The sequence below is a fragment of the Thermococcus onnurineus NA1 genome (assembly GCF_000018365.1).
Classification (GTDB): Archaea; Methanobacteriota_B; Thermococci; order Thermococcales; family Thermococcaceae; genus Thermococcus; species Thermococcus onnurineus.
The window spans coordinates 942,493-997,316 of sequence record NC_011529.1; the positions used below are offsets into that span (position 1 = coordinate 942,493).

Below are 54,824 nucleotides of genomic sequence, written 5' to 3' on the forward strand. Positions count from 1 at the left end.
AGTGCCCTTGCCAATGCTCTGAATGTTGACATTTCAGACTTGCCAGTTGCTGGCTCTGCTCCAGAATGGATGAGCGAGAAGGCAGTGGCAATAGGAACCTACTTCGTTGCAAGCGGCGTCTTCACGCACTTGGGAGTTATCCCACCAGTCCTTGGAAGCCAGAAGGTTACCAAACTCCTTACGGATGACATCGAGGATCTCCTTGGAGGGAAGTTCTACGTTGAGACAGATCCAGTGAAAGCGGCAGAAACAATATACAACGTGATAATTGAGAAGAGGAAAAAACTTGGATGGCCCATCTAATAGTTTCTATTATTTTAACTTTGAATTTTGTACATTAAACGTACAAACATTGCCGGAGGTGCCAACAATGAAAATACTAGTAGCTGGAAAAGGAGGGGTTGGCAAGACAACAACAACAGCATTACTCGCCCATATAATCGCCGACAAAGGCTACAATGTACTGACCCTTGATACAGACTCCGTTCCAAACCTTGCTCAAAGCCTTGGTGTCCCATATGATGAGGCATTAGATATCGTTCCACTCTCGCGGAACGAGGAGCTTGCCCAAGAGAGAACGGGAGCAAAACCTGGTTCCGGTTGGGGGGTACTGTTCTCCCTCACACCGAAAGTTGACGACTTAGTGGACATGTACGGAATAAGGATAAAACCGAATCTAAGTCTCGTCGTGGTCGGGAGTACAGAACAGCCAAAGGAAGGCTGTCTGTGTCCGTCGATAGCACTCGCCAAAGCATTCCTGAATCATGTCCTTCTAAGAGAGAAGGACATTGTAATAGTTGATAGTGAGGCTGGTGCAGAGGTGTTCGGTAGAGGTCTAGCGGAAAAATTCGATGTTATGCTTTGTGTTGCGGAACCAACACTTAAATCGCTCACCATAGCCAAGAAACTTCTCAAAATGGGTGAGGAGCTCAACATTTCGAACTTAATGCTCATAATTAACAAAGTACACGATTCCATGGAAGCCGCTAAGCTCTATTCACGTGTCTTCTCTGACTATCTGGTTCCCTATCACCTGGTGCATTTTGACACGTCCGTAATTAAAGCTGACAATGAAGGTCTGGGTGTCAATTCCATACCAAGAGATTCTAGGATTTACCGTGATGTTGAATCTCTTGCAAATAAACTTCTGAGCATGAAAAAACGCTCAAAGGTGGTATGAATGTGTGAGTCAAAAGCCGTTGTTGTGGAAAATGGAAAGGAAGAAATCATAATGGAGGACGTGGCGTTTTTGTATTTTAAGGAAGGAAAGCCAGTGATAAGAGACATTCTCGGTAGAGAGATGCTACTCGAAGACTATGAGCTGGACAGCATTGATTTTCTGAGGCACATCATGAGGTTTAAACTCAGGAGGTGATTCTATGGAGGTAATTTTTCTTTTTATTGTCATTATTCTGTCAGTTGCATCTTTCATTGGAGTCTTTTCGAGGAGCGCAATTTTAACGAAGTTAGTAAATGCTCTCTCCGCTCTTGGCTCATTGACAATAGCCTATGCCGGGATTGTAGGTCTTAAAGAGAGCGTTGAATTAAATATCACTCTGTTACATCTGAAATCGGATTCCATTATCAATGCGTTCTCAACTCTAACACTCAAAGTCGACCCGCTGTCAGGCTTTTTCATGATAATACTCGGAATTCTGGGCTTCTGTACATCGGTTTATGGTATTGCATACTTAGACATGTATAAAGGAGACAAGAGACTATATGCCTTCAACTATCCCCTCTTCCTGCTCTTCATGTTCCTTGTTCTCGTCTCATGGAATCTCTTGTGGTTCGTTGTGTTTTGGGAACTGATGACTCTCTTCTCCCAGTTCCTGGTAGCGTTTGAAAGGAACGAGAAGACTCTCATTGCGACCCTCAAGTACTTCTGCATGACTAAAGCCGCAGCAGACTTTATGCTGATAGCCATAGTATTGGTACTCATAACAATCTCTGGCGGAGGTGATTACGATATCCTCTCGTCCCAGCTCGTAAACTATTTCCGCTCTCATCCTCTGGAGATGTATCTTGTAAGTGCTGGATTCATGATCGGACTTGGTGTCAAGGCCGCCCTTGTGCCGTTCCACGTATGGCTTCCAGACGCATACGTGGAGGCACCAAGTAACGTCTCGTCATTGCTCAGTGGGGCCATGGAAAAAATGCCAGTGTATATGATGTTCCGCTTTTTCCTGAGTTTCACCCCACTAACCCCTAATATTGGTCTACTCATAGCACTGTTCGGAACATTAACCCTGTTTTTTGGTACGATGTACGCACTAAAGCAAACAGACTCAAAGCGCCTACTGGCCTACCATAGTGTCGGCCAGATAGGTTACGTTGTCTTTGCCCTTGGGGCAGGGATATATCTCCTTTCCAAGGGGTACACCACATTCGGAGCTCTTGCCCTTATGGCATCCCTATTCCACGCTCTCAACCATGCATTCTTCAAGGGACTGCTCTTCCTAACAGCAGGCTCGATCCTTTATAGAACTGGAAGCAGGGATTTGGACCACTTGGGAGGACTAGCGAGATTTATGCCGATAACGGCATTTGCTGCACTGATAGGTTCTCTTTCCATAGCTGGGATGCCACCATTCAACGGCTTTGTTAGCAAGTGGATGATATACGTTTCAACACTTCCGACTCCGACTCTCGTTTCCCTGTTTGGGGCCCTAGCACTATTCATAAGCGCTGTAACAACCGCATCTTTCGTTAAGTACTTCACTTCCATCTTTGTAAGACCGCCTGCCAAGGAGATAACGGTCAAAGAAGTCCCAGTATCAATGTGGGCGTCCCAGTTGATTCTCGCAGTTCTTTGTGTAATTTTTGGTGTTTATCCAGCATTGCCACTGGAAGCAATCTCAAAAGCGGTTGACTCAGTAGGCGTGACCACTCCATCAATCACGGTCTTTCCCGGTCTCATAGTGTCCGACGGTATTGGAAACATAGCTCCTCTGGCTCTCCTGGTATTCTCCGGAGCTCTGACCGCAGTGTTACTAGCCATTTTCCCATACAAAATCAGTCTTCCGGTGTGGACAACTGGCACGAGACGGTCCCTGGCCATGAGGCTTCCAGCGAGCTCATACTATGCCTCCTTTGAGGAAGAATTCGAGGATGTTTATAGCTGGGGAGAATGGTGTGTATGTACCACGAAAAGACTATGGGACGCCACAAAAGCCGTCTTGTCCAACTTTGAGGAAGTATCCTTCGACTTGGACAAGATGATGACTGGAGCTTGGCTAATGCTCCTTATACTCCTTACAATACTCGGGGGTGTTCTGTTATGAATGCAGTTTATGCTGCCCTCAATCTAATCTTCATAGTACTCTTTGCTCCGTTATTAGACGGAATCGAGAGGAAAGTCAAAGCAAGACTTCAGTCAAGACAAGGGCCGCCGTTAATCCAGACGTGGCTTGATTTATTAAAGCTCTTCAGAAGGCCAAACGTCAGGCCTAGGGAGTCCGTAAGATGGCTGTTCGAACCAGCACCAGCAATAGCGCTTGTATCTGTATTGGCGGCGTCCCTGTTCATCCCATCACTGCTTCCTGGCTCTTTAGACACATGGGGGGATATAATCGCCTTCATATACCTCTCAACGCTCTCAGCCGTCGCCATAGCTCTCGGAGCGTTCTCAACTGGAAGTCCATATGCCCAAATAGGATCCCACAGAGAAGTTTCAATCATAATGGCAGAGGAATTCTCCTTGGCTTTTATAGTGGCCGCACTCGCAGCATCCAGTGGAGGTCTCTCGTTCTCGCGACTTTTCCCCCTCCAACTAAAAGTATCTACCATAACAGGTGCTCTGGCATTCGCAGTTATGGCATACGTCGCGGGAGCCAGAATCCCATTTGACGTCGCTGAAGCCGAACCAGAGATAGTCGAGGGTCCCTTCATAGAGTTCAGCGGGAAAGGCCTGGGAATGTTAAAGCTCTCAATCTACGTGAAACGGCTACTTCTCACCACGATACTCCTGAACTTCTTCCTACCCCAAGATGGCACAGTGAGAGTACTAGTCTACGTCATTGGACTAGTCATCATATCAGTTGTTTACGCGTCAATTGAAGCCCACTATGGAAGATTCAGGACTAAAGACGCCGCCAGATTCCTCAAGCGTTTTGCAATAGTTGGAATCCTAAGTTGGATTTTGGGAGTGGTGGGGTGGTAAATTATGGTATTTGATATCCTCAAAGGATGTAAAATACTGGAGCACAATGATAAGATGACAGTCGCCGAGGTCGGCGCCAGCAATATACGGGAGATTGCAAGGGCGTTATTCGAGAGGGGTTATTACTACTCTAGTGGCATGGGAGTAGACGAACGGCCCATAAACGGGAGGTTTGCAATGTACCACATATTCAACTGCGATACAGAGGGAAGATATGTGGTTCTCAAGATAACATCCCCCGAAGGGAGCCCTGAGGTACCGTCAATAACCCCTGTTATCAAGGGTGCTGAATGGTCAGAGAGAGAAGCCATGGACATGCTCGGCATAGTTTTCAGTGGGCATCCAAAGCCCGAAAGGCTTATTCTACCGGACGATTGGCCAGAAGGAGTCTATCCCTTGAGAAAAGACTTTCCTTACAACAAAAAGCTTCCACCGTCAAAACCCATAGAAAAAGAAAGGGAGCACAAAAAAGACGTCATGGAGATACCCCTGGGACCATATCATCCCTCCCTTCACGAACCAGAGTATTTTGAGCTCTATGTTAAAGGAGACAAAGTCGTAGATGCGGAATACAGGGGATTTCACATCCATAGGGGAATGGAGAAGCTTGCTGAATCACGAATGACAATAAACCAAATCCCATTCCTCGCGGAGAGGATATGTGGAATCTGTGGTTGCACCCATTCCGCCGCATACTGTCAGGCAGTTGAGGATGCTGCTGGCATCTACGTTCCGGAGAGAGCACAGTATATAAGGACAATAATGCTTGAGGTAGAGAGAATTCACAGCCACCTCCTTTGGTTCGGGGTTGTATGCCATCTTCTCGGCTTTGACAGCGGCTTCATGCACATCTGGAGGGCTAGAGAATACATAATGGACATAGCAGAGCTCATAACCGGCAACAGAAAGACCTACGGAATAAATATTGTCGGAGGGGTAAGAAGAGACATCACGGAGGATAAAAAGGAAAAAACGCTGAAACTTCTGGACATGGTTGAAAAAGAGAGCAGGGAAGTACTTGATAACATCGCTGAGATGAAGGAGCTCAGAGAAAGGATGGAGGGTGTCGGAGTTCTACCGAAGAAAGAGGCCAGGGAGATAGGTGTGGTCGGTCCCATGGCCAGGAGCTCTGGGATTGATACTGATGTAAGGCGAGACCATCCCTACGCGGCTTACAAGGACTTGGACTTCAAAGTCCCGGTTTACAAAGAAGGGGACGTTTTTGCAAGGTTCCTCGTAAGATACGAAGAAATTTTTGAGAGCTTCAATATGATAAGACAGGCCCTGGAAAATATGCCTCCAGGAGAACTGATAAATGACGAATATGAGATTCCTCCATTCAAACTCGGTATCGGAGTCACTGAAGCTCCACGTGGGGAGAACATCCACGCCGTGATAACATGGGGAGAGAACATGATTTACCGCTGGCATCCAAGAGCTGCAACCTATAACAACCTCCCGGCGGTTCCTATAATGCTCAGAGGGAATGACGTTGCAGATGCTCCCCTAATAATAGCCAGCATAGACCCATGCTTCTCCTGTACAGACCACGTCTCAATAATTGATTCTGAAAGCGGGAAGATTCTGTGGAGAGGGCCGCTTAAGGAGGGCGTGAGGAGGGTCTGAAATGGGGAGGCTGAAACTACTGGGCAAGGCCATTTCCATAGGTAGTGTCACAGAAAAATATCCTTTCGCTCCGATTGACGTTCCAGATGATTACAGAGGAAAACCAGTTATCAACGAGGAAACATGCATAGGTTGCGGTGCCTGCGCTAACGCCTGCCTCCCCAAGCAATTAGAGTTTTCACAGACGAGGCTAGGGGCATCAGAGTTGTCCATCTTTTCATTGGGAGATGTATATTCTGTGGTCGTTGCCAAGACGTATGTCCCGTGGGTGCGATAAAGCTAACCACACAATTCGAGCTTGCTACATCAGATCATGACGAACTGCACCAGATTGTGGAACTACAGATGGCCCGCTGCAGTGAGTGCGGAAAGTCCTTCGACACATATAGGCATCTGATAGCTTCTCTCGAAAAAATACACCCTTGGGAAAGAAAGAATCTCCTTCTGTGCCCTGAGTGTAGAGCGAAAAAAACGTCTGAGTGGAGGGTGTGGGGGTGAGATCCATGGTAAAAAATAGTCTATGGGTTTTTCATCTCAACTCCGGCTCGTGTAACGGCTGTGATATAGAGATCCTAAATATCTTTGCACCACGAAACGATGTTGAAAGACTCGGGATAAAGCTCGTTGGCTCTCCCAGACATGCAGACGCCATAGCATTTACCGGACCAATTACAAGGGAGTGTCTGCCAAAGGTTATTGACGCTCTGAAAGCGGTTCCGGAGCCAAAAGTGGTTCTGGCCATAGGAGCGTGCGCCTGTGGAGGGGGCATATGGTATGATACTTACTCCGTAATAGGTGGTGTTAAAGAGCTCTACAGGATTCTAAAAGAAGAATACAACATGGAGCCTCCCGCGACGGTTTTTATACCTGGCTGTCCCCCAAAGCCAGAGGCCATAATCTACGGTGTGGCTGTTGCTAGTGGGATGCTAGAGTCAAAACAGAAGAAGACTGTCTATGTCGAGCCGGAGGAATCTGTGGCAAATGAGAAGCTAATGATCGCCGAGCTCATAAGTGAAACAGAAAAGACGAGGCACTTTATGCCGGGAATTGTCATCAGGGGGGTTGAGGATGAGCCTTGAGGACACATTCATTATCTTCATGAAGTTCATTATTCCGCTTTACCTGCTTGCATTTGTGATTTATGCAATTAGAGCTTTCAGAGGTCCAACAATACCTGACATAATACTAGCAATAGACTGCATGAGCTTCGATATCGCAGCATTCATGGCCATTCTGGCAGTCTACTTCAAAAGCGTCTTTCTGATTAGTGGTGCTATAACTCTAGCATTGTGGGCTTATCTTCTGGATATCTACATAGCCAAATACCTTGTGAGTAGAGAGGTGGGAGCATGAGTGAGGTGCTGTTCTACCTCGGAGCCATCATGATAATCATCGGCGGCATCTGCGACCTCTTTGGGGCCATAGGCCTACTCCGCTTCCCCAACTTCTACGTCAGGCTACACGCTGCAACTGTTGGAACTATCGGGGGTGCAGTAGTGCCGTTATTCGGTGTCGGATTTTTAGCATTGGGTAGCAATTTCCTTCCCCACAAGTATGCCATAGCAGGAGCTAGTTTCGTCACGGGGATAATAGTGCTTCTGGCAGCGCCTGCCGGTGCCCATGCCTTAGCGTACGCCGCTCACAAAGCTAAGCTCGTCCAATGGAACCCCAAGTGCGACCACTTAACAGAGGTGAAGAAGCATGATTGAAGTGCACTTACTAATGCTGGCAATTACAACAATCATCGGATTAATATTCTCATACTTGGCAATTATTGAAAAAGACCTGCTTAGAGCCATTGGCTTTTCGGCAGTCCAAGCAATTGCCTATGCAATCGCATTTTACATCCTAATGGCACCAGACATTGTCCTGGCCTACGTTGCTATAGCGGTTGGAATATATTCAGCACTCCTGGTTTTCGTTGTGAGTAAAACAGGGAGATACGAGGTGGTGTAAATGAAAAAGCTAATCCCACTTGTAATCATACTTGTGGCAATATTGGGATTGGCTTATTATATTGCTCCAAAACTCCCCCAGCAAACTGATGTAAGACCTCTAGGTGAGTTTTACCTCCAGAATAGTTATTTCGGGGATTACTCGGCTAGAAGTCCAGAGGTCGTCACCTCAATCTTGTGGGACTATCGTGGTGTTGATACACTCTTTGAGACTGCGGTATTCTTCCTTGCGATTATTGGAAGCCTAACTCTCTTTAGGCTAAATAAAAGACAGGAAAAGGCAGCAAAGCAGAAGACAGAGGAATTCACAGGAGGTCTTACCATAGTAGTCAAATCAGTTACGAAAATTATTGTCGTCATGATCCTTGCGGTTTCGGCTTCGATAGCCCTGCACGGTCACTTAACGCCCGGTGGTGGCTTCCAGGGCGGCTCTGCTCTCGCGGTCGCTCCGCTCCTTATAATAGCAGCATACTCAAAATATACCCTAGAAGAAAATGGCTTGGACAAGACGAGGGCATTAATTCTGCGTTCTATTGGACTCCTGGGAATAGCGTTAGTGGCGTTAGTTCCACTCCTTAGCGGAGGCTTCATCATGCAGAATCAGCCAGTATTTCCCGCAGAGATCGACAGCCAGCTTATTGGCGGTTCACTGATTTACTACAACTTCTTCGAATTCCTAGCAGTTGGAGCCGGCTTCACTGCAGTATTCCTCCTACTAGCAATCCCAGAAAGCATATTTAAGCGCTTTTTACGGGGGGATGTGGATGAGTAGTGCGGTTCCCTTTATATTATCAATCATAATACTATCACTCATCGCGACAATCATGATCGGCCTGTATGGTATCGTGGGGAGGCCCAATCTAGTCAAAAAACTCATCGCACTAACAATTTTGGGAGATACTACAAACCTGCTTGTTGTTTTACTTGGATATCGCTCAATTTATCCTGTAATGCCACCAATATTGCCCGACTTAAGCAAGGAGACACTAAGTCAGTTCATCAGCACAGCAGTTGACCCTCTACCACAGGCCCTAGTGATTACTGCGGTGGTTATTGGAATGGCCGTTAACGTTCTCCTAGCCTTTGCAATAATCCAGATTTACCGTTTATACGGGACTGTTGACACGAGAGAGCTTCAACAGGAGCTACTTGGGGGTGGTGAACGATGAAAGGTGTGGTCCCCACTGCAACGCTGATATTCATCACATACCTCATATTTACGGGGTCTGCAAGTCCATTTGACTTAGTTACTGGGATAATCGTAGCCATTAGTGTCGGATTGCTTATTGGGAGATACTTAGTCCAGAATGATACAAAAGCCATGAACCCTACCAGATGGCTATGGACTGTGATATATTTCATTTGGTACATGCTCGTGGCCGAGACTAAGTCCCACGTTGACGTTATGGTGAGAACGATTACAGGAAAGTACGAGCCAGGGATTGTCAAAGTACCAATTGGAGTAAAAACAGACTATGCAAAGACACTAGTCGCAAATTCAATTACCAACACTCCAGGAACAGTAGTTGTAGATCTAGATGATAAGTACATGTATGTGAACTGGATTAACGTAACTACAGAGGATCCTGAACAGGTTAAGGGAGAAATTTCTGCAGACTTTGAAAAGTTTGCGAAGAGGATATTCGAGTGAGGTGATGAAAATGGACGTTGTCGGCATTACTCCAGTCATTCCGGTAATCTTCGCATTCGCACTACCTTTATTCTCAATCATAATCAAAGGAAACAGAAAGATAATCCAGGCTTACGTCCTAATAGGGACTGGCTTGGCTTTAGTTAGCACTTTCAAACTCTTCCAGAAAACCTACGCCTCGGACAGGCCATTAGTCTACACTTTCGGAGGATGGAGTGCACCAGTTGGTGTAATCTACGAAGTCGACAAGCTAAGCGCCTTAATTGCCTTGGTGACCGCTGGACTTATGTTCCTGATCTCAATTTACTCGTATAGATACCTAGAACACGAAAATGGTCTGGAGTGGTATTATACGCTCTATCTGGGTCTGGAGGCCGGACTATTGGGAGTCCTGTTGACCGGGGATGCATTCAATCTTTTCGTCATGATAGAAGTTACGAGTATTGCAGCCTATGCCCTGGTGATGTTCTATCGCGATAGAGGCGATTCAGTGTACGCTGGCCTCAAATACGCCCTAATAGGTGCCGTAGGAACCACGATGTACTTTCTGGCCCTCGGAATACTCTACGGCGCCTTCGGTACTGTTAATCTTGCCGATTTGACGGCAAAGGTTCACGGAATGGACTTTCCTCTAACTGGTGCTCCAGTTGGGGATATCGTGGTTGCCTCGGGTGTTGCCTTGGCCTTGGCCACCTGGGCGTTCCTCATAAAGGCCGCAATAGTCCCGAACCACTTCTGGCTCCCAGAAGCACACCCAGCAGCACCAAGCCCAATCTCAGCCATACTCTCAGGACTAGTCGTCAACGTCGGTGTCTACTCACTCATCAGATTCCTCTACACCGTCTATGGGGGTACACTAATTCCAGAATTGGCCCGCATAGTCAGCGTATTGAGTAACATCGTCGTTGTCCTTGGTGCAGTATCATCCCTTTTCGGCGCTGCAATGATGACAGTCCAGAAGGACGTTAAGAGACTCATTGCTTATTCAACAATAATGCACATGGGTTATCTATTCATGGCGGTTGGACTTGGCACTCAATTAGGACTACAGGCCGCATTGTTCCACCTGGTAAACCATGCCATTGCCAAAGCTCTGCTGTTCCTAGCGGCAGGAGCTTTTATTCACGCCATTGGTTCAAGGAACGTGGATGATCTGGCTGGCCTGGGTAAAAAGATGCCAGTTGCGACGTTCAGCCTTGCAATAGCTACATTAAGCCTCGTAGGTGTTCCACCATTAAACGTGTTCTTCAGCAAGCTGCTACTCTTCAATGCTTTAATGGAGAAGGGCCTTGGTCCAGCGTTAATCCTGGTGATAAGCTCTGTAATTGCGCTGGTAGCTTATGTAAGGGTGTTCCACATTATTTGGCTGGGCAAACCAAGGAAGGATATAAAGATCAAAGAGCATGCCAGCATGAGCTTAGTTTGTTTGGTATTGGCGGTAATCTGTATTATAGTCGGACTGGCAACCCCAATTATTGTGGACGGCCTCATAAACCCAGCAGCGACACAGGCGATGGACTATAACAGCTACATAAATGCAGTATTGGATCTTGCCTTAAAGACTATTCGTTAATCACACTCTACTTCTACTCTTTTATCTGTTAACAGCGCTTAAATGAGCACATGACTATCAATGGGTTGTTACTACACCTAAAACCTTAAATATCTCCCACCCGAGCATTTAGATGGAAATCTTAACGAAAGAGGTGATGGGAATGGTTGACTACGCGCTGCTCAAAAAGATTGTTGAGGCTCCTGGTGTTTCTGGATATGAGTTTTTGGGCGTTAGGGACGTTGTCATCGAGGCCTTCAAGCCCTACGTCGATGAGATAAAGGTCGACAAGCTCGGCAATGTCATAGCCCACAAGAAAGGCTCCGGGCCAAAGGTCATGCTCGCGGCCCACATGGATCAGATAGGCCTTATGGTCACCCATATCGAGAAGAACGGATTCCTCCGCGTTGCCCCGGTTGGCGGTGTTGACCCAAGGACGCTCATAGCCCAGAGGTTTAAAGTCTGGATTGGCCCGAACGAGTTCATCTACGGTGTCGGTGGAAGTGTTCCACCGCACATCCAGAAGCCCGAGGAGAGGAGCAAGGCTCCGACCTGGGAACAGGTCTTCATCGACATAGGCGCCGAGAGCAAGGAGGAAGCCGAGGAGATGGGAGTTAAGATCGGCACCATAATCACCTGGGACGGAAGGCTTGAGAGACTCGGCAAGCACAGACTCGTCAGCATAGCCTTTGACGACAGGATTGCTGTCTACACCCTTGTCAAGGCCGCCCAGGAGCTCGGCGAGACCGATGCGGACATATACTTTGTGGCCACCGTCCAGGAGGAGGTCGGCCTCCGCGGTGCAAAGGTTTCAGCCTTTGGCATTGACCCTGACTACGGCTTCGCCATTGACGTTACCATTGCCGCTGACGTTCCTGGAACACCGGAGCACAAGCAGGTCACCCAGCTCGGAAAGGGAACCGCAATAAAGATAATGGACCGCTCCGTCATCTGCCACCCGACCATCGTCAGGTGGATGGAGGAGCTCGCCAAGAAGTACGAGATACCCTACCAGTGGGACATCCTCCTCGGTGGAGGAACCGATGCTGGCGCAATACACCTCAACAAGGCTGGCGTTCCAACGGGAGCGATAAGCGTTCCAGCGAGATACATCCACTCCAACGCGGAAGTTGTGGACGGACGCGACGTTGACGCTGGAGTTAAGCTGATGGTCAAGGTTCTCGAAGAGATTCCGGGGCTTAAGCTCTGACTTTATTTCCCTAAATTTAAAATAATATTCTTCTCTATTTCCATCTACATTATCAACTATCCAGAATTGCTAGATAATACTATTGGAGTTCAATGCTATAATCATGCATAAAAGCTCTTCAAAACATCTATAAATCGAAAAGTTTTTATTATCTTAGCAGATAATAAGAACGCCCTCACCACAAATGGGGGGAACGATGGATAGAAGGAAAGTAGGGGCTGTTGGATTGGCTGTTCTGGCCATCTTCCTGATGGTAGGGAGCGTGGCAGCACTCCACTACACCACAGTGAAGCCAGGGGCCATTGCAGGGGAGGATTATGAGTACAGAGATGTCAACTACTTCTTTGCCAGTGGGGGATTCAGTGCCTATGCGATGGGGCAGTGGGAAGTACCGCCAGAATACACTCTAACACTTGTCCTGTGGGATCACCAGGCAAGGTCATGGGGGGACGGCCTGCTCTGGAGAGTTGAAAGATGGGAGTCCGTGTACGAGGTTGGGACCAGAGTCTATGGAACCGTCGGTACATATGGTGACTGGATTGTAGCTCTTGTCCCAGCACCCGTAGGGTAATGATCCATGAACCCCTAATAGCTCAGATAGAGGTGGTAGGGAGTGAAAAAGAGTGCCCTTATTCTTCTCTTTTTATTTGGTGCCTGCCTTGTGACGCCCGCAGCAAAGGGCACCACTTACAGCCCGTTTTGGTTTGAACCAGGAACGTATACTGCATACTACGCCGTTGACAATTTCAGCAATGCAATGTTAGTCTATTGGTTTAACGGGACGTATTATCTTGTAAAGTCAGTCAAAGTAATCCTGATAAATTTCACAATCATATCCGTGGACTCTCAAAAAGGAATTGCAACAGTGGGTGTTGAGGTAGTTCTCACTCCGAACCCCAACGATATCGAGAGAAATGACACGTCTAACGGAATAAACATAGTATTCGTCCCTCAGGACAACGCTCCAAATCTCCCTAGAAATCCCTTCTGGGATGAGACGGTATATGTGGCCAACAACTCCATAGAGATAGGTAACAAGGACGTCTTACAGGTGGAAGTGACGTCTCTTCGGCCGATAACAATAAGGGGCAAATACTTGATATTCTTGGAGAATGGAAGCGTTTACGATTTAGAGGGCAGGTATTACGGCCACACCTCACTGTGGGGATTAAGAGACCTGAATGTGAATGACACCCTCCTAATACACAACGGCACTCCAATAAAGATTCGTTCAAACCAAATCATCAACACGACCATATTGACGTACTATGGTCCCATTGAGAAGCCCAATGGAATTCTTATAACCGAACCTTCGGTGACTGATTTGCTGTTCTTTGAGTCACAGGGTGCCAGTATTGTTTCCTACAATCCCCAGCTGGACATTATGCTGACTTTTATGGGGCCCATCGCTGATCTCCAGGCGATAGGAATCCTGGACGTTTCAGTGGCAGATAAAAAGGCAATAAGTTATGCCCGTGAACACATGAAAGAATTGGTCGGTACGAAAGAACCCAAGGAGTTGTGGATGCACGGGGTTTCCCTTTTCAAGACAAACATTCAGAAGAACAATCAAGTCGTCGAGAGTGATCCCCCAAAAAGCGGACTTAAAATTGGATTTTTCATTTCATTATCTGTCCTCGTTGTGATAATCCTTCTGAAAGGGGGTGTCCTGCGTGGGAAGTCTGCGTGAAGCGTTCACCTGGGAGCTAAACGAACACATGCGCCTGTTTGTTTTGGCCATCAGTATTCCGACCCTCGTTCTCATCTTTGCCTCCAAGCTCTTCGAAGCACGCAGCTCGTTAGGAGCGTCAGGATTTGGCTCGGGAACAATGCAAATCGTTACTGGAACAGCCATCATATCCACCTTAGGTTTTTCTGGGATATGGATGATTCTGGTATCTATAATACCGGTACTGTCTATATTGGTGTTCAGGCAGGAAAGGGATGTAGGATACGCACTTTCACTCTACACCCTTCCTCTGTCAAAGAGGGAGTTCTTCTTCGTGAAGACTGCTACCGTTTATCTGCTCTCTCTGCTGGTTACTTACATTCCAATATTTTTTGTCATCCTGATAACTCAGGCCGATAACTGGGGTGCCCTTACCAAAGTAATGAGCAGCGGGAACTTCGTTTCGGCAATGATTCTTGTCCTTTACTTCGTTCTCTACTCCGTGGCTGTTTCCATAGTGGTATCCCTTACCTTTAGAAACGCCTTCCTTGATTTTCTCGTCTCCTTTTTCATCCTCGCCGTTCCCAATTTCATTGGTCTGAGTGTTCCTCCGTTCAGGTTCATTAACCGAATAGTGATGTTGGTGCTAACCACTCCCGATACCTCCAAGATCGCTAAGACGGAGTTCTTTGCTGGAGTGGTTGTACCGGCAATACTCCTATTGGTGGGCATTGTGATGATAGAGAGGAGGGATGTGCTGTGAGGAGGCTTATAATGACAATACTCATTGCACTACTTATGTCATCTCTCGGATTAATGGCGGCCTATTCAATCAAATCGAACGTTGAAATAAACACGTCCCCCGTCGCTCTCAAGAGCACGGAGGGTGGAGAGTACGATTCATTTGTCTTCTACGTTCCTGGATGGATGAAAGCAAGGCTAACCTGTTCAGGAGGCACTGGAGTTGTTTATATCAAAAACGTTTTTTCAAACTCGACCATCTTTGAGGCAAACATGAACCAACAGCTCACGGCCGAGTTCCCTATTCCATATGAAGGCGACTACGTCCTTCAGTTTAGGGGTTCTGGAATGCCAACCTGTGCCCTCCTTATGAGAGACCTACATCCCCCCAAACAGGTTCAGGATACCTACTATGGCCTTGGAATTCTCGTAAGTGTAATCCTTTCTATGATCTTAGCAGGGATGAGGTGGTTCAAGTGATAACTGCCGAGAAACTGACGAAGAGATTCAGGAGCATCACGGCCCTCAACGGCGTCACGGTTAAGATCCCCAAAGGAACCAACCTTATCGTAGGTCCAAACGGAGGTGGAAAGAGCACATTCTTGAAGATAGCAGCAGGAGTCTATCGGCCTACTTCAGGAGACATCAAAGTTTTCGGAAAGAACCCTTGGTCAGATGGCGCCGTGAGAAAACGTATTGGCGTCGCTTTTGACCCACCAAGGTTTCCCACATTCGTCACGGGACGAGAATGGCTTTCTATCTTCGCACGGGCGCGTGGAAAAGACGACGTGGAAGAGGTTGCAGAAATACTCGGGATAGACTACCTTGACAGGAGGATAGTTTCGTACTCCTCCGGAATGCTTAAGAGGCTCAGCTTGGCTCAGGCATTAGTGGGAAATCCATATCTGGTGATGCTCGACGAACCACTGGCAAACTTAGACTTCAGTGGAATAAGGGACATCATTGGAACTATCAAGGAACTGAGGGAAGAAAAAAGCTTTCTGATAATCAGCCACATGTGGGAGCCTCTGCTCCCAGTGGTGGATAGGGTCTATGTGATAGCCGACGGCAGGCTTGTGGCCCAGGGAGATGCAGGAGAGATAGAGGAGACCCTTCGGCGGCTCTACTAGGGACTCAAAGGATAGTGAATTTCCCCACTCTCAGACAAAGACCAGCAACGTACATGGTTCGATACTCATGCACCCCCAAGTTGGAACAGACAGGCTTCATATAGAAGTATGTCCACTCAGCGGGCAACTAGTTTATACTCCCCTCTCTTCCGCCAACTTTAAAAACCGGTCCGAGCATCTCTTAGAGGGACAATGTACAAGGGTGCTCGGCATGGAGTCAAAGACGGCAAGGGTGCCCTTCTCAGGAGGATGGGAAGCTCTAATAAGCGTCGCGGTGAATCCTGAGGAGCTCTTCCCAACGTTTCCATACCGGGCAGAGGTTACTAAGACAGAAGAGAGGCTTATTGCGAAACTCTCCATTAAGAGCTTCCTCTGGAAGTTCGAGTTCGAGGGAGCCCTTGAGCTGGCCTTCAACGAACCTCACGTCACCTACGTAATGAAAGGTCGGAAGGGTCTTTTAATCCTGTCATTCATGGCAGACAATAGGAATCTGCTGGCTAGAGCTTCTGCCGACATTCCCGGCGAGAAGTTGCTCGGAAAGAAGCTCAGGCTAATCGCCGAGGGCTCCGGTAAGACCCTCGCCAGAATGGCGGAGAGCCACCACATCGTTGCCCCGCTCGTCTTCGGTTCTGCGCGGGAGTTCATCCTCAAGGAGTTTAGGGCCCCACTGCTTGCCCATTTGCTCCGCTACGTGATGCTAAAAACAGGGAGGAGGTCATTCAGAATAATTGGGGAGGCAGGGGATAGTAGGTTTGTCGCGGAAGTTCTCGGAGGAGTCATTGAAAAGGTAGAGTACGAGACGGCGTCGGGAAGTTCTATAATAGAGGTTAGGAAGAGCATTCTGGACGTGTCAGAGGACGATTTTACTGGAATGGAGCTGGCCGGAAGATATATGGTTAAAATTGAGGAGCACTGACAGTAAACGATTTCAGAGAACCTCATCATTCATGAGATCCTCGTTAAGAAGTTCCTGAGAGCCCTCTTCTGGCATCTTTTTGGTGATAGTTGGGGTTCCAGAGGTTCCTTCCGTGGAAACGCTCCCCTCGGAAAGCTCCTTTTCGAACTTCCTCCATTCATTCCAGAAGAAAAGTGCACCTATGCCAATGCCCACCAGGAGGAAGGGCCACTTCGAGGGGAGAGGCAGCCCACGGTGCCAGTTGTAAAGCAGATAGTTCTGGTAGAAGAACAGATAGCTCAGCCAGGCTACGATCAACGCCTCTACGGTGTATTCGATGAGCCTCTTGTCCTTTTCTTCCATTCCTCCCACCTGGGGAAAAGTTAAAAGCGAGCCGTTAAAACTCTTTCCCATGAGCGAATACTTCCCCTACGAGAGCCTCAGGCCCCACCAGCGAGAGTTCATAGAACTCGTTAACGAAGCCGTCAAAAACGGTGAAAACGCTATAATCGAGGCCCCAACGGGCTTTGGAAAAACTGTAAGCGTTTTAGCTGGAATTCTACCGTACGCTATTGAAATGGGCTACAAGGTTCTTTATCTGGCGAGAACTCACCGACAGATGGACCGGGTTATAGAGGAACTGAAGGCGATAAACAGGAAAACGCCTATTTCCGGCGTGGAGCTAAGGAGCAGGAAGGATTTGTGCCTTCACAGCTATCTGACCCAGTTCACAACCGACGCTTACAACGCCATGGTTGTCTGCAAAAACCTGAAAAAGCTTGGCAAGTGTCCCTTCTATGAGAACGAGAAGAAGAAAAAGACCGAGTTCGACGAGCTGATCAAGTTTTTCCTTCAGGAGCCGAGCCATCCGATGGAGATACTCGACTACGCTCAAACGCTGGAGCTCTGCCCTTATGACCTGACGAGAAGGATAGCGGAAAAGGCCAACGTCATAGTCGCGAGCTACCTCTACCTGCTAAGCCCAACGATAAGGGAGAACTTCCTCAGCTCACTCGACATCGATTATTCTGACCTAATTGTCGTCTTCGATGAGGCCCACAACCTTCCTGACCAGGCTATTTCCGCCCTGAGCGACAGGCTGAGCATCCACACCGTCAACAGGGCGATAAAGGAGGCCGACGAGTACAGAGAGCACGAGATAGCAAACTTTCTGAGCATCTTCGGAAAGGGGCTTGAAATGCTCTATGAGGAGAAGCTGAGAGAAAGGGACGTTCACGAGGTACCGATTCAGCCGGAGCTTGTCTTCGCCCACGTCGTGGATATACTCAACCTCGACGGCCGCTATTTGGTCAAAACCCTCAACGAGATGGTGGCGGTTGGAGACTCAATAAGGGAGGACAAGATAGAGAAGGGCAAGCCGCCGCGCTCCTACATCGGCCGCGTTGGGGAGTTCCTCCTCTTCTGGCTCTCGCTCATAGGCAGGGAAGATTACCTCTTTCTAATGAGCAGGGACAAAGGCCTCAGCCTTGAGCTCGTGGCTTTGGATCCTTCAAAGGCGCTGAGCTTCGTAAAGAACGTCCAGTCAGCGATATTCATGTCTGGAACATTAACACCTCTAGAGGCCTTCCGCGACGTTATGGGCATCGAAAACGCCAAGCTGAAGAAGTTCCCACGCATGGTGAAGCGCGAAAACGCTCAGGTTTTGGTTGCAAAGGATGTTTCAACACGTGGTGAGGAGCGCTCGATGGAAGTCTATAAGCGGATGGTTGACTACATCGTCGAAGCAGTTAAGCTCATTCCGAAGAACGTCGGTGTCTTTACCGCATCATATGAGGTTCTGCAGGGTCTGCTCTCGGCAAACCTCGAGGTTCGCCTTGAAGGGACGGGGAAGGCAATATTCATAGAGAAACAGGGCGCTACATCCCAGGAGAACGATTTGCTCGTTGCCAAGTTCAAAGCCCACGCCAGGGGGAAGGGTGCGGTTCTCCTCGGTGTTATGGGTGGGAGAAACAGCGAAGGACAGGACTACAGCGGTGACGAGATGAACGGAGTCATTTTAGTTGGTATTCCATACGCGAGGCCGACGCCAAGGGTTCAAGCACAGATAAGGTATTTCGAGAGAAAGTTCCCGGGCAAAGGCAGATACTACGGTTATTACCTGCCGGCCCACAGAAAGCTCGTCCAAGCGGCAGGAAGGGTTCACCGCTCGGCGGAGGAGAAGGGGTCAATAATCGTCCTCGACTACCGCCTGCTGTGGAAGGGCATAAAGAAGGACCTACCAGACTGGATGCGGGAGACAATGAGACCCGTTGATCTGGGAAGAATGAGGCTGTATTTGAGGCGGTTCTGGCAGCAACCTTTACGAGGCAAAGCTTGACCAAAGAAGGGCTACTTTTAGATGACCACTTTATCAGTGTGCGACTCTCTGGGATCCTTCTATAGAGGATTTCTCAAATGAAGAAGTGCTTAACGTGAGTCCCCTCTTCTTTTTGACGCCCTCTGGACACTCACTTGGGGTTGAGCACTCTAAAACTGCCCACTAAAAAGTGAGCCCACTCCCAAAGAGGGCACTTCAAGAAGATGTACGGGCTTTGATCAAACTTTTGCTTGGCAAACAGCCTTTAGAAAGACCGGCGAAAAGTCAGACACTGCTGAAGTGGCAAGTTTGGAGTGCATTTCTAGTTATGCCGAGCATTTAGCAGGGAATTTACTAATGAGAAGGCAATCCCATCTGAGTCCTTTCCCTTTAGACACCCCAAAGGCATCAATTTTGGGTGAACCCACTGTTTAAAGGGTCGATTAAAAGGAATTCACCGCAAAATATAGCTATTATTATTGTATCGAACGCAATTTCAAAACAGCCTGTTAGAACAGTCAGAAACTTTTGATGAAATTTTTCCCAGAAAAGTTTCTTATGGTGCGGGGGCGGGGATTTGAACCCCGGAACCCCTACGGGACGGGACCCTCAATCCCGCGCCTTTGACCAGGCTCGGCAACCCCCGCGTTGCCAAAGTATAACGCTCGGAGAGGCTTTATAAATTTTGTGGTCCGTGAAGAGAACACATTCCAACGTAGCGTCATTTCAGTATCCATTTGAATTCCCTTTCGAGCATCGCGATGTGCTTCTTCTCCAAGGTTTCAGGATCAACGATCAATACAATACCAGCACCCTTTTCAAGGAGGACATCCTTAAGGGACATGAGAAATTTGATTGTTGATTCAAATCCGTTCTGGAGTATGAGGTAATTGAGTCCATCGAAAATAACGAAAGTATCCTTATCAGCACTCTCTATTATGGTGTGCAGAAGGGGAGCGAGCCTTGTGGGGGATATCGCCTTTGGATGGTCTACGTTCGTTATCCAGATGTAAGGAACACCAAGGGACTCGTAGAGTTGGGGCCTTCTAGTTACAACAAGTACCTTCTTTCCCGATAGAAGCCCCAGAATCATCTGGGGAGATGTGGGCTTAACGAGATACGCCCCACGATGGAGTCCAGACTCTCCGTCGAGAACGACTCTGGGTTTCACGTGCATTACTATCTGTTTTCTAACTCTAACCGCCGAGAGAGCTATTATCCCAATACCTATTGTTGCTATAACGTCGTCCAGTATCTTCAGGAGCTCCAGCGGAAAAATATCATTGAGAACATTTATCAGATACCCAGACCAGAAAATTAGCACCCCAAGAAATATTCCCCTGACTACTGAGATCCCCAAAAATTCTCTCAGCACCCTTCTAATGGAGATCAGCAAATAAGCTACCCCAGTGAGGGAAACGAAGGCAACTATTTCAGCTACGAGTTTAACGTGTTCGTAGGTTATCATTGTTTCTACATATAACAGTGGGTTTATATTCTTTTCCCAAGCGTAACACCCGGCGTCCCACCTCAGACCAAAAAATTTATAAAGCCACCTCCCGTCTATGGTTTCGGGTTGAGGGCCGGTAGCTCAGCATGGTTAGAGCGCGGGACTCTTAATCCCGTGGTCGGGGGTTCGAATCCCCCCCGGCCCGCCAAATCGCGGTTCTTCTCGACGCGTTCGAGTCTTGAAGGAGCGCGTTTGAGCAGTTGAAAGGAGTTAAGAAAAATGAGTTTTGAAAACTTAGGCCTATCTGAGGCGACGTTAGTTGCCGTTAGGAGGAAGGGCTTCTCACAGCCCACCGACATTCAGAAAGAGGTCATTCCGCGTCTTTTATCTGGCGATGCGGATATAATCGGGCAGTCCCAGACTGGGACCGGAAAGACGGCCGCTTTTGCCTTGCCCATAATCGAGGCAATTGATGAAAAGGAAAAGAGCGTCCAGGCGATTATCCTGGCGCCCACAAGAGAGCTCGCCCTTCAGGTGGCAGACGAGATAAAGAGCCTCCGCGGGAGGAAGAGGGTTTACGTTTACGCAGTCTATGGCGGCCAGCCGATTGGTCCGCAGATAAGGGCCCTTGAGAGAGGTACTCACGTCGTCGTTGGCACCCCCGGAAGGGTTCTCGATCATATAAGGCGCGGAACCCTAGATCTGAGTAAGGTGAAGTTCTTCATCCTTGACGAGGCCGACAGGATGCTCGACATGGGCTTCATAGATGACATAGAGGCAATCTTTAGGGAAACACCGAAGAAGAAGCGCGTGCTGATGTTCTCGGCAACGATGCCGCGTGAGATTTTAAGGCTGGCGAGGCGCTATATGAACGATTACGAGGTAATCAAAGTCAGCAGCGACGAGCTCGTTCCAGGGATGGTGGAGCAGGAGTACATTGAAGTCGTCCCTGCCAGAAAGTTCTCAACCCTTAAGAAAATTCTAAGCGACGACTTCTACGGGATAGTCTTCTGCGCGACGAAGAGGGAAACACGGGAGCTGAGCGAGAAGCTCAGGAAGCAGGGCTACAGCGCCGAAGCCCTCAACGGAGACATGAGTCAGGCGGCCAGAGAAAGGACGTTCTGGCGCTTCAAGACCAAGAGGACAAGGATTCTCGTAGCGACTGACGTTGCAGCGAGGGGCCTCGACGTCCAGGACATAAGCCACATAGTGAACTACTCCTTGCCCATGACGGCCGAAGACTACGTCCACAGGATAGGCAGAACCGGCAGGATGGGCAAGAAAGGTAAGGCGGTCACCTTCATCATGCCTGGCGAGTTCAAGAGGCTCCGCTACATAGCAAGCGTCGCGGGTGTTGATATCCAGAAGTCCGAGCTCAGCGAGGAGCTACCTAGGGAGTACCATGAGAGGTACAAGCGCGAGGAGAGACCACAGAGATACCGGAAAAACGGAAGAAGAGACTACTCCCGCGGCTATTCAAGGCGCTACTGACGCTGGCCGAGGTAGAGGGTGACAACGAGGTCGTTGCCCTCAATCCCCACTTCTATCCACGCTGAAGCACTCTTTTCAAGGTGTTCTACAGTTTCTGAATCCAGTGTCATCCTTTCGAGGAGCCACTTCACATACTGTTCGTAGAATATGGGATGATAGTAATCGGCCAGATTGTAGAAGGTCGTGCTCCACATCCAGCCGGCCTTGTAACCTTCCGGAAGCTTGCCCTCGGAGATAAGCGAGAGAGAATTATCGGCGCCAATTCCAAAATCTTGGGCAAGTAGGTTCAGCATACCATAAGCCAGAGCCTTTGCGTCGTTCTCCGTCATGGTGTAGTCCTGTATGAGAAAGTCTTTTCCACTCAAGACCCCGAGGGTCTTCACTTCAGCAAGGTTCTCTCCTAGCATTATCTCGTAAAGCGTTGCGTTGATTATTATGCTCCCATGCCTCTTCCAGTAGCGATAGTAGGAGCCGAGATCCATCGGGGGCAGATGCTGGTCAAGGACGAAGAACCAGCCGTCTATCCTTACAAGTGCCGCCGCATGGCCAAGGTCGGTAAGGTTTATCGCCATCGCGTAAACGGGGGTGTAGTTCATGGCCAAGAGCAGGGCGTCGGTGAGAACAGTGTAGTCAGTGCATATGCCCTTTCCCCTCATAATCGTCTCATAGGGAGTCTGTATCGTGTTGTTCTGTCCCTCAACAACTTCCTGTCTTCCGTCAGGGTAAATGATAACCTTGGCAAAAGGCTCTTTGGCCTTCTCTCGGTCGTAGATTATCCATTGATCTTCCCAGTCAAGGACGTTCCAGGCACTCTGGACTAAATTTTCGCCTTTAAGCTTCTCCGCGAGTGGGGAGATAACCTCAAGCTCCGGCCTGCTCAGCATGCAGGGAAGGGCGTCTTTGAGTATGTAGCGCCAGAGTATCCCTGAGCAGTTCAACTGGGCATCCTGACTTGGCAGGAGAACGGTTAAGTTGCCCCACTGAACTTCGGGATTCGTCCATGTCGCAGGAGACGTTGTTGTGGTTGTAGTGGTGGTCGGAGCGGGCGTGCTCCAGGTAGAAGTTGTTGGGGAATACGTGGAAGACGAAGTTTCGGTCTGCTGAACTACAGTGATACATCCTGAAACGAACACCATGAGCACGATTACCAGCGCGAAGACTGCCCTTCTCATCATGACATAAAATCGTCAGTGAAAGTTATAAAGGAAACCTTCATGGAGCAACCTCTGCGCCAGTAAACTTTGCAGGCAAAGTTTGATCAAAGTTTTCTAACTGCGAGGATTGGCGAGAATGAGTTTGTATGTCCTCTACAATTAGCCGTGAATACATATTTCACTTAAAAACAACCTTTTATTGAGTTTCAGATTATTTTAGGCGTTCAAAGAACGCCAGTAAGAGTGAAACCCTTTGAGGAGGCATTCAATTTAGAAGGGCATACGAGCTTTGATGAAACTTCAGCGGAGAACGAAGTTCTCCATGTGTTGGAGCGAAGCTCCAACATTGCTTGGCAGAAGTTTCTAATGGTGCCGGGGCGGGGCTTTGAACCCCGGACCTCTCGGTTTCTCAGGCTCCCCCGAAGGGGAGCGGCCCTATGAGCCGAGCGCTCTGACCAGGCTAAGCTACCCCGGCACAAGCGCCCGGGTTATACCTTTCGGGGGGTATTTTTAAATCTTTCGTTCACTAGGCATAGCTGTAGGTCATTGCCACGAGTTTTTTCTTGAGTTTCTTGCCATAGTGGAGACCAAGCAGGATGCCAGTTATGAGGCCTCCCAGGTGGGCATAGGCGTTTACTCCCGGAAACATGCTGTTTATCAGGAAGAGGATGAAAGCATTCACGAAGACACTCTGGATGTTGCCACCGAGTATCCCCGATACCATTATCAGAACGCCTACGATTCCGAAGAGAGCCCCACTCGCGCCGGCGCTGATCGAGTTCGGCGGGAGGAGGAAGAGCGTGACCAGATTACCGACAAGACCAGCGGCCAAGTAAGTAAAGACAAGAACCCTGCCCCCGAAAAGGCGTTCCAGCTGACTGCCAAGCATAAGGAGGAAGTACATGTTGAAGACTATGTGAAGTATTCCCACGTGAACGAACATGGCGGTGAAGAGCTGCCACCAAGCACCATTAAGGACTGCATAGTTCCACTGACCGATTCTGGCAAGAACCTCGATGCTGATGTCTATGGGGTTACCACTCAGTATGGCCTCGAAAATGTAAACGACAACGTTAATCACGAAGAGCGCCGTTGTGACCTTCCCGTATTTCATTGTGGAGCCTTTAAAGATCATTGGCGAGTTCCTCCAGAATTAGGTCAAGTAAATATCTGTCATTCACAGCTATTAGATTGGTTGTCTCCGTGGCGCTGAGGTTGAGCTTGAGCTCGTTTCCCTTCTCATCCGTCACTATCGCGCCGGCTTCCCTTGCAATTATAACTCCCGCCGCTATGTCCGTTGGGCGAACGTAATTCCTTATGTCGAGAACGCCGTCGAGAGCCCCCCTAGCGAGGTAAGTCAGCTCAACTGCTATAGCTCCAAGAACACGGACGCGTTTGACCTTCTTTATGAGGCGTATGCACCTTCCGCGCGTGTAGAAGCTCAGTGCTTCCTTTCCACGTTCCGGCTTTCTAACGTGTATCCTCTCTCCGTTCATGAAGGCGCCGTTTCCAGGAATGCCCTCATAGAAATGTTTGGTAACGAACTCATATATCGCACCATAGACCGGCTTTCTACCTGCAAAGACTGCAAAGCTGAAAGCAAATATAGGTATCCCCGCGGCGAAGTTGTAGGAGCCGTCTATGGGATCAACGACAACCGTGTAATCGCTCCCGTTGTCTATGAGTCCAACCTCCTCGCTCACGACGTTGACGTCGAGGGGCTGCAGTCTGCTCAAGACGATGTCCTCGGCCACTTTGTCAACGTACTTAGTGACGTCACCGCTCACGTTAGTCCCAATAGTTTCCCCAGCCTTTGGGGTTCCAAAGAGGGGCATTACAACCTTCTCAACTTCCTTGGCCATCTCAATGGCCACTTCGTTCCAGGAGATCTCACCAAATTTTTCCATACGTATCACCCCATCAGGGTTATCAACAGATTCCTAGTCCCGGGTCCAAAGCCAAGTATGAACATTGCGAGCTTGACGAAGTTTATCAGCTCCGGATCTTCATCCTTCATCTCCCTGTCGAGTATCCAGACTATTGGGAGCAGTATTAGGAGCTTCTCGGGATAAATCACCGCGGGAGTACCGGAGAACTCCATGAGTTTTCTGGCTAAAACGTGTTGCTCCCAGAAACCGAAGAACTGAATTCCCACGAAGGTAGTGGTCGCGTCGTAGAAGTGGGTGTAAAAGAGAAGCGAGTTGTCTCCCACAAGCTTGACCTTTTTCGAGAGCACCCATATGAATGCTTCCGCGGCGATAAGAATTGGCACGAAGTACTTGAAGACCTCCCACCTGAAGTTGACCTTGTCTAGGTTTATCAGCAGTATAAAGACCAGTCCACCAAGGAGGACGTATCCGAAATCGCGGTAGAGGGGGTAAAACTTCTCCCCTGACCCAACGTGCCGCCAGACGACGTAGAGGGAAGCGAGGGCAAAGGCTGCGATGACGAAGTAGCCGCCTGGACTGACTGTCAAGTACGTCCTTGGGAGGATTCCCACATCTGTCATCGCCCTCATAAGCGGGCCGAGGATCATGTACGGAATCAGCGCCTTGAAAAAGTGCTCGTCTATTTTTATCCCCATCTTCTTCAGGAGCCTGTACAGCAGGAGGACGGCTATTCCAAGGATTATTGCATAAACGAATGTGTTGACGATGTTGTAGCCCTCGTTGTTGATTATAGGCTCGATGAAGTACCTGTAAAAGAACTCGTAGAGACCCATTCGACCACCATAGACGGTTGTTCCGATAGCCTTAAAGCTTTTCCCACTATAGTTCCTACGGACGGTGATGGGGATGCACTTAATGCAGCTGCCGCGGGAAGTGTTGCTGGGCGAGAACCTCAAGGGAGAAGTCGTTAACGTTGCAAAGAGGCTGAGTCTTGGCGAGAGGGCTCTCATACTCTACGGCCCAAAGACTAAGGAAATCGCCGGGAAGGACGTCGAGAAAAACCTAAAGGAGGCCTTCGAGGTTAGTTCGCTCATCGTAAGAGATGCCACAATGGGCGAGGTTGAAAGAACGCTGGATAAAATAAGGGACGAAAACGTTAACTGGCTCATAGCCGTTGGCGGCGGGAGTATAATAGACGTCGCCAAGCTAGCATCCTTCAAGGCGAGTATCCCGTTCATCAGCTTTCCAACCACAGCTTCCCACGATGGGATAGCAAGCGCTAACGCCTCGATAAAGGATTTGGGGGCGAAGACCTCTATCAAAGCTATTCCCCCGATAGCAGTCATAGCCGACGTTGAGGTTATCAAAACCGCCCCGTACCGCTATTTAGCGGCCGGCGTCGGAGACATAATCTCGAACTTCACCGCTGTAAAGGACTGGCAACTGGCTCACAGAATAAGGGGCGAGTACTACAGCGAATACGCTGCCTCCTTAAGTCTGATGAGCGCCAAAATGGTGATAAGGAATGCTGATATCATACGGCTCGGCAACGAGGATAGCGTGAGAAAGGTCATAAAGGGTTTAATCTCGAGCGGCGTTGCTATGAGCATAGCCGGTTCCTCACGGCCGGCAAGCGGCGCTGAGCACCTATTCAGCCACGCGCTCGACATCATAGCGCCAAAACCGGCTCTGCATGGCGAACAGTGCGGAGTAGGGACCATAATAGTGGCCTACCTTCATGGCCTTAGATGGGAGAAAATTAGGGAAACCTTAAAGAAGGTGGGAGCACCAACTAACGCATATGAGTTGGGAATTGACCCCGAGTATATCATCGAGGCGCTCACGATTGCTCACACGATAAGGCCAGAGCGCTATACAATCTTCGGAAAGGATGGCCTGACGAGGGAGGCAGCCGAAAAGGCCGCTAAAATCACAGGAGTCATCTAAGGATCATCATTCATGGAGGTGTTTGGAATGGCAATAATCACGTTAGTCGGAGAAAAACTGGCAAGGCCTGGGGTTGAATTCATATATTACGGCCCAGCAGAACCGTGCAGGACCTGTAAGCTCGCAGGGGTCTGCGTTGGAAACCTCGAACCAGGAAGGCGCTACAAGATTCTGCGCGTAAGGAGCATGCCCTCGCACTCCTGCCCTCTCCACGAGGGCAAGGTCAGGGTCGTCGAGGTTGTGGAGCCTTCAATCGAGGTAGCCATCGAACCAAGGCTGGCCATAGCGGGTTCTGTGATAAAGCTGAGCTTCGTGGACTGCAGTGACCCGGAGAAACGTGACCTGTTCCGTCCGGAGGGGCTCTTCGAGGGCGACAGCGTCAAAATCATAGAAATCCTCGGCGATGTGGAGTGCAACGGAAGAACCTACAAGCTCGTCAAAGTAATGAGGAAAAAGGAGTGACGCCCTCTTCTATTCTTTTTCTACTTCTGCAAACGCTATCAACTCTTCTCCTCCTGTTTTGATCCTGTACGCCCTGAGCTCTCCATTAAGAAATGCTTTTATCGCCGTCATCATCTTCTCACGCCTCCTTAAAAGTTCATGTGCTTCTTCGACACTCACCGCTTTGAACCTCAGCCTCTCACCCGGTCTGCTCTGAGCTACCAGCGGAACCTCAACCCGAGCAACGACCCCTATCTTCGCGTAGCCGCCAGTGGTTTGGGCATCGGCCATCATGATTATCGGCTTCCCGTTTGCCGGAACCTGAATTGAGCCGATTGGAACGGCGTCCGTTACGATGTCGGCTCCTTTTTCCGAGTGCTCTATCGCCGGTCCGTCGAGGCGGTAGCCCATCCTGTCGGATTCGGGGGTCACCGTGTAGGTCTCGCTCAGAAAGGTTTCTATTCCGTGTTCGGTAAAGTGGTCAAGATTCGGCCCGAGGATTACGCGGATAACTTTCTCCTTTGCCAAATAATCGGGCCTCAGCTCCCGGGGAAGAACTCTACCTTCCTTACCCGTTAGCAGGACGTATCCGAGCGTTAGCCTATCGCCTGCCTTTAAGGGCCTGCCAAGGCCCGCCCGCGTATAGGTCGCGCAGCTGCCGAGGAGCCTTTCGCACTTAATCCCTCCAGCGAAAGCGATATAGCCGTATAGACCGCTCCTCAGCGTTCCAACTTCTAGAACATCGCCGCGCTTTGCCCAGTAACTCCTCCAGGGTTCTATGGGAACGCCGTTGAGCTTAACCCCCACGTCCCCAGCGATGACAAAGACAGCCGAAGCGTTGAAGCGGATGGTTGGGCCTGCAAGGAGGAACTCAAGAACCGGGGCGTTGTCCGGGTTGCCAACTATGTAGTTGGCTAGCCTCGCGCTCACTTCGTCCATGACGCCGCTTACTGGGACGCCAAGCTTTCTGTAGCCGGTTCTGCCAAGATCTTGGACGGTTAGGAGCGAGGGGACTTGGAGAAGCTCAATCATTGTCCTGACCCCCTCTGTAAAGCTCCCAGAACTCCTCCTCACTTATCGGCACAAACTTCACGTAGTCGCCAGGCTGGAGGAGCGTCGGTGGGTCTTTCCTTGGATCAAAAAGCTTCAGAGGAGTTCTGCCGATAAGCCGCCAGCCACCGGGACTTTCGAGGGGATATATGCCCGTCTGCTTTCCAGCTATGCCCACGCTTCCGGCGGGAACTTTCAGCCTCGGTTTTTCCAAGCGGGGGGTGGCTATCTTCTCGTCCATTCCACCCAGATAGGCAAAGCCTGGGGTGAAGCCTAGCATGTAGACCCTGTACAAAGGCTTCGAGTGGATATCGATGACGTCATCCACGCTGAGGCCATTGTATTGAGCGACGAACTCGATGTCAGGCCCGAATTCACCGCCGTAAACCGTTGGAATCTCGACTATTCTCGACTTCTCCTCATCAGGCTCAGCGGAGAGGAAATGTTTCACTGCCTCGGCGACCTCGGTATAGCTCACCATGAACGGATCGTAGTAGACGTAAACGGTTGAGTAAGTTGGGACAACCTCGATGAGCCACTGAGGACTAGCTTCTTCGATGGCTCTCGCCACGGCGTGGACTTTTCTGTTTACATTCTCATCTATTACCTCGCCGAAGGAGATAACAAGCGCTGAGTCGCCGGCTGGTTTGAACTCGACCATGCTCTCACCTTATGAACTCACCCATAGGCACTACATTGATGCCCTCATCTTCGAGGACGCGCCTGATATAAGCTGCTATCTCCACTGCCTTCGGGTTGTCTCCATGGACACAGATTGTGTCGGCTCTGAGCTCGATCCACTCCCCGTTGATGGCCTTAACGCCGCCGTCCTTCACCATAGAGACAACGCGCTCGGCTATGAGCTCTTTGTCGTGTATTACCGCCCCGGGCTTCCCCCTTAGAACAAGCGTACCGTCCGGGTTATAGGCTCTGTCGGCGAAGACCTCATGGGCAACCTTTAGTCCCATCTCCTCGGCAATCTCTGCCGGTCTTGAGCCGGAGAGCATCACGAAAATAATCCTTCTGTCGAAGTCGGTGATTCCCTCAATCACGGCCCTTGCGAGCTCTTCATCCTTCACGAGGGCATTGTAAAGGGCACCGTGGGGCTTGACGTGCTGGAGTTCCATCCCCTCAGCCTTTGTGAAGGCGTGAAGCGCACCTATCTGGTAGAGAATGTAGTTCCTCGCCTCTTCAGGAGTCAGCTTCATGTATCTCCTCCCGAAGCCAAGCAAATCTGGATAACCCGGATGCGCTCCAACGGCAACACCCTTCTCCTTCGCAAGTCTGACAGTCTTCCTCATGACGAGCGGGTCTCCCGCATGCCAGCCAGTGGCAACGTTAGCGCTGGTAATGTATTTCATGACTTCCTCATCGAGACCAAGTTTATAGCGGCCGAAGCTCTCACCCAGGTCCGAGTTCAGGTCAACCTTCACCTTCACCACCGGGGTTCATTTCGACCCAAATCTAAAAAAGGGTTTCCACGAGTTAAGAACATGTTCGTGATAGATGCCGCGATATTCATCCAGGGGGTTGACGTCGAAGGCGTAACTACCCCCAAGGTGGTGGAGGAGGTTAAAGACCCCGAGTCAAGGCTCTTTTTGGAGGGCCTGATTAACGCAGGGAAGGTTAGAGTGCTGACGCCTTCACGCGAGAGCATTGAGACCGTTAAGGAAGCGGCCAAAAGAACCGGCGAGCTCGGAGAACTGAGCGAAGCAGATATAGAAATCCTCGCCTTGGCTTACGAGCTTAAGGGAACGCTCTTCACTGACGACTATAACCTCCAGAACATCGCAAGGGTTCTTGGGATAGAGTTCAAGACCCTTAAGCGCGGAATAAAGAAGGTCATCCGCTGGAACTACGTCTGCATCGGCTGCGGAAGGAAGTTCAAGAGCGAACCTCCTGACGGAATCTGTCCAGATTGTGGGAGCCCCGTGAGGCTCATTCCAAGAAAGCGCCCGAGGAGGCGTCGGCGCTCATAGGGTATATCATCGGTTCTCCTCATCCCGTCTTGGATTCGTCACCCGCCTCCCCAGGCGGCGTCAGGGCCAGTCCTCGTCATCACGAAGCTCGGTGCAATTCGCTGTCATCATCCGCGGTCGTTCATTGGAGGTAGTAGGATATAAGCTTTCTCAGCTCGAGGTTTCTTTCAGGCTTCAATCTCAAGAAGCGCCTGAGCTGGCTGTTCTCAGCGATAAGGCCAGAGAGCTCAATTGCGAGGATTTTGTTGTCTTCACTCACACCGTAAGCCTTGAAGCGCAGTGGAGCGTACTCCTTCTCCAGCTCCCACACCTTCTCCTCGAGTTCTTCAACCTTCTTTTCAAGTTCCTCAAGTTCCCCCTTGGGCATCTTAAACTCTCCGAGAAGGGCGATTTCGATAACATCCTCTGGAGAAACGCTGTATTCCTCACTAAGCCTCTCTATTTTCCCCCAGAGCTCGTTGCTGAGTTCAATCTCAATTTTGCCGAACCCTTTATCGGGTTTGACTATGAGCTTCACTTTGTTCACGCCCCATAAACGAATCGTTCACGATTTGTGGAAGTTCTCCAGCTCTCTCTTTTTCTCTTCCAGCTTCCTCCTCAGCTCCTCGTTCTCCTTCCTCAGCCTGTTCCTCTCGGCCATCATGAGCTCTCTATCTTTCAAAGCCTTCTTGTAAAACTCTCTCAGCTCCTCAAACTCGCTCTCCATCTCGCGGAGCTTCTCCTCAAGTGCTTTAGCTTTCTCCCCCAAAATCTCTTCGCGCTCGGCTTTCAACGTTTTCTCAACTTTTGGAAGATATTCTTTGATAAGGGCTTCAAGGTCTTTGTCCTTCAGAGATTTGAACTTCTCACGAGGCAAGACTATCTGGAGTCTATTCATTTTCTCTTCCGCTCCATCTCAGTTTTCCTATCATAGCAGAGGACATAGAATGCCAGAAGGCTCTTCCACTTTCCGTAGGGTTCAATGAGCTCGCGGACGTCTTTCTCTTTGACTTCTTTCACGTTCTTCCCAAAAATCTTTGCTACCCCCCTTCTCAGCCCCAGGTCACCCGCAGGATAAACATTCTTCCTTAGACCGTAGAGGAGAAACAGCTCGGCGCTCCACTTCCCGATTCCGCGGAACTTTGTGAGGTATTTAATGGAGTCCTCTTCCCTCCAGTCCCATAGCTCAAGGTTCAGCTCGCCATTAAGGTAGAGCTCCGTGAGGAACTTTATGTATCCCGCGCGGTAGCCAAGCTTTGCCTTCTTAAGCTCCTCTTCACTCAGCGACGTTATTTTTTCAGCGCTCGGGAAGACGTAAAGATCACCAATCCTTTTGCCGGCCAGTTTGACGAGGTTCCTTATCGTCCTCTGGGCGAACTCAAAGTTAATCTGTTGCTGCGCTACCACCTCAACAAGGGCCTGGTACGGGCTTGGGGCGGCGGGAACTGTTAGGCCGTAGAACTCATCGATAAGAAAAGCGAATCTTGAATCGACAATTTCGTTGTAAAAGGAGTCCAGATCTGTATCGAGGCCAAGGATGAATTTCAGCTTGTTCTTTGCTTCTTTCCTTTCATGCTTACCCCATTCATCAGGGAATATGAAGTTCTCTCCGTCAAAGCCAGCCAGACCGTTCTCGAAGGCCTGCCAGAAGATTCCGTCGAACTTCCACGTGCCGTTCTTTACCATCTCATGGGTCGTTTTCTTCAGGTCAATCCCAGCCATCGGTCAAGCTTAACGGGGTTCTCCTTTATATCCTTTAGCGTCAAGACATAAAGACGCCTACCATCTGTGGAGCGTTTGATCTCGAGTTCTCCGGATTCCTCCAAAAAGCGCATCGCCTCCTTTATATCCTCTGCCCGAACGTTAAAAGTTTCCTTCAGAAACTCCCAGTACGGTTCATAATGAGCGTATTTAGCCGACTCACGGACAAGTTTCCAGGCTCTCCCCACCTTCTCCTTACCCCTCGAGACTCGATAAAGTTTGACGAGCGCCCTCAGACTCATGGTCTGGAGTTGGCCTTAGTCATATAAATCACTTTTGGAAAATAGGCAAAAGATTTAAACTATGTAGTAGTATTAATAATAGGCGATAGATATGAAGCTAAAGATTGTCCTGATCGTGCTCATTTTGTTCGTCACGTTCTTTCCCAGTGCACATGCTCAGGGCAACACAGTTTATGTTGCCAAAATAGACGGCATGATAACCGGCTACACCGTGGATCAGTTCGACAGGTACATCAGCGAGGCGGAGAAGGCCAATGCATCGGCGATCATCATCGAGCTCAACACCCCCGGAGGAAGGGCCGACGCAATGCAGGAGATAGTGATGAGGATACAGAACGCCAAGGTTCCAGTTATAATCTACGTCTATCCCTCAGGGGGAATGGCCGCTTCCGCGGGAACGTATATAGCCCTGGGCTCTCACCTGATAGCCATGGCTCCCGGAACCGTCATTGGGGCTTGCAGGCCAATACTCGGCTACGGTGCAAACGGCAGCATAGTTGAGGCACCCGCTAAGATAGTCAACTTCTACATAACGTACCTGCGCGAGCTGGCCGAGATGAGCGGAAGGAACGCCACCCTTGCAGAACAGTTCATCACTGAGGACAGGAGCGTCACCTCACAAGAGGCTCTTGAATACGGCGTTATCGAAGTCGTAGCGACCGATGTCAACGACCTTCTCCAGAAGACAGATGGGATGGAGACCAAGATTCCGGTCAAAGGGAAGGGAAAAGTCGTTCTCAACTTCAAAGATGCGCGCGTTGTTTACCTGAAGCCATCTTTCAAGGACACCGTCGTTAAGTACATAACCGACCCCACTATAGCCTATATCCTTCTCAACCTTGGCTTTATCGGAATAATCTTTGGATTCCTAACTCCCGGTTGGCACGTGCCGGAGACAGCGGGAGCCATAATGCTCGTCCTTGGATTGATAGGCCTCGGATACTTCGGCTACAGCAGTGCAGGACTCCTTCTGATAGTCCTCGCAATGATATTCTTCATAGCTGAGGCCCTGACGCCAACCTTTGGCCTTTTCACTGTGGCGGGAACCATTACATTCATTCTCGGAGGGATAATGCTATTCGGAAGCGGTGGAGGTGAGTACCTGGTGAGCGGAGCCATTTACGAAATGTTAAGGATAGTTATCATCGTCATGGCAATACTAATGGGGCTATTTTTCGCCTTCGGAGCAGCGGCGGCAGTGAAAGCCCACAGGAGGAGACCAGAATCAGGAAAAGAAGAGCTAATTGGAGCCAAAGGGAAAGTCATCCAGGAGCTCAACCCTGAAGGCATGATCAGGGTTCACGGAGAGCTCTGGAAGGCCCTCAGCAAAGACGGAAGCAGGATTCCAGCAGGGGAGAAGGTCAGGATTGTTGAAATCAAGGGACTAACTCTTATAGTGGAAAAGGAGGGAGATTGAGATGGTGGCAGTTAGCACAATGGTTTTGGGTATTGTTTTGTTGTTTGTTTTGATTATTTTGGCCTCCGCCATAAAGATAGTCAAGGAGTACGAAAGGGCCGTTATCTTCAGGCTTGGTAGGATAGTCGGAGCAAGAGGCCCAGGTCTGTTCTTCATCATACCAATATTCGAAAAAGCTGTTATAGTAGACCTCAGAACGCGCGTCCTCGACGTTCCGGTTCAGGAGACCATAACCAAGGACAACGTCCCGGTCAGGGTCAACGCGGTCGTCTACTTCCGCGTCATTGATCCGATCAAAACCGTCACCCAAGTCCGCAACTACATAATGGCCACCAGCCAGATTGCTCAGACGACGCTAAGGAGCGTGATCGGCCAGGCCCACCTCGACGAGCTCCTCAGTGAGAGGGATAAGCTCAACCTTCAGCTCCAAAAGATAATCGACGAGGCTACTGATCCGTGGGGAATAAAGGTCAGCACCGTCGAGATCAAGGATGTCGAACTGCCGAGTGGAATGCAGAGGGCCATGGCAAGGCAGGCAGAAGCCGAGAGGGAGAGGAGAGCAAGAATCCTTCTGGCAGAGGCCGAGAGGCAGGCCGCCGAGAAGCTTAGAGAAGCTGCCGAGATAATCTCCGAACATCCGATGGCACTCCAGCTCAGGACGCTCCAGACGATAAGCGATGTCTCCAGTGACAAGAGCAACGTAATAGTACTAACGCTGCCAATGGAGATGCTCAAGCTCTTCAGGAGTCTAGCTGACACCGCAGATGCTGCCAGAGCAAAACTCGAAAAAGAAGCTGAGAAAGAGTAAGTAGTGAATAGCTTTTCTTCTATCTTTTCTTTTCCCGGGTTGGACGAACCGCAAAAAATAAAAGTATTGCCAGCATACTTCATACACGCAAAACAGCAGCCCGTATAAAATCGAGACTCAAAACGCTTTATAGGAAAGGGCGGTTACCGCTCATACTGGGGGTGTCAACTTTGGAAGGCCGTTCAATTGTTTTTGCATCTGGAAAAGGTGGAACAGGTAAAACAACGACGGTTGCAAACCTGGGTGTCGCACTGGCCCAGTTTGGAAAGGAAGTTATTCTGCTGGACGCTGACATCACAATGGCCAACCTGAGCCTCGTCCTTGGCATGGAGGACATTCCAATAACACTCCACGATGTCCTCGCAGGAGAGGCAGATCTCAAGGATGCAATCTACGAGGGTCCCGCCGGCGTCAAGGTCATCCCGGGTGGTCTCAGTCTTGAGAAAATAAAAAAGGCCAAGCCTGAGAGACTCAGGCAACTAATCAGAGAAATCGGCCAGATGGCAGATTTCGTTCTCATCGATGCTCCTGCTGGTCTCGAGATGACGTCAGTTACTGCCCTTCTCATAGGTAAGGAGCTTATAATCGTTACCAACCCGGAGATTTCAGCCATTACTGACTCTCTCAAGACTAAACTCATCGCAGAGAAGCTAGGAACTCTCCCGCTCGGTGCCATCCTCAACAGAGTCACCAACGAGAAGACCGAGCTCACCCAGGAAGAAATCGAGGCCATCCTTGAGGTTCCGGTTCTGGCGATGATTCCTGAGGATCCTGAGGTCAAGCGCGCCAGTGCCTATGGTGTTCCACTCGTCATCAAGAACCCAACCAGCCCAGCTGCGATAGCCATCAAGCAGCTTGCGGCAAAGCTCGCAGGTATCAGGTGGCAGGCCCCCGAGCCCGAGAGCCCGATCAAGAGAGTGTTCAAAGCACTGTTCGGAGGGAAGAAATGATGGCCAGCGCGCTCCTCTACGGAATAGTCATCATCCTCATAGTGCTTAATATCGTACTGCTGATGCTCTACTACTCCGCCAAAAGCAACCCGTACTACGTCGTTTACGACGAAGAAACCAAGAATGCCCTTAAGAGGCGTGTCACCAGTCTCAAGGAGGACCTCGAGAGCGAGTTGGTCGATTTTGACATCGAGGAATGGGAGAAGACCCTCGAAGAATCCATAGACGAAGAAGTTAGGAACCTCTGAGCTTTTCTAACCCTTTTGTTATTAAACATTTATGTGGCGTTAAATTTTAAAAGTCCCATTCTACTAATCCTAAAGTGGAGGTGGGGCGCTATGAAAGTCAGGCTCGGCTATCCAGATAGGATAGTCGAGGTCGATGATAAGGCCGTCCATGTCTTCAATGGCAAACTAGTAAGCGCCCCACTGAGTGAGGTCGTGAAATACTATCTCAAAGGAGAAGGTCTTCTGCCCCCTTCAGTTAAAGCTGTGGTACCAGACATAATTAGGGTGCTTCTAAGCACTGGAGAGCTTCATGGAGAGTTCCAGCCCACCGTCGAATACGGTCAAGGACTCAGCGGCTGACCTTCTTTTACATTTGTCTGCCTAGCCCTATGGACGGTTGGGTGCATTTTAACAGTCTTTCAGTTGAAAACATTTAAGTACTCTTTTGCGCAATATTGGGAACTCGTGAGTGAACGGAGGGATGAAAATGAAGGCGAAGGTTAGGATACTGGACATGTACAGCGGGAGGTATTCGGTGTTTATCAATGAGAAAGAGGCGAAGAAAGCAAAGCTCCACCCGGATGACCTTGTTAAGCTTGAGACAGGGAAGAAGACTGTATACGGCAGCGTCACCATAAGCAACCTCGTGAAAGAAGGTGAAATCGGAATCAGCAAAGATGTACTCCAACTCCACAACTTTTCCGAGGGAGAGGTCGTTACGGTGCTACCCAGCGGGGCCCCTGAGAGCGTCCGCTATATAAAGAAGAAGATGAACGGCGAAAAGCTCAGGAAGGTCGAGATTGAGACCATAGTCAAGGACATCGTTGATAGGAAGCTGCGCGACATCGAGATAAGCTCCTTCGTCACTGCCCTTGAGATAAATGGCCTCGACATGGACGAGATAGCAGCCCTGACCATAGCCATGGCAGAGACCGGCGACATGCTCGACATAGACAGGAAGCCCATCATGGACGTCCACAGCATTGGCGGTGTCCCAGGAAACAAGACCAACATCCTAGTTGTCCCGATAGTTGCAGCGGCAGGCCTTACCATACCAAAGACATCTTCGAGGGCCATCACCAGCGCCGCAGGAACGGCCGATGTTGTCGAGGTTTTTGCAGAGGTCAGCTTCAGTCTAGACGAGATAAAGAGAATAGTCGAAAAGATAGGTGCTTGTATGGTCTGGGGTGGCGCGCTCAACCTCGCTCCAGCAGATGATATTACCATTAAAGCCGAGCGCGCGCTGAGCATCGATCCGGTCGGCCTCATGCTGGCGAGCATAATGTCAAAGAAATACGCTATGGGTAGCCAGTACGTCCTTATAGACATCCCGACCGGAAAGGGTGTCAAGGTAGAGACCGTTGACGAAGCCCGTGCACTGGCAAGAGACTTCATAGAGCTCGGAAAGAGGCTCGGCCAGTACGTTGAGGTCGCGATAACCTACGGTGGCCAGCCGATAGGCCACACCGTTGGCCCCGCCCTCGAGGCCAGAGAGGCGCTTCAAGCACTGATGAGCGGAACCGGTCCTGGAAGCCTCATAGAGAAGGCGACAGGCCTGGCTGGAATCCTCCTCGAGATGGGCGGTGTTGCTCCATCAGGAATGGGTAAGAAGATGGCGCGTGAGATACTCGAGAGCGGAAAGGCCTACCAGAAGATGCGTGAAATCATAGAGGAGCAGGGCGGAAACCCGGACATCAAGCCGGAGGAAATACCGATAGGTGACAAGACCTACACCTTTACCGCACCAACGAGCGGCTACATCACCGCAATAGACAACAAGGCGATAACCGGAATCGCAAGGGCCGCCGGAGCGCCGGAGGACAAGGGCGCCGGAATAGAGCTCTACGTCAAAGTTGGCGAGAAGGTCAAGGAAGGCGACCCACTATTCACTATATACGCCGAGAGCGAGGCTAGGCTCGACCAGGCGATAGTCTTCGCCAGAAGGGCAGAGCCGATAAGGATCGAGGGAATGGTGCTCCAGCGAATCGGCAACATCTGAGGTTGAGAATTTTTGTTTCTTGCCTTATTCTTCTCATCTTGTATTTCCAAGTGTTCAGGACATCTTTTGAGAAGTTCCATCATGGAACGCAACAATCCCTTAAAAGTTATAATAAGGCCTTGAGAGAACACAGCAGGAGCAGGAATAAGCCTTACCTCCCCCCGTGTCGCTCGTACCAACCCCACTCCTTCTTCGGACCGAATGCCCTCACACCCTTCTGGACAAGGGTTATCCTGAGCTCCTTAGCCATCTCGTGGGTTATCTCTCCGCGCTTCTCCATCCAATTGATTATTTCGAGCGCCTCGTCGTCTGTCTCACATCTCCTCAGGAAGTCTATGACAGTTGGGTTGTAGCCGGAGAAGTCCCTGAGCTCATCTTCCTCAGCTATGGCTTTGGCCTCATCCGTTCTGTAAGCGTCTATCGGAACGCCCTCCCCCTCAAGCTCCCTCGCCAAAGCTGGAAAGCGTTCTTCAAACTCTCCTTTATCGTACTCCTGCCAGGCGAACTCATCTATAGGGCGCTTCTTCTTTTTCTCATCCATGCATCACACCTGAGGGAACTATGAGTCAAGGGTTTATAAACCCTGAGTGGAATCCAGGTCCATGAAGGGTTCGTATTTTCTAGTCATCAAACTCGGGGAGGATAAAAGGATAGCTACCAAAAGGCGGGAGTTCTTCCTGAAGAGAGGTTACTACGTTTACGTTGGCTCTGCCATGAACTCCCTCGAAAAGCGGGTGGAGAGACATTTCAGGAGGGAGAAGAAGTTCCACTGGCACATCGATTACCTGCTGAGAGAAGCAGAGCTTCTGAAGGCCTATCTGATACCGAGCGAGAAGAGACTTGAGGAGAAATTATCACTGGAGATCGCGAAGTACGGTGAGCCCGTTGAGGGCTTCGGCGCCGGAGATGTCAGGGTGAGCACCAACTTATACCGCATTGAAAAGGAACCAGACAGTGTGCTCATCGAAATCCTCGAAAGGCTCGGCCTCAAGTGGAAAAGGGTTAAAAGCAGGGAAGAGATTATAGAATTCGGTGAGAGAAAATGAAGGTCAAAATTGGGAAGGTAGAAGCTTACATCCACGAAAAGCTCGAAAAAGAAAAGCTTCACTTCGTTCTTCTCGACCCAGACGATTTTGCGGACAAAGTATGGGAGGCTGGAGAGATAGCCCGGATGAGTGAAGAGACCGGCGTTGATGCGATAATGGTTGGTGGCTCGACCGGAGCCGAAGGAGAAGTCCTTGACAACGTCGTGAAGGCGATAAAGGAGAGTTCAAACCTTCCGGTTATACTCTTTCCGGGTTCTCATGGTGGAATAAGCAAATATGCCGATGCAATATTCTTCATGAGTCTGCTTAATTCGACCAATCCGTTCTTCATAACCGGTGCTCAGGCTTTGGGTGCGTTCCAGGTCAAGCGCTACGGGGTGGAGCCGATACCAATGGCATACCTCATAATAGAGCCCGGAGAAACCGTCGGCTGGATCGGTGATGCAAAGCCCATTCCTCGGCACAAACCAAAGATAGCAGCAGCTTATGCCCTGGCTGGCCAGTACCTCGGAATGCGCCTCGTTTACCTTGAAGCCGGAAGCGGCGCTCCGCAGCCGGTTCCTCCCGAGATGATAGCCCTCGTGAAAAAGGTAATCGATGTTCCCCTCATCGTCGGCGGCGGCATAAGGAGCGAGGAACAAGCAAAGACCGCTGTGAAAGCTGGAGCAGATATAATTGTCACGGGAACGGCAATCGAGAAGGCGGGCTCTCTGGAAGAGGCCAAAAACAGACTGGAGAGTATAATAAGAGGGGTCAAGGGGTAAAATTAAGCTTCGGAGAGCACTTTGAAAGTTATGGTTCCCTTTTTGATTATCTTTCTGAGCTCCGCGAGAAGTCTGGGAGCGTCATCCTCGACTATCTCCATTTTAATTTCACTTATACCCTCTGCGTCAGGCGGGAAGAAGTGTATGTCACGAATCTCGCCCCGAATCTTCTCGTACAGACGACCCAGAATTTTCCCCCTGCCCTCATAGGGCAATTTTATGTCAAGTTCAACGATTTGCATACCCATCACCGCTCTATTTTATGAAAAAAGACCTATATAACCTTTCTCATGAGCGTGGATTATCGAATCCCATCAGGAATATTCCCAGAGGTTATGAAAAGCCACCGGAAAACTTTTCTTTTATCGTTTCGATTTTTATTTTGGTGGTGACCATGCGTGCTTTTATTTCCCTTGACCTAGAAGGTCTGCCTTACATAGTCAGCAGGGAGCACCTTTTCGTAAAGGGGGCTCTCTACTCTGAGGCCAGGAGAATAGCAACCGAGATAGTCAAAGTAACGGCCGAAGCACTTCACGAGAACGGTTTCGACGAAATTATTGTTGCCGATAGCCACGGACCAATGGTGAACATCCTCCCGGAGGAGATGCCCGAGTACGTTGAGCTTGTCCGCGGCTTTCCGAGGCCGCTCAGCATGGTGGCCTTCGCCAAAGACAGCGACGCTGCGCTCTTCCTTGGCTATCACGCCAAGGCTGGAACGGCTTATGCAACCTTTGACCACACATACAGCGGCGCTTCAATAGACAGGCTGGAAATCAATGGCGTTGAGGTTAGCGAGTTCCTCCTGAATGCCTATCTCCTGGGAAGCTGGAATGTTCCGGTGATTCTCGTAGGTGGAGACAAAAAGCTCATAGAGGACGATGTGAGAAAGTTCACACCCTGGGTAGAGGGAGTTGTTTTCAAGGAGTCGCCCTCGCGCTACTCTGCCAAGAGTCCTAGTATGGTGAAGCTGAAGAATGAGCTCAGGGAAAGTGTTTCCAGAGCCGTTGATAGACTTAAGAACGGCGAGGCAAAGCCGCTCAAGACAGAAGAGCCGGTTCACGTTAAAGTCCGCTTCCTGAGGAGCGACATGGCAGATACCGCCGAGCTTCTTCCGTTCATCAAGAGACTGGACGGAAAGACTGTTGAGTTCAAGGCAAAGACTGTTGAAGAAGCGTACAGGGTGTTCGAGCTCCTTACCCTTGCATCCGCGGGTGTAAGCGCAATAGTCATGAGGTAAAGCTTAAGTTTCCGGATGGCTAACACTATGACGCCCCCGGGAAACCGCGGGGAGGAGAGCGCCTCGGCGAGCTGTGACCTCCCTTCGCTCCCCGGGGGCACATCACCAGTATACATTCAAAGTCGATATTCTTTTATACCACACAAGCGTAAATTCAGTGGTGACCAGTGTGCAGAGAAAAATACTTACTGCCCTGATGATCGGGATTATGATAGGCTTCGTACTTGGAGCACTCTTCTCATATTCAAGTGAGGATTCAGCCAATCAACTGCCGGAAATGAGAGTATGCCCGATAGTAGACTACAAAATCCTCGAAGGATACACTATCCCGCTGGGCAGGACAATCTCAAATGAAACGGAAGTTGCCGAAGCCCTTGAGAGAGCATACATAGAGCAGAAGAGCCCAAACTACCCCCTAGAAATTTTGAAAGAGCTCTACCGGGCTAAAAAACCAAACGCGGAACTTTTTGGAATATCATACGTTTTCAAAAACAACACACTAGGATACGGGAGGTACGGCCTAAGGAATGGCACCACTGAGGGAGACTTTACCTTCGAACCATTTACGGAAGATGAGAGTCAGAGAATAGACGGAGTGGGCCTCATAACAAAGAGATGGGCCGTGATTTTCCTCAGCATCTACGATGCAGAAGGAGCAAACAACGTAGAGACCATAACCGTGGAAGTCCCGATCGAATGGAAGCGAGTGTATTACAGCGGAAGCGGGAAGATTGCAGTAACCTCACCCAATTATGTAAAAGTTAAGCTTCCAGAGAACCGGCGGATCAACTACCTCGTACTGGCCTTTCTGACCGACGGAAAGCTCCGGAGCATGGGAGACATCCCCAAGATTACCGTAAGAGTGAATGGAATGGACTCAGTGCTTTCCAAGCCTCACTCCTCTTCCACATAAGGTGCCGTTATCACCTTCCTTATCTCCCTCGCCTTCTTCGGGCCGATGCCTTCAACTTCCTGAAGCTCCTCCTCCGTGGCGGTGAAAACCCTCTCGACGTTGCCGAAGTGCTTGAGGAGCCTCTTTGCCAGAGTGGCCGAGACGTTGGGCAGTCCCTCGACTATCAACCGCTGCCTTTCGGCAAGAGTTAGGGCCTTCTTCTCGCTCCTCAGTCTTACCTCCTTCTTCCTCTCCTCCTGCTCGCGCTTGGCCATCAGGTAGATGAACTGGGCAGTCTCTTCCGGCCCAGAGGAGAAGAGTATCGGCACGCCCCAGTCCAAAGTGACAGCCGCTATGGCACCCCTAATCGCGTTGGGGTGAACGTTCCTTATACCGTAGAGTTGCCCCTCGATAATTATCACGGGCTTCTCATAGGCCTTCTTCAACCTCTCCACCTGGTCAAAGAGCCTTCCATCGATTATGGACTGTATGAAGTCGTTGGCGCTCTTGCGCTCTATTCCGACCTCTTCGCTCACCACATAGTCAGCAACGTCAAGCGTCTTTACCTCGACCTCGGCCCCGAGCCCCCTGAGATGCTTTGGCACGCCGCTTCTTAGCTCCCTGCTGTCAACGTAAACAACTATGCCCTTTGGCCTTCTGACAAAGACGGGCTTTATCGGGAGCTTCTCGTAGAGCTCCTCTTTCGAGGGCTCGGCCTTTTCGTATTTTTCCACTTTCCCCTCAGAGGGCTTCTCAGCCTCTTCAATTCCTTCGGCTTTTTCTTCAGCCGGCTTCTTCTTGGGCTTTAGAAAAGCATCGAGGGAAGTGATCTTACCCCTCTTCATATCCTCCCTCTCCTTCATCTCGGCCTCAAGCTCACGGGCTATCTTCCTAATCGCCTCAAACATTCCCCTTTCCTTCCGTCTGGAGCTCCAGTAGTAGGCCTCGTCGCGCGTTCCCTTCGCCATGAGGATAACGACCCTACCCGGCCTGTGCCTTCCAGTCCGTCCACGTCTCTGGATGCTTCTGATGGCGGAAGGCACGGGCTCGTAGAAGATTACCAGGTCGACTTCGGGGACATCGAGACCTTCCTCACCGACGCTTGTGGCGACCAGAACGCTGAACTCACCCCTAGAAAAGCGCTCTAACGTCTCTTTCTGCTGTTTCTGACTCATGCCCCGGTCGTTGCTCCTGCTGGCCTGACCAATGAAGCGCTCCGCACTGACACTCATCGCTCGAAGCTCCTCAACTATCTTCTTTCCTGTGTCGCGGTAGTTGGTAAAGACGATTATCTTGGAGTTCGGCTTTTTCTCCAGCTGGGCCTTAACGAGCTCCTTGAGCTTCTCCATCTTGGGGTGGTCTATTCCAAGCTCCTTCGCCTGGACTAAGAGATATATCACTTTTCTCATACGAGGATCTTCCATCAGCTCTCTGCTTGACTTCGTCCGTTTGTCCTCGCGAAGCTTTTTGAGATAAGCACGGAGGGCGGTCAGTCCCTGCGTCTCAAGGAGCTCAATCGCGTGCTGGAGCTTGACTGCTTTAGCCTGGTACATCCTCAGCCTCCCAATCTCGTAGTTGCCCCTCGCGACCTCCTGATTGATTTTTGAGCCCGCCTGGAGAACTTCCTTCTTTGAGATATCTGGCGAGTATGAACTCACGAGCTTAAACTGGGCGAGGGGTTTGAGGCTCTCCTTGAGCATCCCCCTCAGGAGGGAGCGGACCTCCTTGTAGACGCCTGGAAGGTCGACCTTGACCCACTCAAAGGCTATCCTATGGACGTAGGGCTTCACATCCGGTGAGCTCTCGGTTCTTATCTCGATGCGCTCTATTCCGAGGTTATTGATTATTTCCCTTATCCTCACCTCGTCGCTTCCAGGGGAGGCCGTAAGGCCAAGAACAAGCGGATGTTTAGCAGTCTTGAGGTACTCCCTTGCGATGAAGACGTAGGAGTAGTTGCCCACCGCCCTGTGGGCCTCGTCGAAGACGAGAAGTACGACGTCCTCAAGGGAGATCCTGCCTGTTAAAATGTCATTCTCTATCGTTTGAGGCGTGGCAGTTATTATCACGCTTTTCTCCCAGATTTCCTGCCTTGTTTTAGGCGAGAGCTCCCCTGTCAGGACGTTTATTTTCTCCGGAGGAATGTCAAAGAGCTTTTTGAAGCTCTCCGCGTGCTGTAAAGCCAGGGGCTTTGTAGGGGCGAGCATTAAAACTTTACCGCCGTATTTTTGAAGCCTGTAGTCGGCGATAAGCATCGCGATGAGAGTCTTTCCTAATCCGGTTGGCAGAACAACAAGGCAGTTACTCTCCTTACACCTCGCGTAGATGACCTCCTGGTAAACGCGCGGCTGGATTAAGTCCCTGCGGAGATACATACTCCTATCTCCTCGACGAAGTTTATAAATTCTCGGACGAACTGAGGTCATGCTACTCACGAGACACGCCAAGGAGAGACTCGTCAAAAGACTCGCTAAAAGAAGAAAGCTCGAAAGGGTTTATTCTGCACTTTGGGAGTTTTTGGAGCGCTCGAAAAGGATAGACGTGAACGATAAGGTCGTGATATTCACTGACGGGCAAAAGAGCCTCGTCTGTGTTAGGCTCGAGTGCGAAAGGCTCCCTCTGGAGGAAATAAGGCACCGTGTTGAAAAGATAAAACGTCCTTACGAGTGTGTCTTTCTCGATGGCAGACTCGCTAGGGAGACCGTTCCTAGGAAGTTCGTCGAGCTGATTCCAGAAGGTGAATACTGCTTCTACATCAACCAAGAGAAGAGGAGCCTTTACATAGGCAGCGAAGGGCCGCTTTTGGCAATAACCTTAAGGCCAGCGAAGAGAAAGGAGAGAGAATGCTAAGCATTTTCCCCGACAGGCACTATGTATATCTCCCCGAAGGGTTCCTCTTGAATCAGCTCGACCTTGCCCATGTTGGAGAGAAAGAGAAGGTAGAGAAAGGTTCTGGCAACTATTTTCGGAGTGGGGTCAAAGACCAGATCCCAGAACCTTATCGGCTCCCTAGTCTCGCTGTAGAGCTTCCTGACTATCTCGTGGAGCCTGTTGACGTGCTTCTCAATGTCAACTCTGAAGTCATCGACGACGAATATCTCCTCCTCTATCTCGACCTTCTTCTTTTTCCGCGGCTTCCTCTTCTCGGCTTCCTCAAGGGCATCCATAAGGGCATCCAGCAGGTCATCAAAGGTGTAGTAGCGCTCCACCCTCCTGAGCGGAGGTGCCAGAGGCTCGACCTCGACGCGGATGTGCTCCTCGTGCTTTTCTTCCTCATCTTCCTCGTCCGCGTACAGCAAAGCTTCGCTCTTCATCCTGACAAGAATTGAAGCAGCTAAGATAGCCCTCGCTGAAACGCGGAGGTCGAGCTCCTTCATCTCCCTGAGCCTTTCTATGTACTTTTCTGTAAGGTCGACTATATCGATGTTCCACGGATCCACCTTTCCCATCTGGACGAGCTGAAGGAGTATATCGACGGGAGTGATTTCCTCTTCCCTTCGGGACTCCATGGTTCTCACCCGCTTAGATGGCCGAACATCTCGGAGTGCTCGGCCTCGCTCTTCTTCCTTGCCTCCTCGAGTATCTTCATGGCCTTCTCAAGGCTGAGCGCGACGACCCTGCTGACGCCATTCCTCATGCTCACACCTATTATCTTCTCTGCGTTGGCCATCATGACGTCTCTGAGAGTTATGACAATGAACTGGCTGTTCTCTGAGGCCTCTTTTATCAGGTCAGCAACGCGCTTAACGTTTGCATCGTCAAGGTGGGCGTCTATCTCATCGAAGAGGTAGAAGGGCGCTGGCTTGTAGCGCTGGATTGCAAAGACGAAAGCCAGAGCCGTCAAAGCCTTCTCGCCACCGCTCATGGCCTCAATCCTCTTGACGTCCTTGCCGGCTGGCTTGGCTTCTATCTCCAGTCCACCAGCGAATGGATCATCGGGATTCTCGAGGATGAGCCTCGCGCTTCCACCCGGTGAGAGCTTGGCGAAGAGCTCGGAGAAGTTCTTGGCGATCTCATTGAGGGTCTGCATGAAGACGTTCCTCTTCTGGCCTTCTATCTCCTCGATGAACTCCTCTATGCTCTCCTTCTCGGCGACGACCTGCTCGCGCTTGCTCTTCAGCTCAAGATAACGCCTCTCGACGACCTCAAAGTCCTCGATGGCCTTCATGTTAACCGGCTCGAGGGAGCGTATTTCCTCCTCCATGCGCTCTATCTCTTCCTTCAGTGCCTCGAGCTCCAGCGGTATCTCCTTGATAGACTTGATGAGCTTGGCGTCGTGGTGCTTGAGCTCCGCCTGCTTCTCCTTGAGGGTAGCCTCGTACTGAGCGAGGCGTATCTTCAGCGTGTTGGCCTCTATCCTGAGGTTCTGGATCTTGTTCGTGAGCTCTTCCTTCTCGGCGCGGAGCTCAACTATCTCGTTCCTGAGCGTCTCCCTTCTCTCGCGGAGCTCCTTGAGCTCGTCCTTAACGTTCTCCTCTGCTTTCTTGAGCTCCTCAAGATCCTTCTCAAACTCCTCGATGGTCTTCTCATTTTCGACTATGTTGCTCTTAAGGGCGTTTATCCTGTTGATTAAGCCCTCAATCTCCTCCTCCAGGTCAGCTTTCCTCGGGAGGAGCTCTTCGTTTATCCTTATCTCGAGGTTCTCCAGCTTGCTCTCGACCTTGCTGAGCTCTTCTCTGAGGGCGCTTATCTCGTGCTCGACCTCTCTTATCTTCTGGTTGAGCTCTCTGGCCTCCGGGTTCTCCAGGGCCTTTTTGAGCTTCTCCTTCTTCTTCTCGAGCCTCTCTATCCTTCCGCGGAGCTTTGCCATCTCACCTTTTGTATCGTGGATCTTCTTTTCGAGAGCCTTGATGAGCTTCTCGCTCCCCCCAATCTCCTCTTTCAGAGCCCTGTCCTCCGCTAAAAGCCTGTCCATCTCGCGCTGGATGACCTGAAGGTCCTTGCTCAGGTCGCTCCTCCTCATTCTCAGCTCAAAGATCTCGTTCTGTAGACCCTTAATCTCAAGCTTGAGAGCGTTGATTGCAGACTCGAGGGTTTCCTTTTCCCTCTCGAGGGCTTCGACCTTTCTCCTCAGCTCGTCGGTGTTGATTGAGAGCTTGCCCCTCGGTCTATAGTGACCACCTGTAATCGCTCCGCTCCTCTCAAGGAGTTCGCCCCCAAGGGTCACCATCCTGACCTTTCCGATGCCAACTGCCCTCGCCTCGTCCATGTCGTTCACTATGAGTGTGTCCCCGAGGGCATAGGCAACGGCGTTCTTGAAGCGCGGATCGTACTGGACGACGTCCATCGCAGGGATGCCCAGCGAGGGCCTCTCCTTCATGGAGCGCGGCTTTATCTTGTTGAGCGGGAGGAATGTTAATCTTCCGAGCTTTTTCTCCTTGAGAAGCTTTATCGCCTTCTCAGCAACCTTATCATCTTCAACAACAACGTTGTCGTAGTTGCCGCCGAGGGCGACCTCCACGGCCAGCGCGTAGTTTTCGTCTCTAACACTTATCAGCTCACCCAGAGACCCGTAGAGGCCGGGGATGTTCTGGGATTTCAGGAACTCTATCGCCCTATTGCCCCTCACTTCCCTCTGGGCTTCAGCCTTTATCAGCTCCTCCCTGACCTTAACGAGTTCACTCGAAACCTTGTTCAGCTTCTTCGTCTTCTCCTCCAGTTCCTTCTCAGCTTTCCTCAGGCGAGCCTCGGCCTTTGTCATTTTACCATCTATTTCACCAAGTTCGGAGCGTTTGCTTTCCAGGGAGTTCCTCGCTTCCTCGATCTTGGATTTGAGAGCAACCCTCTTTGCATTGTCCTGGGCCATCTTGGCCTTGAGGCGCTCTATCTCCTCCTCAAACTTCCTCACGTCGCTCTCTTTCATGTAGAGTTCCTTCTTGGCCTCTTCCAGCTCGTCGACGACTCTGTCGAAGTCCTGCTTGGCTATCGCAAAGTCCCTGTCTATCTCTCCCAGCTTGATGACAAGCTCGTTCTTGACGACTTCCTTCTCCTTTATCTCAGCCTTGAGCTTCTCCCTTCTCTTGCTCCAGCGCTGGATCGCGCTTTTGTTCTTCTCTATCTCCTCCGAAACCTTCCTGAGTTCCTCCTTAGCCTTAGCAAGGCGGCGCTGGCTGTCTTCTATCTCCTTCTGAGCGAGCTCAATGTTCTTCCTGGCCATCTCTATCTTCGACTGAACCTCGCTTATCTTTCTGGTGACCTCCAGGATACCATCCTCGCTCTTCTCCTCCAGCTCCCTCTCGACAGCGTTAAGCTCCCTCTCCCTCGCTACTATCTCCTTGGCTATCTCCTTGAGGCGCTCCTCTATAGCCGCTATCTCGGCCTCTATACCCCTGTCACGGACGGTGCTTTCTTCGATAAGATTCTCGAGCTTCCTAATTTCTCCAAGAAGGAGCGTAACCTTAGCCTTCTCAACACGCTCCTTCAGGTCGAGGTACCTCAAGGCGTCGTTTCTCTCCTTTTCAAGTTTGTCGAGCTGGGCCTTTACCTCTCTTATGAGCAGGTCAACGCGCGCGAGGTTCTCCTCCGCCTGTTTAAGCTCCTTCAAAGCCTTCTCCTTCTTAGCATCGTATTCCGCTATGCCTGATATCTCATCGATGATCATCCTTCTCTCAGTAGGGCTCATCTTGATGAACTTGGTGATGTCTCCCTGAAGGACTAAATTGTAGCCCTCTGGAGAGATCATGGCCGCACTTAGCACGTCAAGGATGTCGCTTCTGCTCGTCCTCTTGCCGTTGAGCCAGTAAGTGCTCCTACCATCGGGATAGACGCGGCGCTTGATAACGACTTCATCCTCATCTATCGGGAAGCCCCTGTCCTCGTTGTTGAAGTACATCGCAACCTCTGCGTATTTAGCGGGAGGTTCAGTCTTTGTACCAGCGAATATGAGGTCGCTTATCCTCGTTGCACGCATGGCTTTTGCGGATAGACCACCAAGAACGAAGAGAACGGCGTCACCGATGTTGCTCTTTCCAGAACCGTTGGCACCCACTATTGCTGTAAATCCTTTAGAAAGTGGAACAACGACTTTTCGATTACCGTAGGATTTGAAACCTTTCATTTCAATCTTCTCGATGTACGGCATGCCCTACACCTAAACTGGAGAACGACGAAGAAGGTTATATAACTTTACCTACTCGATGATCCTCTTGAGGATGTTGAAAACTCTGTCGTCCAGCCCATCACCAACTGTCACATAGAAGTCCGAATTCATGAGAAGAGCTATATCACGCAGCTTGCTAACAAAGCGGAGGGTTGGTTCAACACCATTCTCAATTATGAGATACTCAACAGCATCGAGAACAACGTCTGCCTCCTCCTGCTGAAGATGCTCCCAGACCGCCTGTTCGATCACATGAAGCCTAGAAGGATGAACCGCACTTGGATGGGACACCTTGGCAAGCCATATCGGATGGACATTGTGTGCCTGGATTTCAAAGGGAGGTCTTCGAGTTATAAGTATTTTCTTACGATCCACGTCTTTCATGAGTATATCATTAAGCCGCCGATAGTCCATTATCCTTGACCCCCTTCGTAGGGGCCTTCCCTTTAGTAACATAACCATCACTTCACACAGATCACTTGATACATCAGGATTAGGGTATGACCAACGCAAGTTCGGTATGCCCTATATAAATGTTACTGTGAGTTAAGTAAAGGATTCCACAACAAGTCATTTGGTTCAACCAACTCCTGGAAAAATAACAAGAAATTGGGGATTTCTGAATCCTGTACCAGATCACTCTCCATTTCTCTCACAGAGTTCGAGCAAAACGCCCGTTACAGCCTTTGGATGTATGAATGCGATTTTTGCACCACCTGCACCGATTCTAGGCTGTTCGTCGATCAGTCTGTAACCCGTTTCCTTCAGCTTTGTAAGGTGTTCCTCTATGTTATCAACTCCAAGTGCTATGTGGTGTATGCCTTCACCACGCTTGGCAATGAACTTGGCTATTGGGGAGTCCTCGGCCGTTGGCTCCAGAAGCTCGATTCTGCTCTCGCCGACATGGATTATCGCAGTTCTAACCTTCTGATCCGGCACTTCTTCAATCTCCTCGACCTTGAGGCCGAGACCTTCCCAGATCTTTATGGCCTCTTCAAGGTTCTTCACTGCAATACCGACGTGGTCAATTTTCTTTATCATACCCTCACCCCCAGAGTTTTTTCAAGAACCAAATCCGCGGCAGAGTACGGGTCTATCTCCCGCTTCACAATTCTATCTATCAGGCCCGAAACCTCTTCCTCGTCGAGGCGCTCACTTATCATCTTCGCGATTCTACCGGAGATTATAGTCTTAACCTCTTCTTCTGCACGGAACTTCCTCTTGCGCTCTATTTCGCCACTCCTTTCAAGGAACTCATGGTGATCTTGTATTGCCTTCCAGAGGTCTCTTATGCCTCTCATTGTCGTCGCCACGGTCTCGACTATCGGCGGCCTCCAGCCGCGCTTCTCCCAGCGCTCCTTCTCGAGGTCGAGCATCATATTAAGTTCGAAGTAAGTGGCATCTGCCCCTTCTTTGTCGGCCTTATTTATGACGAAAATGTCCGCTATCTCCATAAGGCCGGCCTTAATAGCCTGTATGTCGTCGCCCAGTCCTGGAACTGTAACAAGGACGACTGTGTCTGCAGTTTTGACGATGTCAATCTCTATTTGGCCCACACCAACCGTCTCAACGAAAATAACGTCACAACCGTAAGCATCAAGCACCTTTATCGCGTCACTTGTGGCCTTGGCCAGTCCACCAAGGGAGCCGCGTGTGGCCATGCTTCTGATAAAAACGCCGGGATCAGTCGAGTGCCTTTGCATCCTTATCCTGTCGCCGAGCAGAGCGCCGCCGGTGAAAGGCGAGGTCGGATCGATGGCTATGACGCCGACAACTTTGCCTTCCTCCCTCGCGACCCTGATCAGCTTGTCGAGAAGAGTTGATTTTCCAGCTCCAGGGGGGCCAGTGATACCGACGATATAGGCATTGCCCGTGTGGGGGTAGATCTTTTTGATTACTTCTCTAGCTTTATCCTCGTCGTTCTCTACTAGGGTTATCAGCCTGGCCGTGGCGCGCTTATCTCCCTGGAGCATGCGTTCGATCAGGTCGTCTATCATCGTCATCACTCGGACAAATTATCCAAGAAAGAAATTATAAAGTTAAGCCTTCCCTAAAGCGCTTGAGGTTCTCTACGGCCCTATCAATGAAATCAATAGTCTTCTGAAGCGGCGTCCCCGGTCCAAACACTTCCGCAACACCCATCTTTTTGAGTTCCTCGGCATCGTCGGGCGGGATTATTCCACCGGCAAAAACAACGATATCCTCGTTCAGCTTAAGACCCCTTTCCTCAAGGAGCTTGAGGATCTTAGGTATTAGAACCATATGTGCACCTGAGAGAATGCTTATTCCCAGTACGGCGGCATCTTCCTGTATGACTGTCTCAACTATCTGTTCCGGAGTCTGTCTTATACCCGTGTAAATGACTTCATACCCTGCATCTCTCAGCGCCCTCGCAACGACCTTGGCGCCTCTATCATGGCCATCAAGACCGGGCTTGGCGATAACGACCCTAACCTTTGAGCGCTCGACCATTTCAACCACCGGAAGGATTTTGTTCCGGATAGTATTTAAAGATTGTCAAAACTAAAGGTTGGACTTTACATTGGATATTTTGTCCAGAAGTCTTTTTAATGCCCAGCGAGGAATCATGATCATGATAGATCTCCACACCCACACCACATACTCGGACGGAACCGGGAGCGTTCCCGAAAACATAGCCGCAGCTGAACAAAAAGGGCTGAGACTCCTCGGAATAAGCGATCACATCCATTACCTCACCCCAAAGAGCCTCAACCGATACGTCAGAGAGATACGCCAGTGGAGCGAAAGTGCCGAGCTCGTCGTTTTAGCCGGAGTGGAGGCCAATATAATGCACGGGGGAGTCGATATAACCACGGACATAGCCAAGAAGCTTGATTACGTGATAGCAAGCGTTCACCTGTGGGTGGAGACGCCGGAGGAACACGTCGAGCTCGTTAAGCTCGCCCTCCAAGACGAGAACGTTGACATAATCGGCCACTTCGGGGCGAGCTTCCCCTACACAGGCTATCCAAGCGAGGAGGGCCTGAGGGAGATACTAGAGCTGGCCGAAGCGAATGGAAAGGCCTTCGAGATAAGCTCACGTTATAAAGTCCCCGAACTGGACTTCATCAGGGCGTGCATAAAAAGAGGTATAAAGCTCACCTTTGCCAGCGATGCCCACTGGCCGAGAAGCGTTGGAAACGTAAGCTGGAGCGAGAAGGTCTTCAGGAAGGCTGGGGGGACGAAGGAGGATTTATTTTTTGGAGAGCTTTTGTAATTTCGATTCTCTTAGAATCTTATTGCAACTAAGAAATGGGGCACTAGCTTCGGCGGTTGGAATTTGGTTTCAATTCTCTTAGAGTCTTATTGCAACCTGTGGGTGGTTCCACCAGAGCTTTGCAACGATTACTTTCAATTCTCTTAGAGTCTTATTGCAACCCTTGAAATCCCGATAAGCGGGAGCTACGAGTTTCGTTTCAATTCTCTTAGAGTCTTATTGCAACTTCTTGCCACGGTCGCCTACATCACAAGCTACGATGAGTTTCAATTCTCTTAGAGTCTTATTGCAACGCTCAACATGGACGATGACATCATAGACAGGGTTGCAGGTTTCAATTCTCTTAGAGTCTTATTGTAGAGTCTTATTGCAACACCGATGTTGTCAGCCTGTCGTTTTCATACACTTATAAAGTTTCAATTCTCTTAGAGTCTTATTGCAACTGCACTCCTTTATCGCGGCCCGGAACGTGCGGAGGAGGGTTTCAATTCTCTTAGAGTCTTATTGCAACTCGCTTCGACGGTGGCTTTTGTCTCCGGATTCATCATCGTTTCAATTCTCTTATTGAGACGAAGTTGGCAACTCCAACACATGCGCCCGTTTCAATTCTCTTAGAGTCTTATTGCAACCAGATCGCCTGCTGGGTCTGGCTCATCTGGCCGTGCTCGCTTTCAATTCTCTTAGAGTCTTATTGCAACCCGGCATCAGGGCTGACACCTACTCAACGACCCTCTATGGTTTCAATTCTCTTAGAGTCTTATTGCAACAGGAGGAAGATGGCAAGTATCATGTTTATGATAAGAAGTTTCAATTCTCTTAGAGTCTTATTGCAACACGAATCTATCAACCGAGTCAATGGCCCGAGTTCTAGTTTCAATTCTCTTAGAGTCTTATTGCAACCCATTGGCCCCTCTTCAAACAACGTCAAGGTAAAATTGTTTCAATTCTCTTAGAGTCTTATTGCAACCGGCGAGCTCGACCTCATACGTCACGACCACACCCTGTTTCAATTCTCTTAGAGTCTTATTACAACCTACCTCAAGCAGTAGGAACGTGTTGTTCCCGTCCGTGTTTCAATTCTCTTAGAGTCTTATTGCAACCTACTGCTATGATAAACTCCACTGCTCTTTTTAGATGGGTTTCAATTCTCTTAGAGTCTTATTGCAACATAAAGGGCTCGGGGAGGGTATTCTCCGAGACCCTTGTTTCAATTCTCTTAGAGTCTTATTGCAACTCTCCCACTCAATCTTATCGATTATCCTATCAATGTGTTTCAATTCTCTTAGAGTCTTATTGCAACTTTGGGCGACTCTGTTTGCTTTTGCGTTCTGGTATCTGTTTCAATTCTCTTAGAGTCTTATTGCAACATAAAACGGCGGTTTCGATTACTTGTGTCTTGTTCTCTGTTTCAATTCTCTTAGAGTCTTATTGCAACTTCGCGTTTGCGACCTGTTCAGGGGTGATGTTGCCCGTTTCAATTCTCTTAGAGTCTTATTGCAACTTGCCGTGCCGGTGAGGGCTGCTGATGTTCAATACTAGTTTCAATTCTCTTAGAGTCTTATTGCAACGGCAGCTGAGACGGGCGAGAGCGTTGTGTTCACTGTGTTTCAATTCTCTTAGAGTCTTATTGCAACAAGCCGAATCACTTTTGTATTGAGCCCATATTTTATGAGTTTCAATTCTCTTAGAGTCTTATTGCAACTGGCACCCTGCCAAGACTGCTGCGGCAAAGCTCTGGTTGTTTCAATTCTCTTAGAGTCTTATTGCAACAAACAGAGCAGAGACTCTAAAGAGATGGGTGGGAATTAGTGTTTCAATTCTCTTAGAGTCTTATTGCAACAAAGAGATAAAGCGCGTCGTCCGTGACGGTATTGCCAAGTTTCAATTCTCTTAGAGTCTTATTGCAACCTTGACTTCCTTCTCGATCTTGAGGCTGTCCTTCTGTTTCAATTCTCTTAGAGTCTTATTGCAACCCACGTCGCCCTGGTAGTAAAAATAGACGCTGACGTGTTTCAATTCTCTTAGAGTCTTATTGCAACATGCAGTAGTGCTTAAACCAGCTCTTGATCTTCTTTGTTTCAATTCTCTTAGAGTCTTATTGCAACGGAGACTATGAAACCCTCGAAGCCGATGTAAACTGTGTTTCAATTCTCTTAGAGTCTTATTGCAACATGAGCATCAGCCACGGCTCAGTGCCCCTGCTCAGGAAGTTTCAATTCTCTTAGAGTCTTATTGCAACATGAAGGCTCAGGCCGACGCGATAAGCCCTGAGAACACGTTTCAATTCTCTTAGAGTCTTATTGCAACTTCAGAAACCTTGCAATACTTATGATAGTACTGAACCTGTTTCAATTCTCTTAGAGTCTTATTGCAACTCGGAACGGCCTTGCGGTAGATGATGTAACCAACGAGGTTTCAATTCTCTTAGAGTCTTATTGCAACCTGCATACAACTCGCAAGAGACCTCGTTGAATATGGCGTTTCAATTCTCTTAGAGTCTTATTGCAACCTATGGTCTTGGCCTGGCCGCTGAGCTGAGAGAAAACGAGTTTCAATTCTCTTAGAGTCTTATTGCAACCTGAGCGTCAGGTTTCCACTCCAGGCCAGCATGATTTGTTTCAATTCTCTTAGAGTCTTATTGCAACTCGGCTTCATGAAGTTCTTTTTCGGCAACATCCTTCTGTTTCAATTCTCTTAGAGTCTTATTGCAACCTCACCGTCAGGCGTGACCAAAATGTGGAGCTCGTTGTTTCAATTCTCTTAGAGTCTTATTGCAACGGTTGCCATCCTGCTGAATATCGCCGGCCTCAATCCTTGTTTCAATTCTCTTAGAGTCTTATTGCAACATAAGCGTCCTGA

The 54,824-nt window shown here is 49.7% G+C and carries 61 protein-coding genes, 3 tRNA genes, 1 pseudogene and 2 CRISPR repeat arrays (2 of these 67 only partly in view); of the genes and pseudogenes, 41 read left to right on the top strand and 24 right to left on the bottom strand.

From position 1 onward, the window contains the following. From cooS to TON_RS05300, 23 genes are all read left to right on the top strand, one after another. Window positions 1-303, top strand: partial view of an anaerobic carbon-monoxide dehydrogenase catalytic subunit gene (gene cooS, locus TON_RS05195; protein WP_012571978.1) — the end only. It extends 1,590 nt beyond the left edge of the window; only the last 303 of its 1,893 coding nucleotides appear in the window; its start codon lies beyond the left edge, outside the window; the stop codon is at window positions 301-303. 67 nt (window positions 304-370) lie between these two features. Then, window positions 371-1,180, top strand: a complete 810-nt coding sequence (locus tag TON_RS05200; RefSeq protein WP_012571979.1) for an ATP-binding protein — start codon at window positions 371-373, stop codon at window positions 1,178-1,180. Beyond that, window positions 1,181-1,375 (top strand): CooT family nickel-binding protein, encoded by a 195-nt coding sequence (locus TON_RS05205; protein WP_012571980.1) that lies wholly within the window; start codon window positions 1,181-1,183, stop codon window positions 1,373-1,375. Window positions 1,376-1,379: 4 nt separating this feature from the next. Then, complete coding sequence (locus tag TON_RS05210; RefSeq protein ID WP_012571981.1) at window positions 1,380-3,284, top strand: proton-conducting transporter transmembrane domain-containing protein; 1,905 nt, start codon at window positions 1,380-1,382, stop codon at window positions 3,282-3,284. After that, window positions 3,281-4,162 (top strand): respiratory chain complex I subunit 1 family protein, encoded by an 882-nt coding sequence (locus tag TON_RS05215; protein ID WP_012571982.1) that lies wholly within the window; start codon window positions 3,281-3,283, stop codon window positions 4,160-4,162. The genes TON_RS05210 and TON_RS05215 overlap by 4 nt, the downstream gene beginning before the upstream one ends. Window positions 4,163-4,165: 3 nt before the next feature. Further along, complete coding sequence (locus TON_RS05220) at window positions 4,166-5,788, top strand: hydrogenase large subunit (RefSeq protein ID WP_012571983.1); 1,623 nt, start codon at window positions 4,166-4,168, stop codon at window positions 5,786-5,788. A gap of 1 nt (window position 5,789) precedes the next feature. Continuing rightward, a complete protein-coding gene (locus TON_RS10605; RefSeq protein WP_238516373.1) occupies window positions 5,790-6,065 on the top strand; it encodes a 4Fe-4S binding protein in 276 nt (91 codons plus the stop codon). Further along, on the top strand, window positions 5,987-6,286 hold the full coding sequence (locus tag TON_RS10610; RefSeq protein WP_238516423.1) for a 4Fe-4S dicluster domain-containing protein: 300 nt from the start codon (window positions 5,987-5,989) through the stop codon (window positions 6,284-6,286). Before TON_RS10605 ends, TON_RS10610 begins: the two co-directional genes overlap by 79 nt. Before the next feature lie 5 nt (window positions 6,287-6,291). After that, a complete protein-coding gene (locus tag TON_RS05230) occupies window positions 6,292-6,867 on the top strand; it encodes an NADH-quinone oxidoreductase subunit B family protein (protein ID WP_012571984.1) in 576 nt (191 codons plus the stop codon). Next, complete coding sequence (locus tag TON_RS05235) at window positions 6,857-7,141, top strand: monovalent cation/H+ antiporter complex subunit F (protein WP_012571985.1); 285 nt, start codon at window positions 6,857-6,859, stop codon at window positions 7,139-7,141. Before TON_RS05230 ends, TON_RS05235 begins: the two co-directional genes overlap by 11 nt. After that, window positions 7,138-7,497: a monovalent cation/H(+) antiporter subunit G gene (mnhG, locus tag TON_RS05240; RefSeq protein WP_012571986.1), complete on the top strand. Its 360-nt coding sequence runs from the start codon at window positions 7,138-7,140 to the stop codon at window positions 7,495-7,497. Before TON_RS05235 ends, mnhG begins: the two co-directional genes overlap by 4 nt. Beyond that, window positions 7,490-7,744, top strand: coding sequence for a hydrogenase subunit MbhD domain-containing protein (locus tag TON_RS05245; protein ID WP_012571987.1), 255 nt, complete (start codon window positions 7,490-7,492; stop codon window positions 7,742-7,744). The genes mnhG and TON_RS05245 overlap by 8 nt, the downstream gene beginning before the upstream one ends. Further along, a complete protein-coding gene (locus TON_RS05250) occupies window positions 7,745-8,515 on the top strand; it encodes an MnhB domain-containing protein (protein WP_012571988.1) in 771 nt (256 codons plus the stop codon). Beyond that, window positions 8,508-8,912, top strand: a complete 405-nt coding sequence (locus tag TON_RS05255) for a Na+/H+ antiporter subunit C (RefSeq protein WP_012571989.1) — start codon at window positions 8,508-8,510, stop codon at window positions 8,910-8,912. The genes TON_RS05250 and TON_RS05255 overlap by 8 nt, the downstream gene beginning before the upstream one ends. Beyond that, window positions 8,909-9,394 (top strand): Na+/H+ antiporter subunit E, encoded by a 486-nt coding sequence (locus TON_RS05260; protein ID WP_012571990.1) that lies wholly within the window; start codon window positions 8,909-8,911, stop codon window positions 9,392-9,394. The genes TON_RS05255 and TON_RS05260 overlap by 4 nt, the downstream gene beginning before the upstream one ends. 10 nt (window positions 9,395-9,404) lie before the next feature. Further along, complete coding sequence (locus tag TON_RS05265; RefSeq protein ID WP_012571991.1) at window positions 9,405-10,967, top strand: proton-conducting transporter transmembrane domain-containing protein; 1,563 nt, start codon at window positions 9,405-9,407, stop codon at window positions 10,965-10,967. Between the two features lie 142 nt (window positions 10,968-11,109). Further along, window positions 11,110-12,156, top strand: coding sequence for a M42 family metallopeptidase (locus tag TON_RS05270; RefSeq protein WP_012571992.1), 1,047 nt, complete (start codon window positions 11,110-11,112; stop codon window positions 12,154-12,156). 196 nt (window positions 12,157-12,352) lie between these two features. After that, window positions 12,353-12,727 (top strand): hypothetical protein, encoded by a 375-nt coding sequence (locus TON_RS05275; protein ID WP_012571993.1) that lies wholly within the window; start codon window positions 12,353-12,355, stop codon window positions 12,725-12,727. 42 nt (window positions 12,728-12,769) lie between these two features. Further along, on the top strand, window positions 12,770-13,846 hold the full coding sequence (locus TON_RS05280) for a hypothetical protein (protein ID WP_012571994.1): 1,077 nt from the start codon (window positions 12,770-12,772) through the stop codon (window positions 13,844-13,846). Next, entirely contained in the window at window positions 13,830-14,588 is a 759-nt protein-coding gene (locus TON_RS05285; protein WP_048055068.1) for a hypothetical protein, read from the top strand. Before TON_RS05280 ends, TON_RS05285 begins: the two co-directional genes overlap by 17 nt. After that, window positions 14,585-15,046, top strand: a complete 462-nt coding sequence (locus TON_RS05290) for a hypothetical protein (RefSeq protein ID WP_048055069.1) — start codon at window positions 14,585-14,587, stop codon at window positions 15,044-15,046. The genes TON_RS05285 and TON_RS05290 overlap by 4 nt, the downstream gene beginning before the upstream one ends. Continuing rightward, window positions 15,043-15,696: an ABC transporter ATP-binding protein gene (locus TON_RS05295; RefSeq protein ID WP_012571997.1), complete on the top strand. Its 654-nt coding sequence runs from the start codon at window positions 15,043-15,045 to the stop codon at window positions 15,694-15,696. The genes TON_RS05290 and TON_RS05295 overlap by 4 nt, the downstream gene beginning before the upstream one ends. 211 nt (window positions 15,697-15,907) lie before the next feature. Next, on the top strand, window positions 15,908-16,612 hold the full coding sequence (locus TON_RS05300) for a hypothetical protein (RefSeq protein ID WP_012571998.1): 705 nt from the start codon (window positions 15,908-15,910) through the stop codon (window positions 16,610-16,612). Window positions 16,613-16,624: 12 nt separating this feature from the next. On the opposite strand, the gene TON_RS05305 is transcribed toward TON_RS05300, so the two are convergent. Further along, on the bottom strand, window positions 16,625-16,954 hold the full coding sequence (locus TON_RS05305; protein ID WP_048055070.1) for a membrane protein: 330 nt from the start codon (window positions 16,952-16,954) through the stop codon (window positions 16,625-16,627). A gap of 49 nt (window positions 16,955-17,003) precedes the next feature. Between TON_RS05305 and TON_RS05310 the strand changes: the two genes are divergently transcribed. Beyond that, window positions 17,004-18,929 carry a helicase C-terminal domain-containing protein gene (locus TON_RS05310; protein WP_048055071.1) on the top strand — a complete coding sequence of 642 codons (1,926 nt, stop codon included), beginning with the start codon at window positions 17,004-17,006 and terminating at the stop codon, window positions 18,927-18,929. A 538-nt stretch (window positions 18,930-19,467) separates the two neighbouring features. Here the strand turns inward: TON_RS05310 and TON_RS05315 are convergent. Both TON_RS05315 and TON_RS05320 read right to left on the bottom strand, forming a co-directional pair. Further along, window positions 19,468-19,555: transfer RNA gene (locus TON_RS05315), tRNA-Leu, on the bottom strand. A gap of 74 nt (window positions 19,556-19,629) precedes the next feature. Further along, window positions 19,630-20,376 (bottom strand): DUF835 domain-containing protein, encoded by a 747-nt coding sequence (locus tag TON_RS05320; protein ID WP_012572001.1) that lies wholly within the window; start codon window positions 20,374-20,376, stop codon window positions 19,630-19,632. A 112-nt stretch (window positions 20,377-20,488) separates the two neighbouring features. Here TON_RS05320 and TON_RS05325 point away from each other — a divergent pair. After that, window positions 20,489-20,566, top strand: a tRNA-Lys gene (locus TON_RS05325). Between the two features lie 71 nt (window positions 20,567-20,637). Then, window positions 20,638-21,849: a DEAD/DEAH box helicase gene (locus TON_RS05330; protein WP_012572002.1), complete on the top strand. Its 1,212-nt coding sequence runs from the start codon at window positions 20,638-20,640 to the stop codon at window positions 21,847-21,849. Here TON_RS05330 and TON_RS05335 read toward each other — a convergent pair. The 5 genes from TON_RS05335 to TON_RS05355 all read right to left on the bottom strand — a co-directional run bounded on the left by TON_RS05335 (window position 21,843) and on the right by TON_RS05355 (window position 25,725). Continuing rightward, entirely contained in the window at window positions 21,843-23,024 is a 1,182-nt protein-coding gene (locus tag TON_RS05335; protein WP_012572003.1) for a transglutaminase-like domain-containing protein, read from the bottom strand. The two genes, TON_RS05330 and TON_RS05335, sit on opposite strands and share 7 nt — an antisense overlap. Window positions 23,025-23,370: 346 nt before the next feature. Then, window positions 23,371-23,478, bottom strand: a tRNA-Met gene (locus TON_RS05340). 51 nt (window positions 23,479-23,529) lie between these two features. Then, a complete protein-coding gene (locus TON_RS05345; RefSeq protein WP_238516374.1) occupies window positions 23,530-24,117 on the bottom strand; it encodes a rhomboid family intramembrane serine protease in 588 nt (195 codons plus the stop codon). Between the two features lie 10 nt (window positions 24,118-24,127). After that, window positions 24,128-24,910 (bottom strand): bifunctional fructose-bisphosphatase/inositol-phosphate phosphatase, encoded by a 783-nt coding sequence (locus TON_RS05350; protein WP_012572005.1) that lies wholly within the window; start codon window positions 24,908-24,910, stop codon window positions 24,128-24,130. A gap of 5 nt (window positions 24,911-24,915) precedes the next feature. After that, the gene (locus tag TON_RS05355) at window positions 24,916-25,725 is read right to left on the bottom strand and encodes a DUF63 family protein (RefSeq protein ID WP_012572006.1); all 810 of its coding nucleotides are present in this window, start codon (window positions 25,723-25,725) and stop codon (window positions 24,916-24,918) included. Window positions 25,726-25,798: 73 nt separating this feature from the next. Between TON_RS05355 and TON_RS05360 the strand changes: the two genes are divergently transcribed. Further along, window positions 25,799-26,839, top strand: coding sequence for an NAD(P)-dependent glycerol-1-phosphate dehydrogenase (locus TON_RS05360; protein WP_048055072.1), 1,041 nt, complete (start codon window positions 25,799-25,801; stop codon window positions 26,837-26,839). Between the two features lie 27 nt (window positions 26,840-26,866). Then, window positions 26,867-27,301, top strand: a complete 435-nt coding sequence (locus tag TON_RS05365; protein ID WP_048055073.1) for a UPF0179 family protein — start codon at window positions 26,867-26,869, stop codon at window positions 27,299-27,301. 9 nt (window positions 27,302-27,310) lie between these two features. On the opposite strand, the gene TON_RS05370 is transcribed toward TON_RS05365, so the two are convergent. Genes TON_RS05370 through TON_RS05380 form a run of 3 tightly spaced genes read right to left on the bottom strand, consistent with a single transcriptional unit; the run spans window position 27,311 to window position 29,763 of the window. Further along, entirely contained in the window at window positions 27,311-28,312 is a 1,002-nt protein-coding gene (locus TON_RS05370; RefSeq protein ID WP_012572009.1) for a 5-oxoprolinase subunit C family protein, read from the bottom strand. Continuing rightward, window positions 28,305-28,991 carry a 5-oxoprolinase subunit PxpB gene (pxpB, locus tag TON_RS05375; RefSeq protein ID WP_012572010.1) on the bottom strand — a complete coding sequence of 229 codons (687 nt, stop codon included), beginning with the start codon at window positions 28,989-28,991 and terminating at the stop codon, window positions 28,305-28,307. The genes TON_RS05370 and pxpB overlap by 8 nt, the downstream gene beginning before the upstream one ends. 4 nt (window positions 28,992-28,995) lie before the next feature. Further along, window positions 28,996-29,763, bottom strand: a complete 768-nt coding sequence (locus tag TON_RS05380) for a LamB/YcsF family protein (protein WP_012572011.1) — start codon at window positions 29,761-29,763, stop codon at window positions 28,996-28,998. Between the two features lie 60 nt (window positions 29,764-29,823). Between TON_RS05380 and TON_RS05385 the strand changes: the two genes are divergently transcribed. Continuing rightward, window positions 29,824-30,309, top strand: a complete 486-nt coding sequence (locus tag TON_RS05385; protein ID WP_012572012.1) for a type II toxin-antitoxin system VapC family toxin — start codon at window positions 29,824-29,826, stop codon at window positions 30,307-30,309. A gap of 121 nt (window positions 30,310-30,430) precedes the next feature. On the opposite strand, the gene TON_RS05390 is transcribed toward TON_RS05385, so the two are convergent. The 4 genes from TON_RS05390 to TON_RS05405 are packed head-to-tail and all read right to left on the bottom strand — an operon-like array spanning window position 30,431 to window position 32,291. Further along, window positions 30,431-30,826 (bottom strand): hypothetical protein, encoded by a 396-nt coding sequence (locus TON_RS05390; protein WP_012572013.1) that lies wholly within the window; start codon window positions 30,824-30,826, stop codon window positions 30,431-30,433. 27 nt (window positions 30,827-30,853) lie between these two features. After that, complete coding sequence (locus tag TON_RS05395; RefSeq protein ID WP_012572014.1) at window positions 30,854-31,186, bottom strand: hypothetical protein; 333 nt, start codon at window positions 31,184-31,186, stop codon at window positions 30,854-30,856. Next, entirely contained in the window at window positions 31,183-32,010 is an 828-nt protein-coding gene (locus tag TON_RS05400) for a DNA-3-methyladenine glycosylase family protein (protein ID WP_012572015.1), read from the bottom strand. Before TON_RS05400 ends, TON_RS05395 begins: the two co-directional genes overlap by 4 nt. Beyond that, window positions 31,992-32,291: a hypothetical protein gene (locus TON_RS05405; protein ID WP_012572016.1), complete on the bottom strand. Its 300-nt coding sequence runs from the start codon at window positions 32,289-32,291 to the stop codon at window positions 31,992-31,994. The genes TON_RS05400 and TON_RS05405 overlap by 19 nt, the downstream gene beginning before the upstream one ends. Window positions 32,292-32,382: 91 nt before the next feature. Between TON_RS05405 and TON_RS05410 the strand changes: the two genes are divergently transcribed. The 6 genes from TON_RS05410 to TON_RS05435 all read left to right on the top strand — a co-directional run bounded on the left by TON_RS05410 (window position 32,383) and on the right by TON_RS05435 (window position 37,692). After that, window positions 32,383-33,708 carry an NfeD family protein gene (locus TON_RS05410; protein WP_012572017.1) on the top strand — a complete coding sequence of 442 codons (1,326 nt, stop codon included), beginning with the start codon at window positions 32,383-32,385 and terminating at the stop codon, window positions 33,706-33,708. A 1-nt stretch (window position 33,709) separates the two neighbouring features. Further along, window positions 33,710-34,516, top strand: a complete 807-nt coding sequence (locus TON_RS05415) for a slipin family protein (protein ID WP_012572018.1) — start codon at window positions 33,710-33,712, stop codon at window positions 34,514-34,516. Between the two features lie 170 nt (window positions 34,517-34,686). Continuing rightward, the gene (gene minD / locus TON_RS05420) at window positions 34,687-35,466 is read left to right on the top strand and encodes a cell division ATPase MinD (RefSeq protein ID WP_012572019.1); all 780 of its coding nucleotides are present in this window, start codon (window positions 34,687-34,689) and stop codon (window positions 35,464-35,466) included. Next, the gene (locus tag TON_RS05425; protein ID WP_012572020.1) at window positions 35,463-35,714 is read left to right on the top strand and encodes a hypothetical protein; all 252 of its coding nucleotides are present in this window, start codon (window positions 35,463-35,465) and stop codon (window positions 35,712-35,714) included. Before minD ends, TON_RS05425 begins: the two co-directional genes overlap by 4 nt. Window positions 35,715-35,804: 90 nt before the next feature. Continuing rightward, entirely contained in the window at window positions 35,805-36,053 is a 249-nt protein-coding gene (locus TON_RS05430; RefSeq protein ID WP_012572021.1) for a hypothetical protein, read from the top strand. Window positions 36,054-36,180: 127 nt separating this feature from the next. Further along, window positions 36,181-37,692, top strand: coding sequence for an AMP phosphorylase (locus tag TON_RS05435; protein ID WP_012572022.1), 1,512 nt, complete (start codon window positions 36,181-36,183; stop codon window positions 37,690-37,692). Between the two features lie 151 nt (window positions 37,693-37,843). On the opposite strand, the gene TON_RS05440 is transcribed toward TON_RS05435, so the two are convergent. After that, on the bottom strand, window positions 37,844-38,233 hold the full coding sequence (locus TON_RS05440) for a DUF2095 family protein (RefSeq protein ID WP_012572023.1): 390 nt from the start codon (window positions 38,231-38,233) through the stop codon (window positions 37,844-37,846). A gap of 61 nt (window positions 38,234-38,294) precedes the next feature. On the opposite strand from TON_RS05440, the gene TON_RS05445 reads away from it, so the two are divergent. Continuing rightward, on the top strand, window positions 38,295-38,738 hold the full coding sequence (locus TON_RS05445; protein ID WP_012572024.1) for a GIY-YIG nuclease family protein: 444 nt from the start codon (window positions 38,295-38,297) through the stop codon (window positions 38,736-38,738). After that, the gene (locus tag TON_RS05450; protein WP_012572025.1) at window positions 38,735-39,502 is read left to right on the top strand and encodes a geranylgeranylglyceryl/heptaprenylglyceryl phosphate synthase; all 768 of its coding nucleotides are present in this window, start codon (window positions 38,735-38,737) and stop codon (window positions 39,500-39,502) included. The genes TON_RS05445 and TON_RS05450 overlap by 4 nt, the downstream gene beginning before the upstream one ends. 2 nt (window positions 39,503-39,504) lie before the next feature. Here the strand turns inward: TON_RS05450 and TON_RS05455 are convergent, their stop codons facing one another. Continuing rightward, window positions 39,505-39,744 carry a hypothetical protein gene (locus TON_RS05455; RefSeq protein WP_012572026.1) on the bottom strand — a complete coding sequence of 80 codons (240 nt, stop codon included), beginning with the start codon at window positions 39,742-39,744 and terminating at the stop codon, window positions 39,505-39,507. 152 nt (window positions 39,745-39,896) lie between these two features. Between TON_RS05455 and TON_RS05460 the strand changes: the two genes are divergently transcribed. Both TON_RS05460 and TON_RS05465 read left to right on the top strand, forming a co-directional pair. Further along, entirely contained in the window at window positions 39,897-40,739 is an 843-nt protein-coding gene (locus tag TON_RS05460) for a M55 family metallopeptidase (protein WP_012572027.1), read from the top strand. Between the two features lie 169 nt (window positions 40,740-40,908). Further along, window positions 40,909-41,652, top strand: a complete 744-nt coding sequence (locus TON_RS05465) for a hypothetical protein (RefSeq protein WP_012572028.1) — start codon at window positions 40,909-40,911, stop codon at window positions 41,650-41,652. On the opposite strand, the gene TON_RS05470 is transcribed toward TON_RS05465, so the two are convergent. After that, a complete protein-coding gene (locus tag TON_RS05470) occupies window positions 41,634-44,003 on the bottom strand; it encodes a DEAD/DEAH box helicase (protein ID WP_012572029.1) in 2,370 nt (789 codons plus the stop codon). The two genes, TON_RS05465 and TON_RS05470, sit on opposite strands and share 19 nt — an antisense overlap. Before the next feature lie 49 nt (window positions 44,004-44,052). Between TON_RS05470 and TON_RS05475 the strand changes: the two genes are divergently transcribed. Beyond that, window positions 44,053-44,478 carry a hypothetical protein gene (locus TON_RS05475; RefSeq protein WP_012572030.1) on the top strand — a complete coding sequence of 142 codons (426 nt, stop codon included), beginning with the start codon at window positions 44,053-44,055 and terminating at the stop codon, window positions 44,476-44,478. On the opposite strand, the gene TON_RS05480 is transcribed toward TON_RS05475, so the two are convergent. The 6 genes from TON_RS05480 to TON_RS05505 form a co-directional block, all read right to left on the bottom strand. Further along, window positions 44,475-45,137 carry a segregation and condensation protein A gene (locus TON_RS05480; RefSeq protein ID WP_012572031.1) on the bottom strand — a complete coding sequence of 221 codons (663 nt, stop codon included), beginning with the start codon at window positions 45,135-45,137 and terminating at the stop codon, window positions 44,475-44,477. The two genes, TON_RS05475 and TON_RS05480, sit on opposite strands and share 4 nt — an antisense overlap. Window positions 45,138-45,142: 5 nt before the next feature. Further along, a complete protein-coding gene (gene smc / locus TON_RS05485) occupies window positions 45,143-48,709 on the bottom strand; it encodes a chromosome segregation protein SMC (RefSeq protein ID WP_012572032.1) in 3,567 nt (1,188 codons plus the stop codon). 48 nt (window positions 48,710-48,757) lie between these two features. Then, window positions 48,758-49,189 (bottom strand): DUF835 domain-containing protein, encoded by a 432-nt coding sequence (locus TON_RS05490; RefSeq protein WP_238516375.1) that lies wholly within the window; start codon window positions 49,187-49,189, stop codon window positions 48,758-48,760. Between the two features lie 174 nt (window positions 49,190-49,363). Continuing rightward, window positions 49,364-49,768: a methylmalonyl-CoA epimerase gene (mce, locus tag TON_RS05495; RefSeq protein ID WP_012572034.1), complete on the bottom strand. Its 405-nt coding sequence runs from the start codon at window positions 49,766-49,768 to the stop codon at window positions 49,364-49,366. Then, window positions 49,765-50,724 (bottom strand): methylmalonyl Co-A mutase-associated GTPase MeaB, encoded by a 960-nt coding sequence (gene meaB, locus TON_RS05500; RefSeq protein ID WP_012572035.1) that lies wholly within the window; start codon window positions 50,722-50,724, stop codon window positions 49,765-49,767. The genes mce and meaB overlap by 4 nt, the downstream gene beginning before the upstream one ends. Before the next feature lie 34 nt (window positions 50,725-50,758). Then, window positions 50,759-51,199 carry a cobalamin B12-binding domain-containing protein gene (locus TON_RS05505; RefSeq protein WP_012572036.1) on the bottom strand — a complete coding sequence of 147 codons (441 nt, stop codon included), beginning with the start codon at window positions 51,197-51,199 and terminating at the stop codon, window positions 50,759-50,761. Window positions 51,200-51,314: 115 nt separating this feature from the next. On the opposite strand from TON_RS05505, the pseudogene TON_RS05510 reads away from it, so the two are divergent. Beyond that, window positions 51,315-51,962, top strand: a pseudogene (locus TON_RS05510) (PHP domain-containing protein); the annotation flags it as partial. A gap of 2 nt (window positions 51,963-51,964) precedes the next feature. After that, window positions 51,965-52,477: direct repeats of the CRISPR family, unit length 30 nt; unit sequence GTTTCAATTCTCTTAGAGTCTTATTGCAAC. Window positions 52,478-52,564: 87 nt separating this feature from the next. Further along, window positions 52,565-54,824: a CRISPR direct-repeat array (repeat unit 30 nt; unit sequence GTTTCAATTCTCTTAGAGTCTTATTGCAAC) (it continues 660 nt past the right edge of the window).

What these genes read in the sequence shown, in the direction of transcription:
- TON_RS05200 (WP_012571979.1), top strand. Translation starts at nt 371, where the DNA reads ATGAAAATACTAGTAGCTGGAAAAGGAGGGGTTGGCAAGACAACAACA.
- TON_RS05205 (WP_012571980.1), top strand. Translation starts at nt 1,181, where the DNA reads ATGTGTGAGTCAAAAGCCGTTGTTGTGGAAAATGGAAAGGAAGAAATC.
- TON_RS05210 (WP_012571981.1), top strand. Translation starts at nt 1,380, where the DNA reads ATGGAGGTAATTTTTCTTTTTATTGTCATTATTCTGTCAGTTGCATCT.
- TON_RS05215 (WP_012571982.1), top strand. Translation starts at nt 3,281, where the DNA reads ATGAATGCAGTTTATGCTGCCCTCAATCTAATCTTCATAGTACTCTTT.
- TON_RS05220 (WP_012571983.1), top strand. Translation starts at nt 4,166, where the DNA reads ATGGTATTTGATATCCTCAAAGGATGTAAAATACTGGAGCACAATGAT.
- TON_RS10605 (WP_238516373.1), top strand. Translation starts at nt 5,790, where the DNA reads ATGGGGAGGCTGAAACTACTGGGCAAGGCCATTTCCATAGGTAGTGTC.
- TON_RS05230 (WP_012571984.1), top strand. Translation starts at nt 6,292, where the DNA reads ATGGTAAAAAATAGTCTATGGGTTTTTCATCTCAACTCCGGCTCGTGT.
- TON_RS05235 (WP_012571985.1), top strand. Translation starts at nt 6,857, where the DNA reads ATGAGCCTTGAGGACACATTCATTATCTTCATGAAGTTCATTATTCCG.
- mnhG (WP_012571986.1), top strand. Translation starts at nt 7,138, where the DNA reads ATGAGTGAGGTGCTGTTCTACCTCGGAGCCATCATGATAATCATCGGC.
- TON_RS05245 (WP_012571987.1), top strand. Translation starts at nt 7,490, where the DNA reads ATGATTGAAGTGCACTTACTAATGCTGGCAATTACAACAATCATCGGA.
- TON_RS05250 (WP_012571988.1), top strand. Translation starts at nt 7,745, where the DNA reads ATGAAAAAGCTAATCCCACTTGTAATCATACTTGTGGCAATATTGGGA.
- TON_RS05255 (WP_012571989.1), top strand. Translation starts at nt 8,508, where the DNA reads ATGAGTAGTGCGGTTCCCTTTATATTATCAATCATAATACTATCACTC.
- TON_RS05260 (WP_012571990.1), top strand. Translation starts at nt 8,909, where the DNA reads ATGAAAGGTGTGGTCCCCACTGCAACGCTGATATTCATCACATACCTC.
- TON_RS05265 (WP_012571991.1), top strand. Translation starts at nt 9,405, where the DNA reads ATGGACGTTGTCGGCATTACTCCAGTCATTCCGGTAATCTTCGCATTC.
- TON_RS05270 (WP_012571992.1), top strand. Translation starts at nt 11,110, where the DNA reads ATGGTTGACTACGCGCTGCTCAAAAAGATTGTTGAGGCTCCTGGTGTT.
- TON_RS05275 (WP_012571993.1), top strand. Translation starts at nt 12,353, where the DNA reads ATGGATAGAAGGAAAGTAGGGGCTGTTGGATTGGCTGTTCTGGCCATC.
- TON_RS05300 (WP_012571998.1), top strand. Translation starts at nt 15,908, where the DNA reads ATGGAGTCAAAGACGGCAAGGGTGCCCTTCTCAGGAGGATGGGAAGCT.
- TON_RS05305 (WP_048055070.1), bottom strand. Translation starts at nt 16,954, where the DNA reads ATGGAAGAAAAGGACAAGAGGCTCATCGAATACACCGTAGAGGCGTTG.
- TON_RS05310 (WP_048055071.1), top strand. Translation starts at nt 17,004, where the DNA reads ATGAGCGAATACTTCCCCTACGAGAGCCTCAGGCCCCACCAGCGAGAG.
- TON_RS05320 (WP_012572001.1), bottom strand. Translation starts at nt 20,376, where the DNA reads ATGATAACCTACGAACACGTTAAACTCGTAGCTGAAATAGTTGCCTTC.
- TON_RS05330 (WP_012572002.1), top strand. Translation starts at nt 20,638, where the DNA reads ATGAGTTTTGAAAACTTAGGCCTATCTGAGGCGACGTTAGTTGCCGTT.
- TON_RS05335 (WP_012572003.1), bottom strand. Translation starts at nt 23,024, where the DNA reads ATGATGAGAAGGGCAGTCTTCGCGCTGGTAATCGTGCTCATGGTGTTC.
- TON_RS05345 (WP_238516374.1), bottom strand. Translation starts at nt 24,117, where the DNA reads ATGAAATACGGGAAGGTCACAACGGCGCTCTTCGTGATTAACGTTGTC.
- TON_RS05350 (WP_012572005.1), bottom strand. Translation starts at nt 24,910, where the DNA reads ATGGAAAAATTTGGTGAGATCTCCTGGAACGAAGTGGCCATTGAGATG.
- TON_RS05355 (WP_012572006.1), bottom strand. Translation starts at nt 25,725, where the DNA reads ATGGGTCTCTACGAGTTCTTTTACAGGTACTTCATCGAGCCTATAATC.
- TON_RS05360 (WP_048055072.1), top strand. Translation starts at nt 25,799, where the DNA reads ATGCACTTAATGCAGCTGCCGCGGGAAGTGTTGCTGGGCGAGAACCTC.
- TON_RS05365 (WP_048055073.1), top strand. Translation starts at nt 26,867, where the DNA reads ATGGCAATAATCACGTTAGTCGGAGAAAAACTGGCAAGGCCTGGGGTT.
- TON_RS05370 (WP_012572009.1), bottom strand. Translation starts at nt 28,312, where the DNA reads ATGATTGAGCTTCTCCAAGTCCCCTCGCTCCTAACCGTCCAAGATCTT.
- pxpB (WP_012572010.1), bottom strand. Translation starts at nt 28,991, where the DNA reads ATGGTCGAGTTCAAACCAGCCGGCGACTCAGCGCTTGTTATCTCCTTC.
- TON_RS05385 (WP_012572012.1), top strand. Translation starts at nt 29,824, where the DNA reads ATGTTCGTGATAGATGCCGCGATATTCATCCAGGGGGTTGACGTCGAA.
- TON_RS05395 (WP_012572014.1), bottom strand. Translation starts at nt 31,186, where the DNA reads ATGAATAGACTCCAGATAGTCTTGCCTCGTGAGAAGTTCAAATCTCTG.
- TON_RS05400 (WP_012572015.1), bottom strand. Translation starts at nt 32,010, where the DNA reads ATGGCTGGGATTGACCTGAAGAAAACGACCCATGAGATGGTAAAGAAC.
- TON_RS05405 (WP_012572016.1), bottom strand. Translation starts at nt 32,291, where the DNA reads ATGAGTCTGAGGGCGCTCGTCAAACTTTATCGAGTCTCGAGGGGTAAG.
- TON_RS05410 (WP_012572017.1), top strand. Translation starts at nt 32,383, where the DNA reads ATGAAGCTAAAGATTGTCCTGATCGTGCTCATTTTGTTCGTCACGTTC.
- TON_RS05415 (WP_012572018.1), top strand. Translation starts at nt 33,710, where the DNA reads ATGGTGGCAGTTAGCACAATGGTTTTGGGTATTGTTTTGTTGTTTGTT.
- TON_RS05425 (WP_012572020.1), top strand. Translation starts at nt 35,463, where the DNA reads ATGATGGCCAGCGCGCTCCTCTACGGAATAGTCATCATCCTCATAGTG.
- TON_RS05430 (WP_012572021.1), top strand. Translation starts at nt 35,805, where the DNA reads ATGAAAGTCAGGCTCGGCTATCCAGATAGGATAGTCGAGGTCGATGAT.
- TON_RS05435 (WP_012572022.1), top strand. Translation starts at nt 36,181, where the DNA reads ATGAAGGCGAAGGTTAGGATACTGGACATGTACAGCGGGAGGTATTCG.
- TON_RS05440 (WP_012572023.1), bottom strand. Translation starts at nt 38,233, where the DNA reads ATGGATGAGAAAAAGAAGAAGCGCCCTATAGATGAGTTCGCCTGGCAG.
- TON_RS05445 (WP_012572024.1), top strand. Translation starts at nt 38,295, where the DNA reads ATGAAGGGTTCGTATTTTCTAGTCATCAAACTCGGGGAGGATAAAAGG.
- TON_RS05450 (WP_012572025.1), top strand. Translation starts at nt 38,735, where the DNA reads ATGAAGGTCAAAATTGGGAAGGTAGAAGCTTACATCCACGAAAAGCTC.
- TON_RS05455 (WP_012572026.1), bottom strand. Translation starts at nt 39,744, where the DNA reads ATGCAAATCGTTGAACTTGACATAAAATTGCCCTATGAGGGCAGGGGG.
- TON_RS05460 (WP_012572027.1), top strand. Translation starts at nt 39,897, where the DNA reads ATGCGTGCTTTTATTTCCCTTGACCTAGAAGGTCTGCCTTACATAGTC.
- TON_RS05470 (WP_012572029.1), bottom strand. Translation starts at nt 44,003, where the DNA reads ATGTATCTCCGCAGGGACTTAATCCAGCCGCGCGTTTACCAGGAGGTC.
- TON_RS05475 (WP_012572030.1), top strand. Translation starts at nt 44,053, where the DNA reads ATGCTACTCACGAGACACGCCAAGGAGAGACTCGTCAAAAGACTCGCT.
- TON_RS05480 (WP_012572031.1), bottom strand. Translation starts at nt 45,137, where the DNA reads ATGGAGTCCCGAAGGGAAGAGGAAATCACTCCCGTCGATATACTCCTT.
- smc (WP_012572032.1), bottom strand. Translation starts at nt 48,709, where the DNA reads ATGCCGTACATCGAGAAGATTGAAATGAAAGGTTTCAAATCCTACGGT.
- TON_RS05490 (WP_238516375.1), bottom strand. Translation starts at nt 49,189, where the DNA reads ATGGTTATGTTACTAAAGGGAAGGCCCCTACGAAGGGGGTCAAGGATA.
- mce (WP_012572034.1), bottom strand. Translation starts at nt 49,768, where the DNA reads ATGATAAAGAAAATTGACCACGTCGGTATTGCAGTGAAGAACCTTGAA.
- meaB (WP_012572035.1), bottom strand. Translation starts at nt 50,724, where the DNA reads ATGATAGACGACCTGATCGAACGCATGCTCCAGGGAGATAAGCGCGCC.
- TON_RS05505 (WP_012572036.1), bottom strand. Translation starts at nt 51,199, where the DNA reads ATGGTCGAGCGCTCAAAGGTTAGGGTCGTTATCGCCAAGCCCGGTCTT.